General features: G+C 46.4%; 60 protein-coding genes and 1 other annotated feature (1 of these 61 running past the window's edge). Of the genes, 10 read left to right on the top strand and 50 right to left on the bottom strand.

The window, feature by feature from the left end:
- The 4 genes from BMW55_RS11410 to BMW55_RS11395 all read right to left on the bottom strand — a co-directional run.
- A protein-coding gene (locus BMW55_RS11410) for an NAD+ synthase (protein ID WP_244527543.1) crosses the window boundary here: on the bottom strand, positions 1-319 show its beginning. 533 nt of this gene lie to the left of the window's left edge; only the first 319 of its 852 coding nucleotides appear in the window; the start codon lies at positions 317-319; the stop codon falls past the left edge of the window.
- Positions 316-1173: a nitrilase-related carbon-nitrogen hydrolase gene (locus tag BMW55_RS11405; protein WP_089969216.1), complete on the bottom strand. Its 858-nt coding sequence runs from the start codon at positions 1171-1173 to the stop codon at positions 316-318. Before BMW55_RS11405 ends, BMW55_RS11410 begins: the two co-directional genes overlap by 4 nt.
- Positions 1174-1244: 71 nt before the next feature.
- Positions 1245-2192 carry a phosphotransferase gene (locus BMW55_RS11400; RefSeq protein ID WP_089969213.1) on the bottom strand — a complete coding sequence of 316 codons (948 nt, stop codon included), beginning with the start codon at positions 2190-2192 and terminating at the stop codon, positions 1245-1247.
- 20 nt (positions 2193-2212) lie between these two features.
- Positions 2213-3124 (bottom strand): LysM peptidoglycan-binding domain-containing protein, encoded by a 912-nt coding sequence (locus tag BMW55_RS11395; RefSeq protein WP_170839893.1) that lies wholly within the window; start codon positions 3122-3124, stop codon positions 2213-2215.
- A gap of 328 nt (positions 3125-3452) precedes the next feature.
- Here BMW55_RS11395 and BMW55_RS11390 point away from each other — a divergent pair, with 328 nt between their 5' ends.
- The 3 genes from BMW55_RS11390 to BMW55_RS11380 are packed head-to-tail and all read left to right on the top strand — an operon-like array spanning position 3453 to position 6160.
- Positions 3453-4265 (top strand): SGNH/GDSL hydrolase family protein, encoded by an 813-nt coding sequence (locus BMW55_RS11390; RefSeq protein ID WP_089969207.1) that lies wholly within the window; start codon positions 3453-3455, stop codon positions 4263-4265.
- The gene (locus tag BMW55_RS11385; protein WP_089969204.1) at positions 4255-5184 is read left to right on the top strand and encodes an ABC transporter ATP-binding protein; all 930 of its coding nucleotides are present in this window, start codon (positions 4255-4257) and stop codon (positions 5182-5184) included. Before BMW55_RS11390 ends, BMW55_RS11385 begins: the two co-directional genes overlap by 11 nt.
- Positions 5177-6160 carry an ABC transporter permease gene (locus tag BMW55_RS11380; RefSeq protein ID WP_089969201.1) on the top strand — a complete coding sequence of 328 codons (984 nt, stop codon included), beginning with the start codon at positions 5177-5179 and terminating at the stop codon, positions 6158-6160. The genes BMW55_RS11385 and BMW55_RS11380 overlap by 8 nt, the downstream gene beginning before the upstream one ends.
- A gap of 82 nt (positions 6161-6242) precedes the next feature.
- Here the strand turns inward: BMW55_RS11380 and ilvE are convergent, their stop codons facing one another.
- The 7 genes from ilvE to BMW55_RS11345 all read right to left on the bottom strand — a co-directional run bounded on the left by ilvE (position 6243) and on the right by BMW55_RS11345 (position 13130).
- Positions 6243-7148: a branched-chain-amino-acid transaminase gene (ilvE, locus tag BMW55_RS11375; RefSeq protein WP_089969197.1), complete on the bottom strand. Its 906-nt coding sequence runs from the start codon at positions 7146-7148 to the stop codon at positions 6243-6245.
- Positions 7149-7399: 251 nt separating this feature from the next.
- Positions 7400-8284: a prephenate dehydratase gene (gene pheA, locus BMW55_RS11370; protein ID WP_089969193.1), complete on the bottom strand. Its 885-nt coding sequence runs from the start codon at positions 8282-8284 to the stop codon at positions 7400-7402.
- Entirely contained in the window at positions 8281-9240 is a 960-nt protein-coding gene (thrB, locus tag BMW55_RS11365; RefSeq protein ID WP_089969189.1) for a homoserine kinase, read from the bottom strand. Before thrB ends, pheA begins: the two co-directional genes overlap by 4 nt.
- Complete coding sequence (gene thrC, locus BMW55_RS11360; protein WP_089969185.1) at positions 9227-10303, bottom strand: threonine synthase; 1077 nt, start codon at positions 10301-10303, stop codon at positions 9227-9229. The genes thrB and thrC overlap by 14 nt, the downstream gene beginning before the upstream one ends.
- Positions 10304-10383: 80 nt before the next feature.
- Positions 10384-10827, bottom strand: a complete 444-nt coding sequence (locus BMW55_RS11355) for an ACT domain-containing protein (RefSeq protein ID WP_089969181.1) — start codon at positions 10825-10827, stop codon at positions 10384-10386.
- A 261-nt stretch (positions 10828-11088) separates the two neighbouring features.
- Positions 11089-11937 carry an SDR family oxidoreductase gene (locus BMW55_RS11350; protein ID WP_089969178.1) on the bottom strand — a complete coding sequence of 283 codons (849 nt, stop codon included), beginning with the start codon at positions 11935-11937 and terminating at the stop codon, positions 11089-11091.
- A 185-nt stretch (positions 11938-12122) separates the two neighbouring features.
- Positions 12123-13130, bottom strand: coding sequence for an aldose 1-epimerase (locus BMW55_RS11345; protein WP_089969432.1), 1008 nt, complete (start codon positions 13128-13130; stop codon positions 12123-12125).
- Positions 13131-13510: 380 nt separating this feature from the next.
- Between BMW55_RS11345 and BMW55_RS11340 the strand changes: the two genes are divergently transcribed.
- Both BMW55_RS11340 and purU read left to right on the top strand, forming a co-directional pair.
- The gene (locus BMW55_RS11340) at positions 13511-13984 is read left to right on the top strand and encodes a low molecular weight protein-tyrosine-phosphatase (RefSeq protein ID WP_089969176.1); all 474 of its coding nucleotides are present in this window, start codon (positions 13511-13513) and stop codon (positions 13982-13984) included.
- 185 nt (positions 13985-14169) lie between these two features.
- Complete coding sequence (gene purU, locus BMW55_RS11335; RefSeq protein ID WP_089969172.1) at positions 14170-15045, top strand: formyltetrahydrofolate deformylase; 876 nt, start codon at positions 14170-14172, stop codon at positions 15043-15045.
- Positions 15046-15163: 118 nt separating this feature from the next.
- On the opposite strand, the gene obgE is transcribed toward purU, so the two are convergent.
- The 22 genes from obgE to BMW55_RS11230 all read right to left on the bottom strand — a co-directional run bounded on the left by obgE (position 15164) and on the right by BMW55_RS11230 (position 32567).
- Positions 15164-16468: a GTPase ObgE gene (gene obgE / locus BMW55_RS11330; protein ID WP_089969169.1), complete on the bottom strand. Its 1305-nt coding sequence runs from the start codon at positions 16466-16468 to the stop codon at positions 15164-15166.
- 25 nt (positions 16469-16493) lie between these two features.
- The gene (locus tag BMW55_RS11325) at positions 16494-17219 is read right to left on the bottom strand and encodes a Spo0B domain-containing protein (RefSeq protein WP_170839892.1); all 726 of its coding nucleotides are present in this window, start codon (positions 17217-17219) and stop codon (positions 16494-16496) included.
- A gap of 100 nt (positions 17220-17319) precedes the next feature.
- Complete coding sequence (rpmA, locus tag BMW55_RS11320) at positions 17320-17631, bottom strand: 50S ribosomal protein L27 (RefSeq protein ID WP_089969162.1); 312 nt, start codon at positions 17629-17631, stop codon at positions 17320-17322.
- A 43-nt stretch (positions 17632-17674) separates the two neighbouring features.
- Positions 17675-18007, bottom strand: a complete 333-nt coding sequence (locus tag BMW55_RS11315) for a ribosomal-processing cysteine protease Prp (RefSeq protein ID WP_089969159.1) — start codon at positions 18005-18007, stop codon at positions 17675-17677.
- Positions 18007-18318, bottom strand: a complete 312-nt coding sequence (gene rplU / locus BMW55_RS11310; protein ID WP_089969156.1) for a 50S ribosomal protein L21 — start codon at positions 18316-18318, stop codon at positions 18007-18009. Before rplU ends, BMW55_RS11315 begins: the two co-directional genes overlap by 1 nt.
- Before the next feature lie 231 nt (positions 18319-18549).
- Positions 18550-19389: a site-2 protease family protein gene (locus tag BMW55_RS11305; protein WP_170839891.1), complete on the bottom strand. Its 840-nt coding sequence runs from the start codon at positions 19387-19389 to the stop codon at positions 18550-18552.
- 22 nt (positions 19390-19411) lie between these two features.
- Entirely contained in the window at positions 19412-20197 is a 786-nt protein-coding gene (locus BMW55_RS11300) for a M23 family metallopeptidase (RefSeq protein ID WP_170839890.1), read from the bottom strand.
- A gap of 121 nt (positions 20198-20318) precedes the next feature.
- Positions 20319-20462, bottom strand: a complete 144-nt coding sequence (locus tag BMW55_RS19430; RefSeq protein WP_170839889.1) for a hypothetical protein — start codon at positions 20460-20462, stop codon at positions 20319-20321.
- A gap of 113 nt (positions 20463-20575) precedes the next feature.
- On the bottom strand, positions 20576-21370 hold the full coding sequence (gene minD, locus BMW55_RS11295) for a septum site-determining protein MinD (RefSeq protein ID WP_089969148.1): 795 nt from the start codon (positions 21368-21370) through the stop codon (positions 20576-20578).
- 34 nt (positions 21371-21404) lie between these two features.
- Positions 21405-22082, bottom strand: coding sequence for a septum site-determining protein MinC (locus BMW55_RS11290; RefSeq protein WP_089969145.1), 678 nt, complete (start codon positions 22080-22082; stop codon positions 21405-21407).
- Between the two features lie 77 nt (positions 22083-22159).
- Complete coding sequence (gene mreD / locus BMW55_RS11285; RefSeq protein WP_089969143.1) at positions 22160-22681, bottom strand: rod shape-determining protein MreD; 522 nt, start codon at positions 22679-22681, stop codon at positions 22160-22162.
- On the bottom strand, positions 22681-23553 hold the full coding sequence (gene mreC, locus BMW55_RS11280; RefSeq protein WP_089969140.1) for a rod shape-determining protein MreC: 873 nt from the start codon (positions 23551-23553) through the stop codon (positions 22681-22683). The genes mreD and mreC overlap by 1 nt, the downstream gene beginning before the upstream one ends.
- Before the next feature lie 12 nt (positions 23554-23565).
- Positions 23566-24609, bottom strand: coding sequence for a rod shape-determining protein (locus tag BMW55_RS11275; RefSeq protein WP_089969137.1), 1044 nt, complete (start codon positions 24607-24609; stop codon positions 23566-23568).
- A 59-nt stretch (positions 24610-24668) separates the two neighbouring features.
- Positions 24669-25376: a RadC family protein gene (gene radC, locus BMW55_RS11270; RefSeq protein WP_089969134.1), complete on the bottom strand. Its 708-nt coding sequence runs from the start codon at positions 25374-25376 to the stop codon at positions 24669-24671.
- A 73-nt stretch (positions 25377-25449) separates the two neighbouring features.
- Positions 25450-26064 carry a Maf family protein gene (locus tag BMW55_RS11265; RefSeq protein WP_089969130.1) on the bottom strand — a complete coding sequence of 205 codons (615 nt, stop codon included), beginning with the start codon at positions 26062-26064 and terminating at the stop codon, positions 25450-25452.
- Between the two features lie 232 nt (positions 26065-26296).
- Positions 26297-27445, bottom strand: a complete 1149-nt coding sequence (locus BMW55_RS11260; RefSeq protein WP_089969127.1) for an SPOR domain-containing protein — start codon at positions 27443-27445, stop codon at positions 26297-26299.
- 318 nt (positions 27446-27763) lie between these two features.
- The gene (locus BMW55_RS11255) at positions 27764-28642 is read right to left on the bottom strand and encodes a hypothetical protein (RefSeq protein WP_089969125.1); all 879 of its coding nucleotides are present in this window, start codon (positions 28640-28642) and stop codon (positions 27764-27766) included.
- Complete coding sequence (locus BMW55_RS11250; RefSeq protein WP_089969122.1) at positions 28639-29229, bottom strand: hypothetical protein; 591 nt, start codon at positions 29227-29229, stop codon at positions 28639-28641. Before BMW55_RS11250 ends, BMW55_RS11255 begins: the two co-directional genes overlap by 4 nt.
- The gene (gene pilM, locus BMW55_RS11245; RefSeq protein WP_170839887.1) at positions 29226-30221 is read right to left on the bottom strand and encodes a type IV pilus biogenesis protein PilM; all 996 of its coding nucleotides are present in this window, start codon (positions 30219-30221) and stop codon (positions 29226-29228) included. The genes BMW55_RS11250 and pilM overlap by 4 nt, the downstream gene beginning before the upstream one ends.
- A 20-nt stretch (positions 30222-30241) precedes the next feature.
- Positions 30242-30985: a prepilin peptidase gene (locus BMW55_RS11240; protein ID WP_089969116.1), complete on the bottom strand. Its 744-nt coding sequence runs from the start codon at positions 30983-30985 to the stop codon at positions 30242-30244.
- The gene (locus BMW55_RS11235; protein ID WP_342027760.1) at positions 30978-32003 is read right to left on the bottom strand and encodes a type IV pilus twitching motility protein PilT; all 1026 of its coding nucleotides are present in this window, start codon (positions 32001-32003) and stop codon (positions 30978-30980) included. Before BMW55_RS11235 ends, BMW55_RS11240 begins: the two co-directional genes overlap by 8 nt.
- Positions 32004-32213: 210 nt before the next feature.
- On the bottom strand, positions 32214-32567 hold the full coding sequence (locus tag BMW55_RS11230; RefSeq protein ID WP_089969109.1) for an EthD family reductase: 354 nt from the start codon (positions 32565-32567) through the stop codon (positions 32214-32216).
- 333 nt (positions 32568-32900) lie between these two features.
- Here BMW55_RS11230 and BMW55_RS11225 point away from each other — a divergent pair, with 333 nt between their 5' ends.
- Both BMW55_RS11225 and BMW55_RS11220 read left to right on the top strand, forming a co-directional pair.
- The gene (locus BMW55_RS11225; protein WP_089969429.1) at positions 32901-33626 is read left to right on the top strand and encodes an ABC transporter ATP-binding protein; all 726 of its coding nucleotides are present in this window, start codon (positions 32901-32903) and stop codon (positions 33624-33626) included.
- A gap of 4 nt (positions 33627-33630) precedes the next feature.
- Positions 33631-34851, top strand: coding sequence for an ABC transporter permease (locus BMW55_RS11220; RefSeq protein WP_089969106.1), 1221 nt, complete (start codon positions 33631-33633; stop codon positions 34849-34851).
- A gap of 281 nt (positions 34852-35132) precedes the next feature.
- On the opposite strand, the gene BMW55_RS11215 is transcribed toward BMW55_RS11220, so the two are convergent.
- The 7 genes from BMW55_RS11215 to BMW55_RS11185 form a co-directional block, all read right to left on the bottom strand.
- The gene (locus tag BMW55_RS11215; RefSeq protein WP_089969103.1) at positions 35133-35765 is read right to left on the bottom strand and encodes a hypothetical protein; all 633 of its coding nucleotides are present in this window, start codon (positions 35763-35765) and stop codon (positions 35133-35135) included.
- Positions 35766-35796: 31 nt separating this feature from the next.
- The gene (locus BMW55_RS11210; protein ID WP_089969100.1) at positions 35797-36366 is read right to left on the bottom strand and encodes a C39 family peptidase; all 570 of its coding nucleotides are present in this window, start codon (positions 36364-36366) and stop codon (positions 35797-35799) included.
- 415 nt (positions 36367-36781) lie between these two features.
- The gene (locus tag BMW55_RS11205) at positions 36782-37972 is read right to left on the bottom strand and encodes an NAD(P)/FAD-dependent oxidoreductase (RefSeq protein ID WP_089969097.1); all 1191 of its coding nucleotides are present in this window, start codon (positions 37970-37972) and stop codon (positions 36782-36784) included.
- 388 nt (positions 37973-38360) lie between these two features.
- Positions 38361-39014 (bottom strand): SCO family protein, encoded by a 654-nt coding sequence (locus BMW55_RS11200; protein WP_244527541.1) that lies wholly within the window; start codon positions 39012-39014, stop codon positions 38361-38363.
- A 164-nt stretch (positions 39015-39178) separates the two neighbouring features.
- Positions 39179-40567, bottom strand: coding sequence for a UDP-N-acetylmuramate--L-alanine ligase (murC, locus tag BMW55_RS11195; RefSeq protein WP_089969423.1), 1389 nt, complete (start codon positions 40565-40567; stop codon positions 39179-39181).
- A gap of 21 nt (positions 40568-40588) precedes the next feature.
- Positions 40589-41926: a bifunctional folylpolyglutamate synthase/dihydrofolate synthase gene (locus BMW55_RS11190; protein ID WP_170839886.1), complete on the bottom strand. Its 1338-nt coding sequence runs from the start codon at positions 41924-41926 to the stop codon at positions 40589-40591.
- A 144-nt stretch (positions 41927-42070) separates the two neighbouring features.
- Positions 42071-42415: a hypothetical protein gene (locus tag BMW55_RS11185; RefSeq protein WP_244527540.1), complete on the bottom strand. Its 345-nt coding sequence runs from the start codon at positions 42413-42415 to the stop codon at positions 42071-42073.
- Positions 42416-42676: 261 nt separating this feature from the next.
- Positions 42677-42928 (top strand) — a binding site (T-box leader).
- Between the two features lie 40 nt (positions 42929-42968).
- Between BMW55_RS11185 and BMW55_RS11180 the strand changes: the two genes are divergently transcribed.
- Entirely contained in the window at positions 42969-45620 is a 2652-nt protein-coding gene (locus BMW55_RS11180) for a valine--tRNA ligase (RefSeq protein WP_139179489.1), read from the top strand.
- Between the two features lie 46 nt (positions 45621-45666).
- Here BMW55_RS11180 and BMW55_RS11175 read toward each other — a convergent pair whose 3' ends face one another.
- The 7 genes from BMW55_RS11175 to BMW55_RS11145 form a co-directional block, all read right to left on the bottom strand.
- Positions 45667-46581 carry a glycosyltransferase family 2 protein gene (locus tag BMW55_RS11175; protein WP_089969085.1) on the bottom strand — a complete coding sequence of 305 codons (915 nt, stop codon included), beginning with the start codon at positions 46579-46581 and terminating at the stop codon, positions 45667-45669.
- A gap of 27 nt (positions 46582-46608) precedes the next feature.
- Positions 46609-47274 (bottom strand): class I SAM-dependent methyltransferase, encoded by a 666-nt coding sequence (locus tag BMW55_RS11170; protein WP_089969082.1) that lies wholly within the window; start codon positions 47272-47274, stop codon positions 46609-46611.
- 17 nt (positions 47275-47291) lie between these two features.
- Entirely contained in the window at positions 47292-48662 is a 1371-nt protein-coding gene (locus tag BMW55_RS11165) for a hypothetical protein (RefSeq protein ID WP_089969080.1), read from the bottom strand.
- A gap of 24 nt (positions 48663-48686) precedes the next feature.
- A complete protein-coding gene (locus BMW55_RS11160; RefSeq protein WP_089969078.1) occupies positions 48687-49604 on the bottom strand; it encodes an ATP-grasp fold amidoligase family protein in 918 nt (305 codons plus the stop codon).
- A gap of 143 nt (positions 49605-49747) precedes the next feature.
- Positions 49748-50188, bottom strand: a complete 441-nt coding sequence (locus BMW55_RS11155; protein ID WP_089969075.1) for an NUDIX domain-containing protein — start codon at positions 50186-50188, stop codon at positions 49748-49750.
- 73 nt (positions 50189-50261) lie between these two features.
- The gene (locus tag BMW55_RS19425; RefSeq protein ID WP_170839885.1) at positions 50262-50426 is read right to left on the bottom strand and encodes a hypothetical protein; all 165 of its coding nucleotides are present in this window, start codon (positions 50424-50426) and stop codon (positions 50262-50264) included.
- 69 nt (positions 50427-50495) lie between these two features.
- Entirely contained in the window at positions 50496-50873 is a 378-nt protein-coding gene (locus BMW55_RS11145) for a hypothetical protein (protein WP_089969069.1), read from the bottom strand.
- A 207-nt stretch (positions 50874-51080) separates the two neighbouring features.
- Between BMW55_RS11145 and BMW55_RS11140 the strand changes: the two genes are divergently transcribed.
- Entirely contained in the window at positions 51081-51419 is a 339-nt protein-coding gene (locus BMW55_RS11140; RefSeq protein ID WP_089969067.1) for a helix-turn-helix domain-containing protein, read from the top strand.
- 81 nt (positions 51420-51500) lie between these two features.
- Positions 51501-52400 carry a tetratricopeptide repeat protein gene (locus BMW55_RS11135; RefSeq protein WP_170839884.1) on the top strand — a complete coding sequence of 300 codons (900 nt, stop codon included), beginning with the start codon at positions 51501-51503 and terminating at the stop codon, positions 52398-52400.
- Between the two features lie 337 nt (positions 52401-52737).
- Here the strand turns inward: BMW55_RS11135 and BMW55_RS11130 are convergent, their stop codons facing one another.
- From BMW55_RS11130 to BMW55_RS11120, 3 genes are all read right to left on the bottom strand, one after another.
- Positions 52738-53637 (bottom strand): DNA adenine methylase, encoded by a 900-nt coding sequence (locus tag BMW55_RS11130; protein ID WP_089969061.1) that lies wholly within the window; start codon positions 53635-53637, stop codon positions 52738-52740.
- A gap of 134 nt (positions 53638-53771) precedes the next feature.
- Positions 53772-55238 carry a DNA double-strand break repair nuclease NurA gene (locus tag BMW55_RS11125; protein WP_089969059.1) on the bottom strand — a complete coding sequence of 489 codons (1467 nt, stop codon included), beginning with the start codon at positions 55236-55238 and terminating at the stop codon, positions 53772-53774.
- The gene (locus BMW55_RS11120; protein ID WP_089969056.1) at positions 55238-57367 is read right to left on the bottom strand and encodes an ATP-binding protein; all 2130 of its coding nucleotides are present in this window, start codon (positions 57365-57367) and stop codon (positions 55238-55240) included. The genes BMW55_RS11125 and BMW55_RS11120 overlap by 1 nt, the downstream gene beginning before the upstream one ends.
- Between the last annotated feature and the right edge of the window lie 304 nt (positions 57368-57671).

Raw genomic sequence — 57671 nt, 5'->3', positions numbered from 1 at the left:
CATCGATCTGGGGCGTGATATCAATCGTGAGCGATTTTACGCCGGTGTCGTCAATGGCTGCCTGGGCATCTTCCAAACTGCTCCTGCTGCTGGTCTTATAAGGCATGCGAACGGCAATCACATTCTCTTTGCCAAACGCTTTCACGCACAGGTACAGCGACAGAGCGGAATCAATCCCGCCGGATAAACCGAGAATGACTCGCTTAAAGCCTGCTTTTTCCACTTCTTCCGAGAGAGCGGTAGTGAGGAGCTTGGTGGTCAATTCCTCATCCAGCCTGAGAAATGGAGCTTTTTCAAGCAGTTCCTCTACCATCTTCATAACCAGTTCCCCTCCCCGTGCCGCTTGCGCTGAATGCGCTCCAGTTCGCGGATGGTTAAATCCAGATTCTCATCGCGCAGCATCGGCATCTGGAAGCGCGCTTTTTTCACTTTTTCCAGGTCGATATCGACGATTAGAAGCTCCTCTTCAAACAGGGAGGCTTGTTTCTCGGTTTCTCCAAAGGGATCCACCACAGCGGAACCGCCGAAGAAGGTGACACCGTCTTCCGTCCCTACCCGGTTGGCGAACAAAATATAGCTGCCATGAATAAGGGCTTGATTTTTCAGGATGGAATACCAGGTCTCCTGTGTTCCCAGTCCCTTGGAACTGACTCCCCGGCCCGGCGAGTTGGAGAGGACGATCATCACCTGCGCCCCGTCCTGAGCCAACAGATAGGCCGTGGAGGAATGCCAGATATCTTCACAGATCAATATGCCTACTTGTCCAAATCGTGTGGGGAAACTGCGGATCGTTTTTCCTGCCCCAAAATATCTCGCTTCATCAAACATCCCATAAGTGGGAAGATATACTTTCCGATGCAGATAGTGCAAATTCTGGCTGCTCACGTATGCGGCCGAATTATATAAAATATGCTCCGGGCTGTCCTCGACAAAGCCAAACACCAGATCCAATCCATCAGCCATGCTGATCAGCGTTTGGATTTCCGGGCAAAATGTGTTTTTTGCTACCTCATAGGTCAGATCTAATAAGTTGTATCCGGTCAGGCTCAGCTCAGGAAAAACAAGAAGATCCACCTGTTCCTCCTGGGCGCGGCGGATCCACTCTTGGTGCAGTTCTAAATTGAGGTCCACTCGTCCCAACCGGGGTCGGATTTGTGCGATTGCTACTCTCATGCTGCTGGTGCCTCCTTAAGGCTGAACAAGGCTATTCAAATCAATCTTCATCATACCATAAGCCTGTTCATCTACCAATAGGAGATCCGCTTGATTTGCTTCTGCCAGTTTTCTCTTTGTTCAATCAATTTTTTTAAGTAGGGAACGGAGTGCTTGATCTCATAACCCCGCTTCCTTTCTGCCAAGCCAATCGCCTCGCGGAAAAATTCGTTGGGATACGAGAATAATGTGTACAGGATCTTTTTTTCCAACGGAGATAAAGGACGGACATATTCATAGCTCATGAGAACGCGATGACACCATTCATCCGTCCAGTTGTTTTCAGACAGGATTCTGGCAGAAATCTGCCAGATATCTCCCAGCTGTGAGTCATAGCTGGCTGTTTCGAAATCGATCAGCCACGGATTCCCGCCTTCATCGATCATCCAGTTGTGGCTGGCCAGATCCCGGTGGGTGATATTTCTCACAAACCATTCATCGTGACAGATTTTTTGCAGGGGAAGCGACTGCAACCGCTGCCAGGCTCTCCGTCCGTCCAGATAAAAATCCTGCCCGTGGCTTTCCAATAATTCTCCCAGTTCCTTCTCCAGAAAGGGGGTTTTAGTCAGCACGCGGTAAAACTGAATCAATCGCTCATAGAGCCGGTGGTAAAGAAGAAAAGCCGCCCCTTTTTCCGGCGGCGTATGCAGTCTTTGACCGACAAGATGAAATTGAGCCAGCACTTGCAGGATTTTTTCAACCTCTTGCCATCGTGAATAGCTTGCCGTTTTCCCTTCGATAAACGGGGTAATGATCCAGCGGCTACCGTCGGAACGGATCGGCGGCATCGCAGTGAATCCGCGCAATCTCAACTCTTGGTCGACCTTGAGCCACCACCTGAGCCGTGCCGGAAAACGCGTCCTTTTCACGACCCATTTTCCGGCCTCTGTTTCGATAAGCCAGTTCTTCCGGTAGGGAGTAATATTACGCACGGCACTATGTAATATTTGCTCCATTTGATACTGGCAGGGTTCTTTCATCGTCTTTTTCCCATCCCTACTTAATATTCTCGCGAGGAACTTTCTTTTTCACTTCGTTCAGGAGGTATCATGACCGGCTGAACGGACCGGTTTGATTCAACGGAATGAACCGGATCGGTCCCCATCCACGGCTCGGTTAAAGGCGGATGCCATCCCGTCTGAGGTTGGGAATGCGGGTAGGGATAAGGAGGATAAGAAAAATCCTGGCCCGGCATCGGCATATAAGGGGATGGTGGCGCCATTACAAATGCGGATGGATCGGGCATCATCGTATAGACGGGCGGCGCATACCAGTAAGCGCCCGCCGGATAATAAGAGATCATCGGTGGAGGAGGAACCATGTCAAACTCCGAACTGTACCTGTACGGGGATCCGGAATGGTATTTTGATTCACGCTCTTCGTAATAACCAGATAGTTTCGGCTCCTTCACATGGGGATACGTTGAAAAGTAAGGGGAAGGGTAACCGTCAGTCCCATGGTTAAAAAACAGCGTTTCCCCATAAAGCGATTCGGTTTTGGCAACTGATTCCTGATGGGGTGACTCTGTTGGGAACAATGATGGTTCTTCCGGAGAATCCGTGTCCACCTTCGTCTCTTGCACCGGTGACTCGGCCTTCTCTTCGGAAAAAGATGATTCCTCTTTGTGCAAATCTTGTGAGGGTTCGGTTGACTCGTCCCGCTCGCCAGTTTCCTGATTTTGGACAACCTCTTCCGCCGGTGCCGCTTCCCGGTCAGAATGAGCTTCTTCTTCCCCGCCCTTTTGCCGGTTGATCGGGATTCGCCCCGTCGGGATGCGGATTTTCATTCCCGGGACCAATTGTTCTTTGCTTTTGATCTCCGGATTGGCTTCAATCAGGCGCTCCTTCGGAGTATTGTACTTTTGCGCCAGATCCCAAATCGTTTCCCCTGTTCTTACAATATGAATTTTCACGAAACAACCCCCTATCTCATCAGAGTATGTTGCGACATGGAAAAACAAATAAAAAAGGCAACATCCTCTCCAGTAAATAAACCAATACTATCCTATGCACCCACGGGCGTTTTTTTGCTAAGCGAATTGCGAAGGTTTAAAAAGGAAACTGCACGAATCCTTTATCGATCCAGGAAGAAAACCGAATTCTAAAGGACTCCACGTGACTTAGGATTCCAAAACATCTGATCAGTTTGTGAACATGCCCGGAAAATGATTTTCATTTCACGACCATCCGTTTTACAATGGACTTGTTACCGCGCATTTATTTGAGAAAAGGGGATCAAACGTGAAACCGCCAAAACGAACCTTAAGGGCTTTCATTACCATCGCTTCCGTCCTCTCCTTATTCCTGCTCCTATCCGGTTTTATGCTGGCCGTTCAGGAAGTCATTCGGCCGAATAAAAGCCCTGCCACTGCCAAAGCAAAACCAAAATTGGCCTCTATTCAAGCAGGCGGCATGCTGGTCGGCCTGGGAGACTCCTTGACAAGAGGAGTGGGAGACTCCTCCGGGCAGGGATATTTCGGTATTGTGAAAAAGAATTTACAGAAAGAAGCGGGATCCTCGTTTAGCGCGATCAATCTTGCCATCAGTGGTCAAACTTCTTCCCAATTGGTTAACCAAGTAAAACAAAGCAGAGTCAAAGAAATCGTCAAAAGCGCTGACTGGATCACGATCACCATCGGGGGGAATGATTTATTCCGCTCGAGCGGCCGTTTTGAAAAAATCGATGAACAAGCGGCAGAAAAAGGCCGGCTTGCCTATGAGCAAAATTTGACGGTAATTCTGAAGGAATTGCGCAACCAAAATCGGGAAGCCGTCATCTTTCTGTTTGGTCTGTACAATCCGTTCGGCGATCTTCCCGACGAAGAAAAATCCTCCCGGTTGGTTGGGGAGTGGAATGAAACCATGCAAGAAGTCTCCGGGCGCTTTCAGCGGGTGGTGGTCATTCCGACCTTCGACCTCTTTCAGCTAAAACCCAAAGAGTATTTATACAGTGACCATTTTCATCCCAACCAGCAGGGTTACGAACGAATGGCCGAGCGCCTGCTGCAGGTGATTCGGGATTCCGGGGAGGGCAAGGCAACAGATGCAGACTGAAACTCACACGGTTCTATCCGTACAAGGATTGTCGAAAACGATTGGTCAACGTGAAATCGTGAAGAACGTATCCTTTGAAGTGAAGGCTGGTGAGATTTTCGGATTTCTCGGTCCCAACGGCGCGGGCAAAACGACGACCATCCGCATGCTCGTCGGGCTTACCCGTCCCACGAAAGGAATTATCCGGATCGGTGGTTACGATCTCTCCAAACAGTTTTTGCAAGCGATTCGCCAGGTCGGCTGCATCGTGGAAAATCCTGAACTTTATCCATATCTCACCGGAAGAGAAAATTTGCAACTGTTCGCACGGATGACAGAAGATATTCCCCCGGCCCGGATTGAAGAGGTTGTCCGGCTGGTCGAGCTGCAGAACCGAATCGACGATCCGGTCAAAACATATTCCCTCGGGATGAGACAACGGCTCGGAATCGCCCAGGCCCTTTTGGGCAAACCGCAATTGCTCATTCTGGACGAACCGACCAACGGTCTTGATCCGGCAGGGATCAGGGAGTTGCGGTCATTCATTCGCCACCTGTCACGCGAAGAGGGAATCAGCGTGTTCATCTCCAGTCACATTTTGCATGAGGTCCAACTGATGTGCGACCGGGTAGCCATTATCAGTCAGGGAGAAATCGTCAAAACAGGACGTGTCGATCAGCTGGTGGGAAGCCATGCCAAAGTGGAATGGATGGTGGAACCCCATCACGCCGGAGTGGAGAAATTGCGCGGGCTCCCTTACATTACACAACTGGAAGTGCTGAACAACGGGCGAGTGCTCGTTCACATGCCGATGGAAAAAATCGCGGAGACCAATCAGGCGCTCGTCGCCGAACAAATCCAGGTCAGCGGAATTCGCCCGTATCAACAAACGCTGGAAGACATCTTCCTGGAGATGACGGGAGGGAACTCGATTGCATAACCTTGTCTACAACGAAATGCTGAAACTGGTTCGCAAAAAGCGAATACTCGTCATCACCCTGATTTTGCTTATTCTCATCCCGATTTTCACCTACGCCCAGTACCACACCACTCAAAACGCCATCAAACAATTGGGCACGTCCGACTGGCGCGCCATTTTGCAGCAACAGATTATAGACCAACAAAACCGTTTGGCTTCCAGCCGCGTGCCCGAAGAATGGAAAGAGTCAATCAAGCTGAACATTCAACAGCAGCAATACTATCTGGATAACAACATTAACCCGACCGCACCGGGTGCGCCTACCTTTATCCGCGAATTTGTGGAAGAAGCCGTTTCCCTGTTCCTTCCGCTGCTCGTTGTCATCCTGGCTGCCGACATCGTTTCATCCGAGCATTCGGGAGGAACGATCAAGCTATTGCTCACCCGTCCGGTACGCCGTTGGAAGGTGTTGCTGAGCAAATATCTGGCCCTTCTGTTAAGCGTCTCCTTTATGGTTGTCCTGACGGCTGTCATCGGCTATCTGGTTTCCGGCATGATCTTCGGCTATAAAGGATGGACGCTGCCCGTTTTGACCGGCTTTCAGGTACAGGGGGAACACCTGATCACCGATCACGTCCATCTCATTCCGCAATGGAAGTATATATTAATGGCTTACGGGCTGGCATGGTTTTCCTGTCTCGCTGTCGGAACCGTTTCCTTTATGGTATCCGTACTCGTCAGAAGCACCGCCTCCAGCATGGGCATCATGCTGGCCGCCGTCATTTCCGGAAGCCTGCTGGGACAATTGGCTCCCAACTGGAACGCCCTGAAATACCTCGCCTTTACCAATTTGCGCCTGACCGACTACTTGGAAGGAGAGCCCATCCTGGTAGAGGGAATGAATTTACCTTTTTCCCTCACGGTCTTAACTGTCTGGTCAATCACATCCTTAATCGTCGCGTTCGGGGTTTTCACACGTCGGGATGTGTTGGCTTGAGACAAAAATGCTCAAAAAAACAACGGCCAGCGACCCGAAAATCAGGAAGCTGGCCTGTTGTGTTTGGTCATTGAAACATCGGTTAAACGGTGGCGGCCGGTGCATCTGAATAAACTTGCACACCGTCCACTTTTACCAATTTGTGAAACTCCGCCATCAACTCTTTCGCAATCGGTCCGGGCAACCCGTTTCCGATCTTTCTTCCATCCACATCGACAACGGAAATCACTTCCGCCGCCGTGCCGGTGAGGAACACTTCATCAGCCACATACACATCATGGCGGGTAAACGGTTGCTCTTTCACTGTATACCCTTGTTTTTCAGCCAGTTCCATGATGACTCCGCGGGTAATCCCTTCCAGCGCTCCCAGATAGGTCGGCGGTGTATAGATCACTCCTCTTTTCACGATGAAGATGTTATCTCCCGATCCTTCCGTCACATATCCATGGGAATTCAGCATAATCGCTTCGGCAACGCCCGCCCGGTTCGCCTCAATTCTCACCAGGATATTATTGAGGTAGTTGAGGGATTTGATTTTCGGATCCAACGCGTCCGGAATGTTCCGGCGGGTGGGAACGGTAATGACAGAGATCCCTTTTTCAAACAATTCCTTGCTGAATAACCGTACCTGATCGACAATGATGATCACGTTGGCTTTTTCACAGCTGTCCGGGTTTAAAGAGAGATCCCCGACGCCCCTGGATACCACCAGGCGTATGTAGGCATCGCGGAGCCCATTTTTGCGGACGGCTTCGACAACGGCAGTCTCCATTTCCTCTATAGTATACGGAATATTCAGTAATATTGATTTTGCAGAATCATACAATCGCTCAATATGCTCTTTTAACCGGAAGATATTTCCGTCATATACGCGGATTCCCTCGAAAATTCCATCCCCGTAAAGAAAACCATGGTCAAACACGGAGACCGTCGCTTCTTCCTTTCGTTTATACTCCCCATTCATGAAAACCCAGCGGTCAGCAGTCATGTCAAGCACCCCTCTTTTTTTTAAATATGATGAAAAGCCTCCGAGCGCAGTTCTCCCCAAACATCAGAACCTGCCGCTGGAGGCTTTTATCCTCACGGTGTACACTGGACTCCCAGTGCTGATACCACTCGGACCAGACTCTTCCTCATTGAAGGTAAGACGGAACCCTAGGTATCCTTCTGACTAGATCCATCTTTTAGAAAACTTTGTTTTAAAGTATTATAAAGTTCTGATGTAAGATTGTCAATCTTTTATCTGCTTTTATATGTTGTCTGTAATGATTCTTTTTGATAACACGGGTAAGATCCCAACAGGCGAACCTGACACCCCAATGCTTCAATCTCAGCCAGCGCCCCTTGCATCAGCACATGCTCTTCCGCAATTTCCGCGTCAATCAGGAAGAAGTAATTCCCGAGCCCGGTCTTGGTCGGCCTGGACTCAATGTGGCAGAGGTTGATTTTCCGCCAGGAAAAAGCGGCCAACACCTGATACAAAGCACCCGGGTAATCGGAAGGAAGAGTGACCTGCACACTCGTTTTCAACTGGGAAGCGGGAAACGGCCACACTTTTTTCTGTTTGCCCACGGCGATGAAACGCGTATAGTTATTGGGGTGATCCTGAATTTGCTCCTGAAGGAGATAGAGCTGGTTCATCTCCGCCGCCCGCCGGGTTCCGATCGCCGCCCACGCCTCACCGGGATGATCCCGAATCAGCCTGGCTGCCTGTGCCGTGCTGTCCGTGTAGACGACCTCCGCAAGGGGATATTCTTTTCGCAGATGGAGTTGACACTGGGCGATCGCTTGAGGATGTGACAAGATGCGCACAAATTCATCCTTGCTCCGTTTCGCCTGTGCCGGATGAACCATCAGGCAATGCGCAATCGGGTAGATTAACTCGCCGATAATGGGTACATTGATGTGATGAACGAGCCAATCCAGCGTTGAGTTGACCGATCCCTCCAACGCGTTTTCTACTGGCACCACCGCCAGATCCGCAACCCCGCGATCCACGGCCGAGAGTACATCCGGAATCGCCGGATACGGAACCAGTTCAGCGGAAGGTTCGGGAAACAGGGTAAGCGCCGCTTCGTGGGTGAACGTTCCCTGGGGTCCTAAGTAGGCAACTGTTTCGATCATACTCCAACTCCTTTTGCGTTTCCCACGAATTTACTATGATTTGACTCTGATGTCAATCGGATGTATGCCCCTTTTCGGCAGGCTTTTAATTCGACGATCTCAACAGATACGCCAAGTTCCCTGAATTTTTCTCTAAAGTACGCTTGAATTCTCTCTTTTTCGCTGGCAAAGGCGATGATCGTCGGCCCGGCCCCGCTCAAAGCCACTCCCAGCGCTCCCTGGTCACAGGCATCGGACAACACCTCTTTTAAGCCGGGGACCAGCGCTTCCCGATACGGTTGATGAAACGCATCGCGCATGGCGGCTTTCAACAGGTCAAAGCGGCGGGTAAAAAGAGCGGCTACCAACAGGTTGGAGCGGCTGCTCGATAAGACCGCTTCCGCGCGGGAGTAGCTGTCCGGGAGAACTTCCCGTGCCCGCCGGGTGGAAAGAGGCTGGTTGGGGATGGCGGCCACCACGGGCAAGTCGGGCGGTTCACCACTGATCAGATAAGCTCGTTCACCGTCCCAGGTGCCCACCACGACTCCTCCGTACAGGGACGCTCCCACATTATCCGGATGCCCCTCCCACTCCATCGCCATCTGCAACAAGTCGTCCCGGTCCCAGGGAGATCCCAGCAGATGATTGGCCGCCACCAGCCCTCCCACGATCGCTGCGGCGCTGCTTCCAAGTCCTTTGGTCAAAGGAATCTCGCTTTTCATCCGCAGACTGAATGCGGGCAGCGAAAGCCCTTGTAAGGCAAAAGCCTTTTTCATCACCCGGATCACCAGGTTGTCTTCACCCGAAGACACCCCTTCCAAATTTTCCCCGACCGTTTCAACATGCAGCTGGTCAGCAGGAGAAAAGCTGAGTCGAAGGAAACGGTCGAGCGCCATGCCGACCGAATCGAAGCCCGGTCCCAGATTGGCCGTACTGCATGGAACAATCACTTCAAACCGCATGTCACACCGTTTCATGGCACAAACCTTCTTCTGCTTTGATTACATCCAAAACCGCTTTCTTCTCACACGGGATGACTTTGGGTTTTACTTCCACAGACTCCAGCGCCGTGGTCGGATCTTTCAAACCATTTCCCGTTAAGACACAAACCACTTTCAAACCTGACGGCCACTTGCCTTGAGCGCGCATTTTGATCGCTCCGGCCACTGAAGCGGCAGACGCCGGTTCACAAAATACGCCTTCCAGCCTTGCCAGTTTGCGGTACGCCTCCAGAATCTCCTCATCGGTGACCGAATCGATTGCACCCCCGGACTCTTGTGCCGCTTGCACCGCTGTTCTCCAGCTGGCCGGGTTTCCGATCCGGATCGCGGTGGCGATGGTCTCCGGTTGCAAAATGGGCTCTCCTCTGACAATCGCTGCCGCCCCTTCCGCTTCAAACCCCCACATCTGAGGAAGTTTGCCACTCTTTCCGGCCTGCCTGAACTCGACAAATCCCTTCCAATAGGCGGAGATGTTTCCCGCGTTGCCCACCGGAATCGCCAGGATATCCGGAGCTTCTCCCAACTGCTCGCATACTTCAAAAGCGGCTGTTTTCTGACCCTCGATCCGGTAAGGATTCACGGAGTTGACCAAGGTGATCGGATACTCCTCCGTAATCTCCCGAACGATGGCCAGAGCCTGGTCGAAGTTTCCCTGGATCGCCAGCACCTCTGCCCCATACATCACCGCTTGCGACATTTTACCGAGCGCGATATGCTGATGCGGCACGATCACGTAACACTTGAGCCCCATCTTCGCCGCATAAGCCGCGGCAGAAGCGGAAGTATTCCCGGTTGAGGCGCACATGACCGCCCGGCTGCCCTCTTCTTTTGCTTTGGCAATGGCGACCACCATTCCGCGGTCTTTAAACGAGCCGGTCGGATTGGCTCCCTCCCACTTGAGGTAAAGGTCCAGTTCAAGCTCCTCCGACAGTTTTTCCGCACGGATGAGCGGCGTCTCCCCTTCAAAGAGCGTAATCAACGGAGTCTTTTCTGTTAAGGGCAAAAACTCCTGGTATCTCTCTAAAATTCCTTTTCTCACCCTGATTTCTCTCCTTTGTGCACACTCCCGGCTGCTGGAAGATTCAAATAAAACCAAGAGCGAAAAGTTGAATAAAAAAATTACTCACCTGTTCCGACCACAACCACCCGGCGAACGCCGCTCAGGCCTTTCAGGCTTTCCAACACTTCATTCAGCTCTTTGTTCATTTGACTGGTATCTACCGACATCGACACATTGGCTTCTCCCTGCAACGGAATCGTCTGGTGAATGGTCAGCACATTGGCTTCGGAAGCGGCCAAAAAGCCGAGTACCCTTGACAAAACTCCGGCCCGGTGTTCCAGGATCATGGAGATCGTCACAATCTTTTCCTTCACCATCTGGTTAAACGGAAACACACTGTCTTTATACTTGTAAAACGAACTTCGGCTGATGCCCACATGTTCCACAGCTTCCTGAACCGTTTTAACCATGCCTGTTTCCAATAGTTTTTTGGCTTGCAAGGTTTTTTGAATCGCTTCAGGCAGCATCTCCACCCTTACCAATACAAACGGATCTTCCTGCATCCCTCTGATGTCCTCCATATATGAACAGTTGTTAAACCATTGCGGACATTGTACAACGTGAAAGCGCTATCAAGCAAGACTTTTTTTGCACAATAAGCGAGGAGCGCATCCACGCCGACACATAAAACAAGATCGCCCGGGCTGACGGGCGATCTTGTTCCAGCGAACGCTGAGGTTGTTTTCTTGGGCATCGGTTGATTCCCTTTACGAATAATGAATCACTTCGGAAATCCTTGGCCCTGCTTCAATCATTTATTTTATTCATACCCCCGAGTATGCCAAAAAACCACCATCAACCGGCACGGTTATTCCCGTTACAAAGCCTGACATATTTTCATCTGCCAGCCATAACAATGTGCCCAAGAGATCCTGAGGGGTACCAAATCTCCGCATCGGAGTATGTGATAAAATTTTGTTCGACCTCTCAGTTAAGGAGCCATCTTCATTCGTTAACAGTTTCCTGTTTTGCTCTGTCAGGAAAAAGCCGGGGGCGATCGCATTGACTCTGATTCCTGCTTCAGCCAAGTGTACCGCCAACCATTTCGTCAAATTCTCGATTCCAGCCTTCGCGGCACTATACGCCGGAACTTTCGTCATGGGACTGGGAGCGCTCATGGAAGAGATATTGATCACAATGGCTCCTTTTTTATGGATCATTTTCCGCGTGAATACTTGGGTCGGGATAAGCGTTCCCAGTATATTCAAGTTGAAGACAAAACTGAATCCTGCTGTGCTTAAATCGAAAAATGTCTTCACTTCTTTGTTCCCGAGATCCTCGACTTTTAACGTTTCATGGGTTGTGGTTCCTTCCGGATGGTTTCCGCCCGCACCGTTGATCAAAATGTCGCAGGTTCCAAACTGTTCCGAGATGATGGTCTCAGCCCGCTTTACGCTCTCCGCATCTACCACGTTACAGGGGACGGCGATGGCTTCCCCCCCTGATTCCCTGATGTGTTGCGCAACCCGTTCACCCTTTTCCGCATTTCTATTCAAAATAGCGATCTTGACTCCGTGCCTTCCGAGCTCTTGCGCCATGGCACTGCAAAGAACTCCGCTTCCGCCGGTAATCACCGCAACTTTTCCGTTTAAATTCTCATTGATCGGCAGCATGGGCTTCCTCCTGTTTTGCTCTTTTTTAGTTCCGGATCCGCCTTAAAAAGGTGTCTTGCCCGTCGATCCAATTTGAGGATGTTGAATAACCACACCGGATCCCCCGTTTTTTAATCACGAATCAGCCATTCCTGCTTCTCCTCAAGCAGGTTGGCCGTAATGATTTCGTTTCCGTTTCCTAACCATTAAAATTTCTCTGGAAAAATTCGCGATGTTTCAGACCACGACTCTCCACCATCCAGGATCACCATTCCGGTTTGCTCTGGAGGCAGATTCAGATTGGGAGCATTCACCATATTGGTTTGAGGCTCCGGGCAGATGAATCCGCTCTTGGCATCATGGTTATAAATCATCCAAAATTTAAATTTCGTTCCCACATCATAAACCAACCTTACTTTTTCTTTCAGATCGGTCAGCACCATGCGATTGTGTCCGTCTTGTGCCTCGGCAGTATAATGATTGTCCAAAGGGGCAAAGAATGGGGAAATTCCTTCCCTCTTCATCTTCACTTCTTCCGGAGTAAGAGGCAAAAACCTGCCTGTCGGGAGCATGCGGTCCGACAGCTCGATTCGTTTGCCAATCGTCAATTTCAGCAAACAGTCTTCCATCGTACTTTCCGGTGCAAAGGGAGCGTTGATCGCTGTGTGAAAGCCCAACATGCAAAGCATGGGGTCTTTTCCCGTGTTGGTTACCGTGATTCGCTTGGTCAGTCCGACACCTGACAATTCATAACGCAAACGAATCTCAAAAAAATGCGGAAAATATGAAAAAATTTTTCCGCCCGGCTCATTTACGATGATCAATTCCGCATAAACCGCCTCTTCCGACTCGCCCATTGAATAAATTTGCCATGGTTGATCATAAAGGAATCCATGGATATGGTTTTGATTCACCTCTTCATTGACCGGCCATTGATAACTTCTTCCCGACAGGCGAAAACGACCGTTTTCATATCGGTTCGGGGGGAACAGTACGGGGATCCCGTGCAGAATTGCCTGCTTTTTAAATGAACTCATTTCTTCCAACGCAGGTTCCCGAATAAAACGGTAATCCCGCTCGATGTCTGCAAAAGAGACAAGATTCCCGCCGATCTCCGGCAATATCACAGCCGAATACGGGTAAAAGGTCATTTGAATGGCTTTTTCTCCATTAAAGGTCGTTTTCCCTATACCTTGATGCGAATTTCGGCTCATTCCCATCATTCATCTCTCTTTCTACTGGAAATAGGACGATCCGCCAGTTCAATGGTGGTTAACGGGGGATCGGGTTGAATGCAAACCAGATCGAGCGTCGTATTCCCTGACAATTTTGAGATGGAGTTCTGAAAAAAGATTTATGTGAAAATTGCAAATACAGGGGTGCGAACTGTTAATTTTATTGTGATTGATATTTTCTAATAAATCAATTCTTTCGCGACGGTATCAGTGATATTCGTCCGTCTCTTTAACATCGGCAAAAGACAAACTACCGCTGAACTCTTACTTTCCGGGGCTGTTACCCGGCAAGGCCCCACTTATGTTAAGATATGTTTGCTGCCAACATCGATTTTTGATCAACGGAAGGGAGACGGACTATGCAAATTTCCGTACTGTTTGTGTGCCTGGGCAATATCTGCCGTTCCCCGATGGCGGAAGCTGTTTTCCGCCATTATGTGGAACAGGAAGGTCTTTCCGGCAAAATCCGGGTCGATTCTGCGGGAACCGGCAATTGGCATATCGGTGAACCCCCCCATCACGGAACACGCAATAAATTAAAAGAAAAAGGGATTTCGTACGAAGGGATCCGCGCCCGTCAGGTGAGGAAAGACGATTTCGATGAATTTACTTACATCATCGGCATGGATGAAAGCAATATCGCCAGCTTGCGCAAGCTTGCCGGGAGTCAAGACGCTCACATTTACCGTTTTGTAGACTTGATTCCCGGAACCACGTATCGGGAAGTGCCCGACCCTTGGTATACGGGAGATTTTGATGAGACATATCAGCTGGTATCCGAAGGATGCCTCGAACTGCTTAAGATGATCAAACGTGAACACAAATTAAACTGAACAAAGCCCACAGCTTTCGTATGACGAAAAGCTGTGGGCTTTCGCTTGACCCGGTCGAAGATTCGCTGATTCTCTCGACATAAGGTGAAAGGTGTAGTAAAATCGCTCTTAAAAACATTCAGCATGATCATGATCAATCCCACAAATCGCAGATCAATATCACATCATAGAGGAGAAAAACATCGATGAAAATACATACACACGGAAAAGATTTGGGAAGACTGCTCATCTGCTGTGCCGATCAACCCGGGATTATTGCTGCAGTGTCCCGATTTTTGTTTGAACAAGGAGCCAATATCGTGGATTCGGATCAATACACCACGGACCCCCATGGCGGCTTCTTTTTTATGCGGGTGGAATTTCAATTGGAAGAGCTCATCCCGCGACTTGAACCCCTGCGGGAACGATTTGCCCGGATCGCGGTCTCCTTTGATATGGAATGGCGAATCACTCCCGCGGCCAGGAAACAAAGAGTGGCTGTTTTCGTATCCAGGGAAGACCACTGTTTGCGGGAAATTTTGTGGCGCTGGAACATCGGGGAACTGCATGCCGACATTTCGATGGTGATCAGTAACCACCCGGACATGGAAGCCATTGTCGCTCCTTTCGGGATTCCCTATCACCATGTGCCGGTCAGCAAAGAAAGCCGCGAACAGGCTGCCGACATTCACCTGGAACTGCTGAATCAAGCCGGGATTGATACGATTATCCTGGCCCGGTATATGCAAATCATTCCCGCGCGCATCATCGACCGGTACCGCAATCAAATCATCAACATCCATCATTCGTTCCTGCCGGCCTTTGTAGGTGGAAAGCCCTATCATCAGGCTTATGAGCGGGGGGTAAAAATCATCGGCGCCACCGCCCATTATGTAACTGAAGAGCTGGATCAAGGCCCCATCATCGAGCAGGATGTCCAACGGGTGAGCCATCGCCATCATGTCGAAGACTTGAAACGGATCGGGCGCGACTTGGAGAGGATCGTGCTGGCCAGGGCCGTTCAGTGGCACTTAAACGACCAAGTGCTGGTGCACGGAAATAAAACGATTGTGTTTCCGTGAAGTTGTACCGTCCTCTCCGGCTCCGGCAACTCGGGATTCTCCGGGGAACCGGCAGCATAATTACCGATTGCAAGTCTGGACAACAGGAAAGATCAAGCGTTCCGTTTTGGTTTACAAGTTAAAAATCCGCTGCATCAGTCAATTCAAATTCCAGCTCGCCGATGCGGATCGTATCTCCGTCTTTGGCACCCCGTTCCCGCAAAGCATCTTCGACTCCCATTTTTTTAAGGGTGTGGGCAAAACGCAGAATGCTGTCATGATAATTGAAATTGGTCATGTGAACCAGCTTTTCAATCCGTTCCCCTTCGACGACATAGACTTCATTTTCACGGCGAATGGTGAACGCGGGTTTCTCTTCTTCCGCTTTATAAATTTTGCGCGTGGCGGTAAACTCCTGTTCCATGACAGGTTCCGCCGGACCTTCTTTTTCCACTTGATCGAGAAGGTCGGCAACGGCAAACAATAGCTCGCGCAATCCTTGCCGGGTGGCCGCGGAGATCGGGTACACGGGAACATCGGGCCCTACTTGTTCTTTAAAAAGCTCCAGGTATTCTTCCGCATCGGGCAAGTCCATTTTGTTGGCAGCGACAATCTGCGGACGAAGTTCCAGGTCCTGCCGGTACAGTTTGATTTCTTCGTTGATTTTCTGCCAGTCTTCATACGGGTCGCGCCCTTCGGAGCCGGCCATATCGATCACATGGACAAGAACCTTGGTCCGCTCCACATGGCGCAGAAACTGATGACCGAGCCCCACTCCTTCGTGGGCCCCTTCAATCAGGCCGGGGAGATCGGCCATAACGAAGCTCCTGCCGTCCTCCACTTGAACCACGCCTAAATTTGGCACAATCGTGGTAAAGTGATAAGCCCCGATTTTCGGCCGGGCGGCGGATACAGCAGCGAGGAGGGTGGACTTGCCCACACTCGGGTAGCCGATCAACCCCACATCAGCGAGGAGCTTCAGTTCGAGATCCACCCAGCGTTCCTGCCCCGGTTCACCGTTTTCCGCGATTTCCGGAGCCGGGTTGACAGGCGTGGCAAAGCGGATGTTGCCCCGGCCTCCTCTCCCGCCGCGGGCAATGACTGCGCGTTGCCCATGCTCGGTCAGGTCAGCGATCAGTTCGCCTGTATCGGCATCCCGAACCACGGTTCCGGGAGGAACTTTCACGATTTTATCCTCCCCGCCGGCTCCATGCTGTGACTTGGAACGCCCATTTTCGCCGCGTTTAGCCTTAAAGTGCTTTTGATAACGAAAATCCATCAGCGTGCGGAGTCCCTCATCCACTTCAAAAACCACGTCTCCGCCACGACCGCCGTCTCCTCCTGCAGGGCCGCCGAAAGGCACGTATTTTTCACGGCGAAAGGCCACCATCCCGTTTCCGCCATCGCCGCCCTTCACGTAAACTTTCACTTTATCTACAAACAATTTTTCCCACCTGCCTCAACTTCCGTCACGATGTCAACTGAATTTGGATTCCCTTGTTCCCCGCGAGGAGAGCACACTCCCCGTTCCACTTTTTAATATGATTCCGCAGCTCTTCCCACTCATGCGGCGAAATGTCCGAACGGATCAAAGATGAATCATCGCCGGAGATCTCAATGGTTACCAAAGCATGCTGCTCCTCCCTGCGCAAAGACAGTCGCAAGTGCGTCCAGTCCGGATGATCCCGCGTCTGCTTCTCCAGCCAGGGAAACACTTCTTCGATCATGCGAAGAAGACGTTCATGATCTTTGGGATCGGGTAACGGTTTTCCTACCTGAACATCAATCTCCCATTGAAGGTAACGGTCATCCAAGGTTAACAGAGCCACTGCCAGAGGCGGATAGGAAATTTCTGAAATCATCCGCTCATCGGCCGCCTTCTGCACCAGTTTTTGCAGGTAGGCTGTAATCCGCTCCTGCTTGTTCATCGCCTGGTAACCCATCAACACTTGTATATGATTCATCCAATCGTGGCGCCTGCGGCTGAGGATGGATCTGATCCGTTCCGCCTCCCTGAGCATCTGTTGTTCGGTTCGTTTCTTGTGAGAGAAATAGATGCCTCCCCATAAGGCGATCATGGCAGCGAAAAAGAATAAAACCGCCCCCATCCATTCAAATGGTTGAAACACCCAACCCACGAGGATGACGATCGTCGGGCCAAACGGCTTGACAAGATGCAGGAAATCTTGCCTCACATCTATCTCTCCCATCTCTATGTACTTATCGACCTTTATTCTACAGGAATTGACGGGAAAAGAAAAACCCTGGCAATGCCAGGGCTGCTTTTTTACCCGATTAAGCTTCGACCGTTGCAGCAGCTTGAGCAACAGCTGCCGGGTAAATGCTTACGCGTTTTTTGTCGCGACCGAAACGTTCAAAGCGCACAATTCCGTCTGCTTTGGCAAACAGAGTATCGTCACCGCCACGGCCTACGTTCAAGCCGGGGTAGATTTTGGTTCCGCGTTGACGCACCAGGATATTACCGGCGGTAACAAATTGACCGTCGCCACGTTTTACGCCGAGACGTTTGGAAATGCTGTCACGGCCGTTTTTTGTGGAACCTACCCCTTTTTTAGAAGCGAAGCATTGAAGATTGAGTTTAAGCATGGTTTCCACCTCTTTCTACTGGTAATAACGTGATTTTATATCGCTATCGTTCGATCATTTTCACATAATCAGGATACTCATCAGCCATGTTTCGAAGCGAAACGGCCATGGCTTCCATGAGCAAGCGGATCTTGGCGATTTTCTCGGGGTCATCCAGCCCCTTCGGCAAGCGGCAATCCACTTTGCCATCACCGTCATCATCCGCATGCACTTGCACGCCAAACATCTTCTCGATGGCATTGACCATTCCGATGGAGATGCCGGATACAGCGGCACAGACGATGTCCCTTCCGTACTCGCCGTAGTTGGCATGCCCGGTGATAAGCACCCGCTCGACCTCGCCCTGCCCGTCTCGCTCTACTTCTATCCGAATCATCAGGCTTCGATGTTTTCGATCACGACTTGGGTAAATGGCTGACGATGACCTTTTTTCCGTTTGTAGTTCTTTTTCGGTTTATATTTAAACACGATGATTTTTTTCCCTTTTCCGTGTTTAACGACTTTGCCGGTTACTTTTGCTCCTTCTACGTGCGGAGCACCGACTTTTACTTCACCGTCTTTGTTCACGAGCAACACTTTGTCGAAAGTGACCGTGTCGCCTTCTTCGGCATGCAGCTTTTCGATGAAGAGAACAGCATCTTTCTCCACGCGGTATTGCTTACCACCAGTTTCGATTACAGCGTACATTTACAATCCTCCTCAATAGAGACTCGCCACAACAGGAAAGGCCGGTGCGGCCTGTTTACCGATCCTGTTCATGAGCGGTGACAGTCAACAAAGAGAATCTTAGCATAAAGAGGACAGATTGTCAAAAGGAAGTTTGTGGAGACAGATGCATCACCTGTGCTCACCACCGCAATCCAACCGCTGATGTTCACAGGTGCAAGGATCTTGCACATTATTTTATAACGACCTTTATCAACTGATCAACTCTTTGATCAGGCAACCCTGAACCGGGTGCTTAAAATAGTATTCCAACACCTTTTCCTCGGGTAAAAAACCGATCATCCTCCCCTGACCGTCCACGATTTCCAGTATGTGATATCGTTCCTTGTACCAATTTTTGATCACTTTCCTTAGCGGTTCATCCGCTTGGACGGTCAGCTTTTTAATGGATACGTCATGGCAAATTCCCCGATCGCGTCGTTGAATTAAAAAGCGGAGAAACTGAAAACTTTTTCGCCTCAAAGCGACCAGATTGGAAAAAAATAAGAACAGAGCAATGAGCAGAAGGTGGAGCATAACCGAACTTTCCGAAATGAGAAAGGAGGAGACGGCCATCAAGAAAGAAAAGAGAAGACTAAACCACAACGTCCACGCAATGACTCTCCGGTAAGGGAGAAAGTAGCTCAGCACCGCTTGCAATACCCGGCCCCCATCCAGCGGGTAAACAGGAAGCAGATTAAAACAGGCGATCATCAAATTGCCGCGAATAAAATATTCGGTCCATTCTTCTGTCCACCAGCCAGCCTGTTCAAACATGAAACTCATCAATACGATGTACACGTGTTGAAACGGTCCGGCCAGCGCCACAATGATTTCTTCCCTCGCCGGGACGGTTCCCCATTCGTCCATCTTGGCCACTCCGCCAAACGGCAGCAGTTCCATGGAATGGATGCGCCAGCCGAAAGACCAGGCGGCCGTCACATGCCCCAGTTCATGAATAACGATCAAGACAAACAAGCTGAGAATCTCAATAAAATGGCCTGTCCAGACAGCCGAACAGACCAGTACCCAAAAAAGAGGATGAATGCGCACCCTCAAACCTCGCCAGGGGACATTATTCAAGCGGAATCACACCCGCGGGATTGACAAACTGGTTGTCCTTTTTCATCGCAACATAAATCAGCGATTGTCCTTTCGTCTCTCCAACCTCTCCAATCCGCTCACCACTTTTGACCCAGTCTCTTTCTTTTACGTGCAGATTTTGCAGCCAACCATACCAGGTTTCCCTGCCACCCGCATGCCGGATTATCACCGTATTTCCCAATCCTTCCTTATGTCCCGCGAACGTGACCCAGCCTTCCGCAGCGGCCACGACTTCCGCGCGTGCAGCCGTCCGGATGACAAGGCCTTTTCTTTTTTCATCAAACGGAAGGATGATTTTTCCTTTTACGGGAACTCTCCACTGCGGCAGTGTCTGCTGGTTGCCTGGTTCGTCATTTTTCAGAAAGGCGGGCAAGATGGCCGGATTCCCCCCCACATACTGCTTGTACCAATCGGATAGGCCGGCAAAATTAAAGTCGCGGGTCATCACCTCGGTCGCAAACTGTTCAGCCGGCTCCAATGCCGGAGAATCGGAATGAAAAAGAATAAAAGTGAACACCAGCAAAATGGCCGCAGCCGTCACCTGGAACATCAATCGCCTTTCTCTTCTTTTCACTTTCTCGCCTTCCGGGACGAATCGGTTCCAAGGGGCCGGCTCCGGGATTTTCTCTCTGGGGGTCTCCCACTCTCCGGCCCACGAGCGGACGGAATGATGGACAGGCGGAACCATTCCCTGTTTGATCAAGCGAACTTGTTTTTCCCGCCGCTTCCTCACATTTTGGCTCCATTCACGCAACATTTCTCTCTCCCATCTTTGTCCAAGCCTTTGTATCAACATATGACCCGGGAGAAGCAAATATTCAGAATGGGGCATCAGGGTAAAAAGAAAAGTTTGGCCGGTCTGCCGCGGGTTTGTGATGCTATCGATCTTGTTGTTTGTTATTCTCCCCTTCCACCTGATCCATTTCTTCGGCCACCTCATAGACATTGAAGTTGTCTGTCACAAAACGAATGTCCCGAAGATATGCTCCTTTTTCTTTTTCAAGCTCATGCTTGTCGGTCATTGGTTAGATCCCCCAATCAGTTCGATAAAGTTTAAGTTATTGTTTCCCATCATCAAAGGTGATCATGCCTCATAAAAAAAGCCCGCATGTTCTGCGGGCCCGGGTATGTAGGATCAGGCAAATCCCAACCATTTTTTCATTTTATAAACAACGCTCTTCTCCTCCTTAAATGCAAGGAGCGGAACCATTTCGCCCTGAATGCGGCGGGCGATGTTGCGGTATGCTTTTCCCGCCAGGCTGTCATTATCGAAGACGACGGGCTCCCCCTGGTTACCCGCACGGATCACGCGCTCATCATCGGGTACCACGCCCAGGAGATCGACCGCCAGCACAGAAACCACTTCATCGACATCCATCATTCCACCCTCCCGGACCAGTTGTTTGCGGAACCGGTTCACGATGAGTTTGGGTGGAGCCACTTTTTCTTTTTCCAACAGACCGATCACCCTGTCGGCGTCACGGATGGCTGCATGTTCGGGAGTGGTGACCACAATCGCTTGATCTGCACCGGCCACGGCATTTTTAAATCCCATTTCGATTCCGGCCGGACAATCGATCAGAATGTAGTCAAACTCTTCTTTCAGTTCTCCCACAAGCCAGCGCAAGTGGTTGCTCGTCAGCGCCGTTTTATCCTTGGTCTGGGCGGCGGGCAGCAAATAAAGTCCGTCACAGCGCTTATCCTTGACGAGCGCCTGATCAATGCTGCAATTCTTTTCAACAACATCCACAATATCGTAAATGATACGGTTTTCCAAACCCATCAACACATCCAGATTTCTGAGGCCGATATCCGTATCGATCATGCAAACTTTTTTGCCCGTCAGTGCGAGCGCCGTTCCCAGATTGGCGGAGGTGGTGGATTTGCCCACTCCTCCTTTGCCGGACGTAATCACGATACTTTCGCCCAATCTTTCCCCCTCCTTTCTTCCTGACATCAAATGGTTACAGCTTCTTGCTGTTTTCCTTCCATTCTTTATCGGGGCGAATTCGGCTCAGATGGTGCATTTTCTCAACGATGATTTGATTATCGGCTAAGCAGGCAAAACGCATGCCTACTTCAGATTCGTCCCATTGATCCGGCGGGCGGCAGATTACATCTGCAATTCGAAGCTGAGTAGGACGCAAAACAGAGGCCGCGATAATGGCGGTTTCATCCCCCTTGCTTCCCGCATGGGCCAAACCGCGCAACGCTCCCAATACGTAAATACTGCCTGTGCATTGAATCGTGCCTCCGGGATTGACATCCCCTAAAAAAAGGAGATCTCCTGTATGCGTCAACACTTGTCCGGAACGGACAGTGCCGGTCAGCATTTGAATTCCAGGCTCGAAATCTGCGAGATATGGCATTCCATCCGACTCAAACTCATGAATGATCAAGTTCTTCCGGATGGAAAACAATTCCCTGACGGCAATTTCTTCAGGTTTGGTGATCCGTCTCTGGCCCAGCTTGATTTTTACCTTCATTTCCGGGCCATCCCAGATTTGCGAAGCGCTATGATGTTCCAATTTATATTTCAATTCATTCAGTACAGCGGAAAAGGGGCGCGAATCATCGAGAAAAAAGAGAAGGCCATCTTTCGTTCCTTTAATGGTTACGCCCGGTTTCAATGCTTTTCCCATACTCACGTCACCCCGCCTCAACTTTACATTTCGCTTTCTCCCTTCATTTTCCTTCCGGTTTCAGGGAGGGCTCCGTTTTATCCGAAAAGTTGAATCGTATTTTGCTCGTTTTTTCGATAGATCCGGCTGATCAGGAAGTAGATGGGGAAGCCACACACAACATTAAACAGAACGGATGGAATGATATGGTATGAAATAGCAGGAAAAAATGGCATCTGTGTAAAATCAAATAAACGGAACCAACCGTAGATGATGAACAGATGAATCCATTGTACAACCATGTTGGTCAATCCGGCGATCCAGGGATAGGGCGGAAAATGCCTGGACACAAGAACCGCCGCATAAGCGGTCAGTGCGGTGGAAAAAGCGGAAATTCCCCATGCGGGGCCATAGACGATATCATGCAGGAGGCCAAACCCGAAACCGAACAGGACCGCCATTTGCTCATCCCCATACAGGGAAAGCATGACGATCCCGCTTAATACCAATTGCGGGATCACGACAAATGAAGTTCCCCACGCCTGAGGAAGCAACCATTGCAGGACCGATCCCTGAATCAGAAAAAGGAAGAAGAGAAAACAGACGACAAAAACCCGCATCACCGTTTTCCCCCTCCTTTCACATCCTTGCCGCCCGCTTGGTGCCGAATGAGTTGAAGCTTGGCAGGGTCCCGAACGACCAGCACAAAATCCAGTCGCTCGAAGGAGGCCGATGGTTTGACATAAACGATTTGATCCACACCAAATTCCCCGGTTTTCACCTGGTCCACCGTTCCAATGAGAATTCCTCCCGTATAGATGTCAGAGAGGCGGGAAGTAACCACAATCTGTCCTTTTTTTGGCTTTGCCGATGCAGGGATCTTCTTCATGATCAGGCGTTTCTTTTCCGGGTCATACCCCTCGAGGATGCCGAGCGTTTCCCCATTTTCCCCTTGAATAACAGCAGCAATCCCCGGACCCGAACCCGAATCTGTCAGCAGTTGAATATCAGCCATATCCTCGGTCACGGATTGGACCCTGCCGATTAAACCTTGGGACGTGATAATCGGCATTTTGGCATATACGCCGTCACTGGAACCCCGATTGATGACAACCCGGTTATTCCAGCGATCCGGACTGCGGTACACTACACGTGCCGGAATATATGTCACCCGATCCTTTTCCTTATACCCGAGCAGCTTTTTAAGTTCCTCATTTTCCTGCTCCAACTGAAAGACCCGGGATTTGAGATTCAGGAATTCCTGCGGTTCGGCAGCCGGTTTGGCACTGTTTTCGGGGGAAATCAAGGAGATTAAAGCCTGGGTCTCTTGATACAAAAAGCCTTGGAGACGAAAAACCCCGTCTTTGATCCAGCTTTCCGGTCCATCCAGTTCCCCCCGGTCCCCCCGGGTCATACCGACGGATAGAAAAAGCAGGATCACGGACAAGAGGAGAATCAGCAGAGGACGATGAATAAAAAAGCGTATAAACATGGGTTACCTCCGCTAAAAGCGCCTCTTTCTGAATCGTAACGAGGAAATGGTCTTCGGCGAAAACAAATGAATATTTTCCAGCGCGGCTCCTGTTCCCATCACGACACAGTCAAGCGGATTTTCAGCTACAACCACCGGCATTTTCGTCTCTTCGCTCAGTTTCTCATCGAGCTTTCTGAGAAGAGCTCCTCCGCCGGTCAGCATGATGCCGCGATCCAGGATATCCGCAGCCAGCTCAGGAGGGGTTTGTTCCAGTGTTTGCTTGACCGATTCAACGATGGCATCAACAGTTTCCGATAAAGCTTCTACGATGTCCCGGGAAGTGATTTCCAGATTTCTCGGCAATCCGGTGACTAAGTCCCTTCCTTTGATCTCTTTCGCACTTTCCTCTTCCAACGGCAAGGCGGAACCGATCTCCAGCTTAAGTGTTTCCGCTGTCCGTTCGCCGATCATCAGATTGTATTTTCGTTTGATGTATTGAATGATCGCTTCGTCCATCTTATCACCGGCCACCCGGAGCGATTTGCTGGTCACGATTCCCCCCAGCGAAATGACGGCCACTTCTGTCGTTCCACCGCCAATATCCACCACCATACTCCCGGTCGCCTCCCACACAGGGAGTCCTGCGCCGATGGCTGCTGCAAATGGCTCTTCGATGGTATAGGCTTCTTTTGCCCCGGCGCGCAATGTGGCCTCTTCTACCGCCCTTTTCTCCACCGGCGTGACTCCCGAGGGGATACACACCATGACATTGGGCTTGAGCGGAAAATAAAATTTCCGGTCCTGGGCCTGTCTGATAAAATACTCAATCATGATGGCGGTCGCGTTGTAATCGGCGATCACCCCGTCTTTCATGGGGCGGATGGCAACAATGTTGCCCGGGGTCCTTCCGAGCATCTGTTTGGCTGCATTCCCTACCGCTTTTATTTCCTGGGTATAGGTATCGATCGCAACCACCGAGGGCTCGCGCACCACAATTCCCTGATCCTTTACAAATACCAGTGTATTTGCCGTTCCCAAATCAATCCCCATATCGCGTGTAAAACCGCTAAACACGAACACCCCTCCCCTCCGTATTCAACCTCTCCGTAAGAAATCCGTCTTGCTACCGTTCTCTAACTTTCCGGTATCAATCCCTTTTCTTTCATACTATAATACGTTTGATCTCCGATAATGAGATGGTCAATCATGTCAATCCCCAGAATCCGGCCAGCTTCGACCAGCCGTTCGGTCACTTCGATATCTTCCCTGCTGGGTGTCGGGTCGCCGCTGGGATGGTTATGTACGCAGATCACAGCCGCCGAGCTGCGCCGGATGGCTTCATGAAACACCTCCCGGGGATGGACGACCGAAACATTTAAACTGCCTTTAAAGATGCATTTTTTATCGATCACCTTGTATTTAGTATCTAAAAACAGACAAATGAACAGCTCCTGTCGTTGATATCGAAGCTCGTCCATGACATATTGAGCCGCATCATGGGGAGATCGGATCGCATCCCTTTCTTCGGGCAAAGATCTGGAAATTCTCCTCCCCAGCTCGACACCGGCCAGCAGTTGGACTGCTTTCGCCGGACCAATCCCGGGAATCTCCACAAGCTCCTGCCAGGACGCAGAAGTCAAACCTTTCAAACCGCCCGTCTTTGCCAACACGCGCTGGGCCAGATGCATCACCGATTCTCCGGCTTTGCCTGTACGCAACAAAAGCGCAATCAATTCTGCATTGGATAAGTGCTCTTTGCCAAAACGAATCATCCGCTCCCGGGGCCGTTCTTCCACAGGCACATCTTTGATCAAAATACGCCCCTGCACCGACTCTTGCATTGGTTTCCTCCTCAAGTGCTTTTTCCAATATCATCCGGAGGAGGCGATTCTGGTTGTCATCGGCTGAAGAAGTTTACACCTTGATTCCAGATGAACGAAAATCTTCCGTCAGCGAAAATCCCATCCGTTCCATCATGTCATCCAGCAGAGAAACCGACAAACCGACCACATTAAAATAACATCCTTCAATCTTCTCCACAAGAAGAGCGCCCAGTCCTTGAATTCCATATGCACCGGCCTTATCCAGCGGCTCACCTGTCTCTACATACCAATCGATTTTTTGCGGGGAAAGAGCACGCATGGTCACCTGTGTTTGGTTATGATCGACAAGCTCCCTGATCACTTTGCCGGATCTCACCTGTACAAGCGCGATCCCTGTATACACCTGATGAGATCTTCCCTGGAGTCGGTGGAGCATCCGGACGGCATGACCGCTGTCTTCCGGTTTGCCAAGGATCTCGCCATCCAAAACCACGACGGTATCGGCACCGATCACCAGAGCAGAATCGCACTCCGCCGCTACCGCCTTCGCTTTTCTGAGCGCCAACTGCTCGACGGCAGCGGCCGGTGACAGGTGATCGATGGTTTCATCTGCCCGGCTGATCTGAACCCGAAAAGATAAACCCAATTGACTAAGTAACTCCCGTCTGCGCGGAGAACCGGAAGCCAATACCAACTCAGGCTTCATATCTATTTCACCTTCCTGCAAACAGCCATCCGGCTGAAGAATCAGGGGTTAGTATAACCAATCACTGGAAACGGAATGTACTGAATTGTTTTCACAAGTAAAAAGCACCTACAACCGCGTGAAGGTGCATCCATTTACCGGAACATTTTCAGTTTAGCAAATGAATCTTCAATCAACAAGAAACAAATACGGCATCTTGTCAGAAATTGTCGGTTATTCGGAGGTCGTTTTTCTAGTTCGCCAGGGTATGAACCAATTGTTCATACGAGGATGCATAGCGGACCAACCCTTCCTGTATTTGCCACAACAGAGCCTGATTCGGATTTTTTGTCGCTTCTTGTCCACTCTGGACCGCCTGGTCAATCGCCCGGGTCATCTCTGCCAAAGATTCACCGGCCTTTTGCGGAAGAGATGCCTCAATGGCCTGACAAGCGGTGACAAACTTCCGGTGCTGCTCCAAAATGTCGGAGTCCATCTCAAAAGAGGTTGGGACTGCCTCCGGATCGGCATGAATATTTTTGACGGATATCTTTCCCAAGCGTTCAAAGATCCGATGTCCTGTTTGAATGACCGCCGGCAATTGATCAGCTTGCTTTGCTTTGAGCGCACCGGCATTTCCCCGAATGTTCAAATCTTTCAAGTAGACATGAACATCTTGTTTTTGATAGATGGAGGACAGCTTCAAGGCATCATCCCTGTTGATGCCCATTCCTAGGAAAATGCGATAAGGAGCCTGTTCGGACATCACCGCGGCAAACCCCCGGGTGCGATAGGATTGAATCGTTTTTTCCGCTCCTCCTTTTTCAGAGAAGTTCCCTACCTGCAGCATGACCACATTTAAAGAAGGCATCGGAATGCTGCCGCTGACGGCGGAAGAGGCAGGTTTTTTATTTGCTTCCGTTTGGATTGGATCCGGCAAATGGTCATCGATCGAACGGCTCGAGTGCGCAGGTTCATCGGAAAAGAAGAGATTGAGTACCGAAATACCCATCATGGTGCCGATCAAAATGGCTGCCCCGATCGATAAAAGAAGTTGCACGAGATTGGATGATGAGGGTTTACGACCCGGCTTGTTCTTCCTGAAAAAGGGATTATTCGGCGAACTCCATTCAATCACCCGGGCCGGGGGAGAGTCTTCCAATTGGAAGACTTTTTGAAACTGATATTTTGCTGCCGCATCCATAAAACTCTTCAACGGCTCTTTCTTTTCCCGAACGGGATTGACACAGAAACCCGCCGCTCCGTTGCGGAGGTTCTCTTTCACATGCTCCATGCGCAAATCGGTTGGCTTGTCAGAGTGCTGATGTTTCAATCCTTTACCCTGTACCACAACTTTTAATCCCTCTTTTTGAGGTCGAATCGTGATTTTTGCCTTCTCCATCTCATAACCGTCCCTTCTATCATCTGTCAATATAGGTTATGATTTGATAGAGAAGAAAAGACCCTTTTTTTTACAGTTTTCCGGCAGGATCACAAAAAATAGTCCGTTCCATTCAAGAGAGTCTAGCATAGTGACTCACCGGAGGATGAAGATGGGACCCGGGGGAACGGTTCGTCAGACTTTCATGCAGATCCCCTTTTCCCTAAACCCGAACGATGCTTCCGGTCATGGAAAAAAGGAAACGGCTTCCCATTGCCGGGAAGCCGCAAGTGACCCATCAACTTCTTAAAAAAATACAATTTTCTCCAGAGGGAATGTTCAGGATGACGGGGCAGTGACAGATCCGGTATCTTTGGAACGGTCACCGGAAACAGGAGAATTGGCGGGTCGGGAGGAATTGCTGTCGGTCTGCTGTGGATTCTGCTCAGTTTTTTCTTGATTTGTCTGCCCCCCGGACGACGGCGGCAGGATCTCAATCGGTTGGGTGGAATCCGCCGGAGTCGTCACTTGGACACTTTGGCTGTCCGAGCGGAGTTTGAGCTCAGGGTCCTGATAAACATAAAAAGCGAGACGTACCCGGGTATTCCCTTTACCCGGCCATTCAGGAACCACCCGGTTCTCCCACTCGATAATGGAGAGAGTGCGTTCGATGGTCGCAAGATTTCCAAACCAGGTTTTGAGCTGGGTAAGAGTTGCATCCACGTAAACATCTGCCCAAACCACCCGTACATACTTTGGAACCGGTTTTGAAACGGTAGCCGATTTCGTATTCCCTGATTTGATCACTTCATCGAGCAGTTTCTGTTCAATCGTTTTGTCCTGATTTAAGTATTCGTCGAGCTCCTCCACCGTAAATGCAAACCGGGCCCCCGTCCATTTCGCACCGGCAGCTGTAGCCTGAGCCTGCAAATCTTTCAGGAAGAGCGGAATCTCCGTTTCGGTGGGAATTTTCTTTCTCAACGTGTTCAATTCCTCTTGTGTGGGGATTCTCAGTTGTTCCCCGGTCGATTGAATGACCGATTGGTTTCTGGCAATATAGCTTTTCATGTTTGCAAGCCTTTGCTTCTGCTCTTCCAACTTGACATGCTGATGATATAAAAACGGCAAGCCCGTACCGATGACAATGACCAATCCGCCGGTGAATACTCCCCACAAAAAGCCGCCGGATTTATACCAAAAGGGAGATTTGCCATTCATTTCTCTCCCCCCTTCCCGCCGCCAACTCCCGAAGCGAGGTTCTTAAAATAAAAATGAAACCGAATCACTTTGGCCGTGTCCGGTTTGATCTGCACCTCCCGGACCGCGCCCGCCTCTTCCACACTTTCAATGACAAAGTCTTTGACCGAGGCGCTCTTTTTCATCTGATCCTGGAAGTACGCAATCCCGTCCAGTGAACTGAAAGCGGCCATCGCCTCCAATTTTCGTCCCTTTACCTGTACATTAAAAATGCGTCCTTCTGCCGGCAACGCCGATTCCATCAAGCCCAGCGCCTGATCCCAGTCCATGTTCTCTGATCGCAAGTTCTGCACCGTCTTTTGGTAATCGAGCACAGCCCGGTGATCGGCAGTAAATTCTTCCCTTTCTTTTACTTTGGCGCGGATCTTGCTTTCCTCAGGAAGGTAGGCGGCGATTTGTTTGCCCAATCCGGCCGTTTGCCTGCTTTGTTCCCGGTACACCCAGACCCCGAAGATCACCAGGCTGGACAAAATCAAAACGATCAGGGAGACCCACCAGGAAAAAAAACGGCGGCCGGCCGGAATGGGGGGCATCAGGTTAACTCTCACTGTTTTTCCCTCCCGTTCAGCAGTAACCCGACGGGAACGGACATAGATAAGCCGATCCAACGGGACACCCGTTCTTGAAGAAATGGGGATAAAATGTCTTGGGGTGTGGGACCGCTCTCTACCTTTGCTGACGTTTCCTTTGACAGCCATCGGTTTAACAGGGTGAAATCGATGCCGTCACCAGTAAGAACCCACTGGTCGGGTGACCAGGAATATGCGCTTTCCCATTCTGCCAATTTTTGGTTCACTTCAGATAACAGCTGTTGTCCGTATGCGCTCACTTCTTGCTCGTTCAGGAGAATGGGCTTTAACGGGTCCGTTTGCGGATGATCCGGTCCGATGCGAAACGGGGGCATCGACAAGGGTGAGAAATGGGCATCCTGCATGTCTCCATCTTTAAAACAGGCGAGTTCTACCCCGGTCATGGAGAGATGCAATGTGAGTAACCGGGAAGGCAATCGCTCTGTTGAAAACCGGAGCCAGCGGTAGAGAGCGAGAGAAGTCAAGTCCAAAGAGACGGGTTCCAAACCGCACCATTCAATGATCTTGAGAAATGTCTCCACATATTTTTTGGAGGCGATCACGAACATGACATCCTGCTCATTTTCCAACTCATGCTTCTCCAACGGAATCGAGTCGAACACAGCTTCTTCGTAAGAAAGAGGAAGGTTGGGAATCAGCTGTTCCTTCACCCATTTGCGCAACCGGCGGCGTCCCATGAGCGGCACGCGTTCACGCCGAATCAGCACATGGCGGCTGCTCAGGGCCAGATGCACCTTTCTTGTGGAAAACTTTCTTCCCAATAAAGCTTCCCGAACCGATTGAACCAGTTCTTCCTGTTCGATAAATTCTCCGTCTTTACTCCATACCGAAGGCAACGGATGGGCAACGACCTGATCTAAACGCACCTTCCGTCCTGAAGTATGTACTTCCGCCAATTTGAGCAGCGTATCGTTCAGCTCCAATCCTAACGCCTTGCGACGGAATGGCAATATCGGTTACCCCCTCCATATTAAATTGAAAAAAACCAGGAAAGATACCAGTCAAGCAAGCAATCCCCCCACAGGGAAGCAACATACACACCGAGGGCGAGATGGGGACCAAACGGAAACGGTTGCCCGGCCCTGAGCGGTTGACGCCGGAGTGCCTTCCAGCCGATATACAGGCAAGCGCTGGCGATCGCCAGCCAAAATGCAGTGGCGACATGAGGCCAGCCGATGACCCATGCAGCCATGGCAAGCAGTTTGGCATCTCCTCCGCCAAGTCCCCCGGTCACCCGCCCGAGTATGAATAGTCCCGCAAAAGCGCTGAGAGAAGCAAGCAAATAATGGATGAATGGTTGAGGATGAAAGACCATTCTCAGTAAAAAGAATAAAACCATTCCGCTATAGGTAAAGAGATTTGGGATCAGACCGGACCAATAATCAGTCAACGTCACAATAATGAGGAACCAGAACAGCAACAAATGAATCCATGCTTCGACGTTGACACCCCGTTCGGCAGTGAACAGCCAAATGGATAATCCGGCGACCGCCTGTACTCCGGTTTGAAGGCCGGAAGCCTTATCGCGGCAACAGGAGTTCCACTGAAAAAAATGCCAGTGATCCTCTCTCTCCCCCTTGCATGTGGAGCAAGGCCAACCGGCCAACTCCGGTTTGTCAGGCCTCCCTGCCAGCGAGAGCCATGCAATGACCGGTAACCAACGGGCAATCAAGATGCCGACAACCCCGATCAACCAGAACAACCAACTATCCATGGACGGCTCCTGAAAAACGGCGGACCGGATCGATCCATCCTTTGGCGATCAATTGGCCGATCGCTGTTTCCATTGTTTGCATTCCGTTCCGCGCTCCCGCCTGCATGAGGGATTCAATCTGATGCAGCTGGTTGGAGCGGATCAAGTTTGCCACCGCATGGGTATTGACCAGCACTTCAAAGGCGGCGATTCGTGTATCGCTCTCTTTCCGTGGATATAATCGCTGTGAAATGACGCCCAGGAGGACCGAAGCGAGCTGGGTACGGACCAGTGCCTGCTGTTCGGCCGGAAACACATCCACCAGCCGATGGACGGCTGTTCCCGCCCGTCCCGCATGCAATGTTGCCAAAACGAGCCGCCCCGCTTCTGCAGCGCGAATCGCGCCTTGAATGCTCTCCAAATCTCTCAATTCGCCGATCATGATCACATCCGGATCTTGACGCAATGCGGTATGTATGCCCCGGGCGAAGCTGGCAGTGTCTCTGCCTGTTTCCCGTTGTTCAATCATCGAGCGATTGGGGATATGGACGTATTCAATCGGATCTTCCAATGTGACGATACGGAGCGATTTTGTTTGATTGAGATCGTGGATGAGCGAGGCGAGCGTGGTCGACTTTCCGCTGCCCGTCGGTCCTGTTACCAACAACAAACCTTGTTCCTGTCCGGCCATTTCAAGAATCACCGACGGCATATTCAGTTCTTGCGGCAGAGGAATCCGCTGTGGGAGAAGACGGATGGCCAAGCTGGGCAATCCCCGCTGATAATACGCATGCACGCGCACCCTCGCACCACTCGCATGCTGAAAAGATGTGTCCACCTCTTCCCGCCGCTTCGATCGTTCCAGCTCTTCGCTGTTTAATACTTCCTCCAAAAAAGCCTGAATTTCTTCTTCCGTGCAAACGGTATGCTCCAGTGGTTGCAATTTTCCCTGAACGCGTACCCACGGAATTTGCCCTGCCGAAAGATGCAGATCAGAAGCATGTTTTGCATTTGCCAATTCGATCCATTCAGAGAGCACCAAGTGGATTCCCCCATATGGGCGGATTTCTTTTTTCCCCCGCCAATAGTCTTTGGAATTCTTTCTATTTATTGTATCGGAAAAATTTTTCATATAAAAGGCTCATCCCGGATCGACTGACAGAAATCCAAGGCTCATCTATTCATTCGTTGAACCACAAAAATATATGTCTTCCTCGTCGCACTGTTTGCGTAAACGGAAAACCTCCGCTCATCCGGCGGAGGATACCGATGGAGAACTTTTTGAATACACTTCTTCTTTTCCTACGTACACAGTCATAAATTTTGATGCTTTTTCCATAATCATGCTGGCCGCTTCCAGCCCTTCCGGGCTTTGAATCACTTTTTGCATCGCCTCGGCACTTTCGTAATACGTCTCACACAATAAAAAATACGATTCCTCTTGACCGCCTCTTTCGCCAAACGGCGCCGGAAGGAGACGGTTGACTTTAAGCTTGACCACCCCGGGCAGACTGAGCATCTTGGGAATAAATTCATTCACATAAAAAGCTTCAAAGGCTTCAGCATCTTCGATATCCTTGTACAAGGCGATCGTTTTAAACATCTTTCTCCCTCTCCTCTATATTTTCATCTCTATTCTAGTCTTTTTGTCCCCACTTTTTAAACCGGCTCCGGCTAAAAATAGAATAATTTAATGATTCAGCAAAATAGAGCTTTGACACCTACCATCGCAACTCTCTTCAACATGCAAGAAAACCCGTCTTCGTCAAATGCATGCTGTTTTGGAAAATAACCCGAAGCGTTCTCCTTCAAAGGTTGGCAGAAACATGAAATCGTGCCCGGCCTGACGGATCCCGACACTTTCAAACGCCAGGATGAAGGATATAATGGAAGTACCGCCAAAAACTTAAACAGACATAAAACAAAGGAGTTTAAAATGCTGTCCGTACAAAATCTGACCGGTGGTTATGCCGCTCATCAACCCGTCATCCATGACGTTTCGCTCGAAGTTCGCCCGTTTGAAATCGTCGGTTTAATCGGATTAAACGGTGCGGGCAAAAGCACCACCATCAAACAGATCCTGGGCTTGCTTGTCCCGCAGAAGGGAACCGTCACCCTGGACGGAAAGTTATTGAGTGAAGATCCGTTTTTTTTCCGGTCAAAGATGGCCTTCATCCCTGAACTTCCACACTTTTACGAGGAATTGACCCTGTGGGAGCATCTGGAGCTGACCGCCCGTGCCTACCGGCTCCCGAGGGAAGTTTTTCAAGAGCGGGCCGAACATCTGCTGGAAACATTTCGGTTGAAAAAGGCGGCCAACTGGTTCCCCAATACTTTTTCAAAGGGAATGCAGCAAAAAATCATGATTTTGTGCGCTCTTCTGGTTCAACCTTCCTATTTGATCGTGGACGAGCCATTTGTCGGGCTGGACCCGCTCGCCATTCAAGCTTTGCTCAAGATGCTGAAGGACGGAAAAGAGAGGGGTATGGGTATTTTGATGTCTACCCATATCCTGGAGATGGCTGAAAAATACTGTGACCGCTTTGTCATTCTCCATGACGGAAGAGTGAAATTGCGGGGAACTTTGGCCGAAATGAGAAGAGAAACCGGGGACCCGGACGCTTCACTGGAAGAACTATTCATCCAGGTGGTGAAAGGATGAGCCGATGAACACAAGTCAATTGTTTACGAAACGCATGCGAAACTCGTGGATTCGCGCCATCCGGATGATTCGCCTCATTGTTGGCGGGGGAGGCACTCCTCTCTTCGCAGGGATCACCCTTATCCTTCTCTATTTTGGCTACCAGCGCTTGATTGAGTGGCTGCCCGCCCGGTTCCCGGTTGTCGTGCTACTATCAGTCCTATTTTCGCTCTTTTTGACATCTGCTCGCTTGCGAACCTGGATCCAGCCCCCGGATCTCGTATTCCTGTTGCCGATGGAAGCGGAGATGCGGGATTATTTTCGCATGAGTCTTATATACAGCAGCGTAGTCCGTCTGAGTCAGCTCGCCCTGGTTATGGGATTTGCCTATCCATTGTTTCGGGTTCGGCTGGCAAGCTCAGCTGAATTTGTCCTCACATTCTTGTTGCTGGCGGGCTTGCAGATGTGGAATACAGGAGTGAGCTGGTATGAAATCCGCTTGTCGCCCTTTCGCTCTTCCCGTGTCATGCTCTCTTTTCGGCTGGGGCGTTGGGGGATCAATTTCGGGCTGGTTTTTCTTGTACTGCAAAAGGAATGGATCTGGTTTACTCTGTCCTTGGTTGCTTCATTCGTCTTTCTTTGGTGTATTCGTTCCCTTGCCCCTCTTCCCTATCCCTGGAAAAAGTTAAGCGAGCAAGAACAACAAACTCTGGCCAAATATCGGGCTCTTGCCGGATGGTTTATGGATGTGCCCGAAACGGGGGTAACCGTGAAGCCCAGAACCTGGATGACCGGACTTCTGAACCGACTGTTCCCGAATCAAAAGGCGATACCCTATCTCTACTGGCGCTCGTTTTTCCGCTACGGCGAATACTTTCCCATCTATATACGCTTGGTGGGTTGGGCCGTCTTCATGGGGTTGATTCTTCCCCATCCCTGGGTGGTTGCCGGAATCTTGCTCATTAGCCTCTGGATGTTCGGAGCGCAACTTCCGGCCATCGCCGATGAGAGGCATCATCCGGTCTGGATTCGCATCTATCCCGTCCCGGAGCATGAAAAGCTTCACAGTGTAATGAAAATGGGCTTTATTCTGCTCGGACTGCAAAGCACCCTGACTCCGTTGGTATTAATGCTGTTCGGTCGCCTGTCCTTGGCCTGGTTCCCGATTGTGGCAATGATTGGCTTAGTCGCTTCTTATTTGATCAGTCATTTCTATTTTCCGCGGAAAATGAGGAAGCATATATAGAGCAGCCCTGCTTGGAAAAGTCTTGATACAAGCATCGTCCATCCATCTCAATCTAAAAAAAGCACTTGCCAAATGACAGGGGAAACTGACGCTGCTCATCCGGTAAGTGCTTTTTTAATAGAAGTGGGAGAGAAGCTTTGATGTGGTGCCATGGGGCCATAAACTGTAAAATGACGTTGTGCTGCACATGCAGCAACTCAAGGGAAGACAGTAACATTTCGGGAAAATCTGCCCCGCGTCATCCGGCAGCAGATTCCTGCCAGAGGAAGCAGAGGTTGGGATCACCGCGGGAATGATTGCAGACGGTTTTTCATACCGGTGATGACATCGGAAGGTGAAAGTTTTTTGCCGGCGGGCAGATTTAATAGTTTAGCGGCACCTTGACTCAGATAGACGATTTCATGTTTGCCTGTTCCGGCAACGAAGATGCCTTGTCCCTCAAATTCGAAGTAGCGGATCTCATGGTCCCTTTTCACACTGGCTTTCGCAGCTTTATACAGTCTCATCAAATCTTTGCTGCGGTTTTTTCCGCCCATTTTCACCGGTTCGGTCCGATTGGCGACCACGATGCCTTGCGGCTGGTTTCCGTTCATCATGAACCAAATCTTTTCATCCGAGGGTTTTAGTATTCCGGAGAGGCTTGTCCCTTGATAGGATCGGATTCCTCTTGCATCCGGCGTGAGGAAAATCGGAATGGAGAACGAAGAGAGATTCAGTCCGTCAATGGAAACGGCGTTATGTGGGATTAAAGATTTTCCCTGTCCGGGGGAATTTTGCGAAGTGGCTTTCAAATAGTCGCTGAACGCCGTTTTTTCAGGTTGGTCTGATGCAAATCCCTTCCCGATAAAACCAACCAGTCCGGCAACGGTCAGGATCGCGATGGGAGGGATGATGAATTTTAAACTTTTTAGCATGACCGGTCTCCTCCTTCATGTTGATCGATGTTCAGTAACCAACATCATAGATAAGTTCTCTCCAGAAAAAGTTGTTGTTTCTTTTGAACGAATTAAAATTCATATAGTAGTGATCTCCATACCAGGGGTCCATATACTCGACATAATTGGTGTTGTTCGAGGTGAAATACCCATCCATCACGACAAAATGTCCGATCGTGGCCCCGTTTGTCCACCAGATCAGCGGAATCATGGGTCTGCCGTGGTTGATCTGGGATTGAATAAAGGAAAAGTTGGGATAATACCAATTTCCGTAGTAGTTTGTCCACCTGGACCTTAAACCGTAGTAGGACAGCCCCTTTCGGATTTCATAGCTGGTTGCCGGGTTATTATAGTACCCGCCTTTAACAGCATAAGCAAAATTATATTGCGAAACGTTTTTTCCTTTATATCGGGAAACCGCGGCACCGCTTGCCGCCCAACACCAGTTGCTGTACGCCTGTTGGATTTCGGGAACGTAAGCACCGTAAGCATTCGCTGGTTCGGATGTGATCCATTGAAGCCCGGCGGCAAAAGGAAGAGCGAACAGTATTAACACTAGAAATAGTTTGACTTTACCCACAAATTCACTTCCTCTCTTTTTGTTATTAAAGTAAGACGGAACAAGTAACGGAGAAGTTAGATGAAATAGATTACATGCATCCCACCTTTAATAGTAATTTTAGTGAAATAATTAAATTTATGAACGAATCCAATTATACAATATTTCGGAGGAATGTAAATATAATTATAATATTTAATTAATTTTATTTTTAGTTTTTGCAATTGAACAGGATAGCGGGGTGTATACATTTAGCAATCCGTAAGAATTTCCATCGAGGCATTAACAAAAGAGCAGCGAGACAATCTCGCTGCTCTTTTCATCTTTCTCAAAATCAGAGTATAGCCGGCAATGGATCTATTTGGTTCACTTAAAATTGTTTGCTCCCACGATTTTCCTGAAATCTAGCGGCTCCTTGACTTCTACATTTACAGCATTATGTGATTTTTTTCAAAAAGAGCCTGACTCCTCCGATGATCAATAAATACCTGGCATCGATGATTCTCTTGATCCACGCGGCCACTCTTCCCTTTACCTTTTTGCCGTTGACCACACCCACCGCTTCATGTTTGCCTAACGACGCGACCGTTCCTTTATAGTCAAATTGAAACGGTTTTAAGGGCTGGTTGCGTAGGATGGCTGCAAGATTGCGGGCCACATTGGCCCCCTGCCGAACCGCTAGCTGGGCTGATGGGGGATAGGGGGTCCCTTCGGGACTTTGGACCATCGAGCAATCACCGACAATAAACACGTCGGGATGCCGGGGATCGCGCAGGTATTCATCCACTTTCACCCTGCCCTTCACCGTTTCAAACCCTGCTTCTTCCAGCAGATGATTCCCCCGCACTCCTCCCGTCCAGATCACCGTGGCCGCTTTGATGAATTCTCCGCTCCCCAACACGACGCCTTCCGGGGTACATTCTTTGATCGCCGTTGACAGCTGGTAAGTGATTCCCTTGCGGCGCAGCACGTCCATCCCGTAGTCGACCAGATCGGACGGCAAACCCATCGGCAGCGCTTGGGGGGCCATTTCCACGTTATAAATGTTGACCAGAGAAGAATCCACCCGATACTTTTTGCACAAATCGGGCAAACGGTCCGCCAGTTCACCGACAAATTCAGTCCCCGTCAATCCCGACCCTCCGATGACGAAAGTCAAATAATCGGTACGGTGCGGCTCCAGCTTGTACTTGGCAAACATATACTCGATATGTGTACGGATCAAACGGACACTGTTGATACTGCGAATCTTGAACGCATATTCTCTCACACCGGGAATGCCAAACGTTTCCGGTTCACTTCCCAATCCGATGACCAGATAGTCATAAGAGAGCACCCTGTCTTCTAAGACAACCTTTTTTTGCTCGGGCTGAATTTCAAGAACCGTCGATTTGACAAAATGGACTTTCGCATCATCGATCAATTCGGAAATGCTGATACAGGCGTTGTCATCACGGTCGGTTCCTGCGGCCGGTTTGTGCAGATGGGCGGTCAAGTAATGGTAGTCATGTTTATTCACCAACGTCACATCGGCTTCCTGGTCATTCAGCATCTTTTGCAACCGGATGGCCGTTACCAGCCCTCCGTATCCGGCGCCAAGAATAACAACGTGAGGCAATGGGTTCATCACGGATCCTCCTTCGCAGATTCATGATAGATTTTGTGAAATAATACACAATTACTCGTATAAGAAGCCTGCGAGGAATATGGGGATCATTCTTGTTACTTTTTCTTCGCTTTTGTAAAGGTTAGGAAAGCTTTGCATCCAGATCTGCAGATTTTCGTTCTGTTGTTATGTGATATTTTTCACTTTCCTCCTTATGTGAAATGTATCACATTTCCGGCATCTTAGCAAGATAAAATCAATCATTTTCTGATCTTTTTAAAAAGACGATTGTTTCCATTCGTCTTCAGCCAGATAAATAGGAAAAGCCGATTCCTCTCCCCCATTGGAAATGGGGAGAATCCTCGGCTAGTTTCTTGGAAATAGGTCTTTCGATCTGAGGAGGGACCGTTTATTTGTTTTGCAGCTCTTTCACATCTTTGAGAATTTGCTCGGGGTTCGGTTTCAAGCCGTCATAAAACTTGATCACTTTGCCGCTCCCGTCAATCAGATAAAACTGGGTCGGGTGATTGACCAGAATCGGGACATCGGCAGACGGCCCTTTTTGCTGAGTAACGGGTCCTTTAAACGTTTCCTGGGCGATCTTTTGAATCTCTTCCAATTTGTAACCGGTCAAAAAGTGCCAGTGAGTCTGATCCAGATCGTATTTGCCGGCGAATTGTTTCAGAACCTCCGGCTTGTCATAGTCCGGATCAACGCTGAACGAAACAATCTCCACATTCACCCCGGCTTTTTGCAGATGTTTTTGCACCTTGGCCATATTGGCCGTCATTGGCGGACAAACATTGGGGCAGCGGGTAAAGATAAAGTCGGCCAGCCACACTTTCCCTTTTACATCTTTCAGCCCGAACGGTTTGCCGTTTTGGTCGGTAAAGGTAAACTCCGGAACTTGCCAGTTCAGGTCAGAGACATCATTGGTTGCTTGGTTGGAGCCATTCTTGTTGGGATCTGAAGGCGTTTGTTGTTGAGTAGACGGTGCACAGGCGGAGAGGCCCAGGCAAAGAATAACAAGCCCGATCATGAGCTTCGATTGGATCTGCTTCAATGGTATTCCTCCCAAAAGAACGCTTATCTGACACTAAGATACCATAAACCAGCGGGTGCAAGCCTTATTTCACAAAATTGACAACGGAAATAGCTCTAAAGAACTGTTTGCAAAAGAAACAGAAAAGGCAGCCCCGTTTGTGAGCTGCCACCCATCGATCTCTTTTATTCTTTGACCCGCCGTTTCGTGAGTTCATCCACAAACCCGTGCGAAACGCGCCAGATATCTCCCGCGCCCATGGTCATCACCAAATCACCCGGCTGCACACGAGTCAACAGATCATCGATGACTGCCTCTTTGGTCGCGATAAATCGGGTGTTCGGATTACTGTTTTTCGCGGTGAGTTCGGCCAGTCGTTCCGCCGTCACACCGGGGATCGGTTTTTCGCCCGGAGGGGCATATATCGTATTGATGATCACTTCATCGGCCAAGCCGAACGAACGGCTGAATTCATCCATCAACAGATGTGTCCGGGAATAACGCTGCGGTTGAAACACCAGGACAATCCGTCTGCCAAGTGCTTTGGCTCCTTTTAAGGTTGCCGCAATCTCGGTCGGATGGTGAGCATAGTCATCCACGACGAGAATATCGTCAATCTCGCCGATCACTTGGAAACGCCGTTTGGCTCCCTGGAATTCAAACAGGGCACTTGCAATATCTTCAAATTTCAGCCCGATTTTCAAGCAGGCGATCACAACAGCCAGCGCATTGGATACATTATGGCGTCCCGGAATGCGAAGGGTGATATCTCCGAGCGTTTCTTCCCCTTTCATCACCGTAAAACTGATTTCCCTCTGGTTTTCGCGGATATTCACCGCTGTGAAATCAGCAGGGCGATCCAAGGCATAGGTAATCGCCCGACCTTTCACTTCCCTGGCCATATCACGCACATGCGGATCATCCCAACACAGGATCGCGGTGCCGTCAGGCCGTACCTGGCTTAAAAATTCACGATAAGCCTGCTTCAGGTTTTCAAAATCTCCATCATAATTTTCCAAATGATCCGGTTCAATGTTGGTCACAACGGCAATGTACGGATAATATTCCAAGAATGAGCCGTCGCTCTCATCTGCTTCCGCGACCACATATTCGCTCCGTCCCGCTTTGGCATTTCCTTTTAAGCCGACAATTTCTCCGCCGATGATATATGTAGGGTCCGCACCGCATATTTCCAGGGTCTGGGCAATCATGGAAGAAGTGGTCGTTTTGCCGTGTGCACCGGCAACAGCAATGCCTTTTTTATTGTTGAGCAGCCGGGCCAGCATCTGTGAACGGTGCAAAACTTCAATTCCTTTTTCTTGAGCGGCAACGCGCTCCACATTGTCTTCCGAGATGCTGGAAGAATAAACAACGGTCCCAGCCCCTTCAATATTGGAAGGATCGTGCCCGATCGTGACTTTGGCCCCGCGTTCCATCAGCTTCTGCACGAGCAGGTTTTCCGACACGTCGGACCCTGACACTTCATAACCGAGATCCAGCAACACCCGGGCGATCGCACTCATTCCATATCCGCCAATCCCGATGAAATGAACATGTTTTTTTTCCAAATCAATCACCAGCCTTTATCTATACTTTTATTCGTCTGATTTTTGGATCAGAAGCGGACGGATTTCGGAAATCAGATAAAGAGAACCTGTAATCAACAGCAAATCTTTGTCCGTCGCTTGTTTTTTCATTAAGGATAAACCCTCTTCCGCTGTTGGGGCTGCAAGGACAGGCACACCGGGGTCCATCCCCTTAATCTCATCCGCCAGTTCGTCCGCGGAGAAACTGCGCGGTTGGTCCTGCACCTGCGTCGTGATCACCATATCGCAAACAGAGAGAAGGGGCTTCAACATTTCTTTGACGTCCTTATCCTTCATCACGGCAACCATCAGAATCAAGCGTTCATATGTATAAAGTTGTCTTACGGAAGAAACCAGGGCGCGAATGCCGTCCGGATTGTGACCGCCGTCAAGCACGATGAGAGGCTGGTCGCTCACTTTCTCCATCCTTCCCGGCCAGTTCACTCTTTTCAAACCTTGTCCAATCTGCTCGTCTTCCATGACGGTAGCGTAATTTTGCCGCAGAATATCGAGCGTCATGAGCGCCGTGCCGGCATTTCGCAGTTGATGTTCGCCCGCGAGAGGGATTTCCAAATTCAAGAGACGGCGGTATGCATTCGCAAAATGGAATGTTTGGCGTTCGGAATCGGAATGGACCAGTTCAATCTGGTAATCCTTGTGAAGGACATAAAGATTGCATTTCTTCTGTCTCGCTTCCTCGGCAATGACTCTCAATGCCTCTTCCTCTTCGGAACCACAGACGACCGGCACTCCCGGTTTGATAATGCCCGCTTTTTCTTTGGCGATCTCCGCGAGCGTATCCCCGAGCATGTCTTTATGGTCAAACCCGACGTGAGTGATGACCGAGACCAGCGGATAAACCACATTGGTGGAATCCAAGCGGCCGCCGAGCCCTGTTTCCCATACGATAAACCATGGAGAAGCTTCATAGGCAAAATAACAGATGGCCAACAGGGTCATAAACTCAAACCAGGTGGGTGCACCGATCTCCAATTGATTCATCTCTTCCGCGAACGGGCGCAAATGGTTGGCCCAGTGAACAAACGAGGCTTCTGAGATCGGTTCCCCGTCAAATTGAATCCGCTCATTCCACTCCGTGACATAAGGTGAGATAAACATTCCCGTCGGATAGCCCGCTTCGATGAGCACCGAGGAGATCATCGCAGCCGTGGAACCTTTACCGTTGGTTCCGGCGATGTGAATAAATTTGCATCTCCGCTCCGGGTGTCCGAGACGCCCGAGTACCCATTCCATCCGCTCCAAGCCGTATTTCACAGACTTTCTGCACGTTTGATCCATCCACCGGAATACTTCTTCGGAGGTGGCAAATGTTCTGGTTTGTTCCATCGTCATTCTTTCCCTTCCCGCCGACCATTTTGGATTGAAAAAGAGTTATACTCTGTACATTTTAATATATGTGAGGCTCACGTCAATAACACGAGAGAGGGTAGGAGAATCTCCTACCCTGGAAAATAGCGGGTCCATTGAAGATTAAGCCTCAATTTCCCGGAGACGGGCCAATACTTTTTCCCGTTTTTCTTTGTATTCTTCCCCTTTTTGTCTTTCTGCTTCCACTACGTGTGCCGGGGCTTTTGCTACAAATCCCGGGTTGGAAAGCTTTTTCTCCACCCGTTCCACTTCCGCATCCAGTTTTTTCAGCTCAGCCTTCAGGCGTGCTTTGGTTTGTTCAATGTCAACCAGACCGGCCAGCGGGAGGAACAGCTCCGCCCCTGTCACCACAGCCGTCATCGATTGATCCGGTCGCTTCAACTCCGGATCGACGGTCAGTTTGCTTACTCCGCACAGCCTGCGAATCGCCGGCTCGTTATTCTTCAAGATCGCCACTGTATCCTGATCCGGGCGAACCAACAGCTCGATTTGATGTTTGGGGGTAGTCTCTTAATAATATATCTTATCGTATTTCTGAATCCTGTGGTTATTTTTAAAACAACTTATAGTGTTAAATCCAAAGAAATGGGCTATGTAAAATATTGACTCAAATCTAGTGCTAATTATAGAATGGTATTAATCAGTTTAATATTGACCAGAATATAAGTGTACAAATAATATAGTTACTAAAGTTGTTTTTTTAATTACGAAAAGACATTGACGGAGAAGAGTAAACAGAGGAAACCCTCAGAGAGAAGAATCTGCCAAATCCCTTGATTTGGTAGCTGAGAGGTTCTTCGGGTGGAACCTGTTGAAGGTCACTCCTGAGTTGTTCCTGCCAACGCCGGATTTTCGGTCAGTAGTGGGAAACGTGTTCCTGCGTTAATGGAGATGAGTGAGTGGAGAAATCATTGATTTTTTCACTAACAAAGGTGGTACCGCGAGCCCTTCGTCCTTTGAAAGATGAAGGGCTTTTACAATTGTAAGGAGGATGAAGCCGATGGCAAAAGAAATTCAAATGCCCACAAAGTATGATCCCAAATCGGTGGAAAGTAAAAGATATCAGTTTTGGCTGGATAATGATTTGTTCAAAGCCTCAGAGGATCAAAACAGCGAGCCTTTCTGTATTGTGATGCCTCCGCCAAACGTAACGGGCATGTTGCACATGGGGCATGCTTTGGATTTTACTTTGCAGGACATCCTGATCCGGATGAAACGAATGCAAGGGTATGATACCTTATGGCTCCCTGGCATGGATCATGCAGGAATAGCAACCCAGGCCAAGGTGGAGGAAAAGCTACGTAAAGAGGGAATCAATCGCCATGATCTTGGCCGTGAAGCATTCTTAGAAAAAACATGGGCATGGAAGGAACACTTTGCATCGATTATCCGTGAGCAGTGGAGCAAAATGGGTTTCTCCATCGACTATTCAAGGGAACGCTTCACAATGGATGAAGGCTTGTCCAGAGCCGTTCGTAAGGTGTTTGTTGATTTATACAACAAAGGTTTGATTTATCGCGGTAAATACATCATTAACTGGGACCCCGTAGCACGGACGGCAATTTCTGATATTGAAGTCATTTATAAAGAGGTAAAAGGAGCGCTTTATCATCTCCGTTATCCACTCTCCGATGGTTCAGGATTTATCGAAGTCGCAACTACTCGTCCGGAAACGATGCTTGGCGATACAGCGGTGGCGGTGCATCCAGAAGACGAGAGGTACAAAGACCTGATTGGAAAAACGATTACTCTTCCCATTGCTGGCCGAGAAATCCCGATTATTGCGGATGACTATGTTGATCCGGAGTTTGGAAGCGGAGCGGTAAAAATCACTCCCGCCCATGATCCGAATGACTTTGAAGTCGGTAAGCGTCACAACCTCCCGCAGATCCTGGTCATGGATGAAAGTGGAAAAATGAATGAACTGGCCAGTAAATACCAGGGTATGGATCGTTTTGAATGCCGTAAGCAAATTATCAAGGATTTGGAAGAAGCCGGTTACCTCATCAAGATCGAAGAACATGTTCATTCAGTGGGGCACAGTGAGCGTAGTGGCGCAGTGGTAGAACCATATTTGTCAACTCAATGGTTTGTAAAGATGAAACCTCTCGCCGAAAAGGCAATTCAATTGCAAAAGAGCGAGGACAAGGTAAGATTTGTACCCGAGCGATTTGAAAAGCTTTATGTGGACTGGATTGAGAATATCCGTGACTGGTGTATCTCACGGCAATTGTGGTGGGGGCATCGCATCCCGGCATGGCATTGTAAAAACTGTGGGGAAATCACTGTATCCATGGAAGATCCATCTTCTTGTTCCAAGTGCGGAAGCTCGAACATTTTGCAAGATGAAGATGTATTAGATACATGGTTTAGTTCTGCTTTATGGCCTTTTTCTACGATGGGCTGGCCTGAAAAGACTGCTGATTTAAGTCGGTACTATCCAAACAACGTATTGGTTACTGGGCATGATATCATCTATCCTTGGGTCGCACGTATGATCTTCACTGCATTGGAGTTTACGGGTGAAAAACCATTCAAGGATGTTATTATCCATGGATTGGTTCGTGACGCAGAAGGGATCAAGATGTCCAAATCGCTTGGTAACGGAGTTGATCCGCTGGAAGTCATCGACCAATATGGTGCAGATACCATGCGGTTCATGATTTCGACTGGATCAACACCAGGTCAGGACCTACGCTTCCGATGGGAACGCTTGGAATCAGCACGTAATTTTATTAACAAGATTTGGAATGCATCGCGCTTTGTATTAATGAACCTTGATGACTTCGGTGTCAACGATATCGATCTCTCTGGGTCATTGAATACGGCGGACCAATGGATTCTAACCCGCTTGCAGGAGACCATTAACTACGTGACACATCAATTGGAAGAGTATCACTTTAACGAAGCTGGTAAGGCGTTGTATGAATTTATATGGGATGAATTCTGTGACTGGTACATTGAATTTGCGAAGTTGTCGTTGTACGGGGATGATTCAAACGCGAAAAAAACCACTCGATCCGTTCTCTGTTATGTACTTGATCGGATTCTTCGCTTACTCCATCCATTCATGCCATTTGTTACAGAAGAAATATGGCAAAACCTGCCACATGAAGGAAAAAGCATCATGATTGCAAAATGGCCAGAGTTCGTCGAGCGCTTCCAATTCCCCGAAGCAGTAGAACAAATGAATCTCTACATGGAAGTAATTCGCAGTGTTCGGAATATCCGTGCCGAAGTGAATGTACCGCTTAGTAAGAAGGTAAATATCTTCATTCGGCCGGATAATGAAAAAACGTTAAACTATATGCGCCGTGGGGAGATGTGGATTCGCCAACAATGTAATCCGGAAAATCTTATTATAGGTTCGGATATCTCGATTTCCGAGAAAGCCATGACCGCTGTGGTGACAGGAGCAGAAATCTTATTACCACTCGCAGGATTGATTGATATTGATCAGGAAGTGGAACGTTTAAAGAAAGAACTGAAGACACTGAATGCAGAAGTCGAGCGAGTTCAAAAGAAACTGTCGAATCAAGAGTTTATAAATAAAGCTCCTGCTCATGTGGTAGAAGAAGAACGCAAAAAGGAAAAAGATTATCTTGAAAAACGAGAGAAAGTGAAAGCACGATTGGCCCAACTTCAGAGTTAATAAAAAAGGGGATGGATCTTTATAAAGGATGCATCCCCTTTTTTATTTAGGGTATGTTGTTTGGCTCAATGTCAGATGTTAATCGGTATCCTCTTTGATTGACCATATCGAGCGCAGTCTGAACGTTGTTGGATGCGATGTACAACAAATCAGTGAGTTTATCGGGTTTGCTTGAAATTACTTTGTTAGTGATTTCGTCTACTGTCATATTCGGGAAAGTAGCAGAAAATATTTCTAAATTATGTTCGATTGTTAGTCTTGTCAACTTTCTTTCACTGAGGTTTTTGGAAGAAATTCTGCTTGGATTATTATGAATACGATAAAGGTGATAAGGTATTTCAAAGAAATGGATATTGTTTTCCTTGTTTTGCTTAAATCTGGCGTTTAACAGAGAAACCGCAAATGACCAGTCTTGCCATTTTAAGATCGACTCATGATAACATCCTGCTCGAATAGCATCTTCTTTCCGGTAAATGATACTCGTTTGTGCATGATGTTTGTGGAGAATTTGCGTAGATGTAACAGGGTATGCCGAAATGGTGTATCCGTTGTAATCACCAAACATGCAAGAGATGGAGTGTACAAAAGCTACATCCGGTCGCTCCTCAAGAACTTGAATCGCCCGATCTGCATACGTTCCTGAACTCAATATCTCCTGATCAGTATTTAAGCAATCATCGGCGTCCAAAGGCAGAATGTAGTCATATTTCGCCAACCGTATACCAACATTTCTGGCATATTGAGCTCCTTGATTTTTTTCCATTCGAATGACTATTGTATCTCCAGCCCTCTCTGTCTCTAGTAGAGCTTCCAGAGTTTCGGCTTCGGTTGATCCATCATCAATTACTATACACTCATGCTCACATTGAAAAGGTTGTTTTCGGATAGAATCAACAGCATCCACAAGGAAGCGCCCAGCATTAAAGCATGGGATAATGATGCTTATTCCTCGCCTGCTCATAGTCGGCTCCCTTTCTCTGTGAAATTATCACTGGTTATTGGCAATAAGAGTCACCTTGTTTGCTTTAAAATAATCCTCTTTTCCAGATCGATCCTTTTCCTGGTATGGTTCAACTTTAATATCCACTTTCCAATTGTGGTAGTTAAAGTTAATCAAATTTAGCAGATCTTCTATAGTGAGTTGGGCTTCGTTTTCTATTAAAATCTCATTGCCATCACCTGATTTCCTTCGGATATCTGTAAAGATAACAAGATAGTGCCATCCTCTTTTGTTTGTTTGTCTGACTAAAACATTGATTAACTCTTCAACCTTACTTTTTCTTAAAAAATGAAGCACATCTTTTGAAACAACGACATCATATCGTTCCTCTGGTGTAAATATATTCAGATCTCTCTCTATGATTGTTATTTTTCCACTTAAAACTGTGTCTCCAAGTCTCTTCTCAAAATAGTCCCGTTTAACATAGTCAACAGCTGTAACTTGAAATCCTTTTTGCGCCATTTCTATTGAATAATTGCCATATCCATATCCCAGATCAATGGCTCTCAATCCAATCCCATTGGGAAAATTACTCAAGACTTTAAGAAAATCCATCGTAACTGGTGCCAATAAATTTTCTTGCGTTGATATCCGGTTTTTCATAGCTTTTTCATAAAAAGATTTTACTGAACTTTGTGGCATGATAATTCTCAAATCCAATCACTCCATGCTCAAATAAAATCAAAAGAAACGGGATATCCAGGTTGTTGGATGGAGGTAGCAATGGCTTGTGTCAAGCGCATGGTCAGCAGATGATTATCTAACAGGCTTCTTTCTTCCTCATCTAGAAGCCATTTAGTCATTAATTTTCGATTACTATCACTATGAAACAGTCCACTGAAGGTTTCTGATGTGTTATATTCTTCATCTGGGAGCAGAGAGGCATTCGTTCGTGTGGAAATTCTTGCAAAAGCGTCGATCCTTTCAATTTCTTTGATGTTGCGTATTGGTACATCAAAGCATTGTACATTAACAGAATGTAGAGTAGAGAGCTGTGCTTCAAAATCAACATTCGACACTCTCCCATTCTTGTTATAGACCCCCTCTGGGAATTCCCTCCACGAACGAACTGATGGTGTAGTTTGTTCCAGTGAGATAGTACCCAGGGTTATGGTTCGTCCTGATTGTTTGTCTTTCATACAAAAGGTGGTGGTTACATCTGTTTCACCATATTTGCATGAGTTTTCGCCAATCGAAGACCACTCAGGCCGATTGTCATCAAATTTTTCACTGAATATTTTTGATATTCTATCGTTCTGGTCTGCAGGATATGCAACATAAGAACTTAAAGTTATTATAAAGCTGGTATTAGGGAATACTAATTTATTCAGACTGAGAAATTGAACTGTGAGATCAACATAATGATAACCGCCATGCATAATCATTCCATATCCATATTTGTAAGGGTGATCTTCACGTAATTCATATTCATGATGCAGGTTCCAGACACCCCCTGCGTGCCGGAAGTGAAAAGATGTCAGAGGAGCCTGTAGTTCGATCATCTTCGATCTCAAAGAATCCATCACAATATCATTGTATATTTGATGATATCGACTCAGTGTCATGATGGAATGCTTCGCTGAATGATTTTTTGCTTCATTTATCAGATATTGCATCGTAGATTCAATCAAGCAAGGCTCAAATCGCCCATCTTTCATCGGTGCAAATATTGGTTTTTCAGTAAGACTAGGAATTCCGTTTTCCACACAGTACCTTAAGTAACCTTCATGCGCTTTCAACTCAGCGGCTATATAAACTTTGATAGTACTTTTTTTATCTATCAGTTCCCTGAATATTGGCTCAAAATCAGCGCGATTTGCCCACTCGTCAATATGTTGAGGATCGGGGAGAAAAAATACGTTTTCCGGCTTCAACTCCAATGATTCAATTCTTTTTATAATCTCCTCTCTTTGTGATTCGAGATCAATGATCGAATATGAATCAATGGCACCTGCGCTAATCGCTTCTTGAATACAGGACAAATATTTGTTTGAAACTATTTCATCGAAGCCAACAACAACTAAGTGAGCAACTTTCGTCATTTTCTAAATCCCCCCGTGTCTTATCTATTGTGAAGTGAACTTCTTTCCTTTATCTCGCAAACTTTCCTCTTTAATACTTGATAAATCAATTAATTTCCCCCAAATGATATCCCACTCATCAGGAATAAACTTTTGGTATCCACTCGCATGAAAAAAAGTTAATTCTCCAAAAACAATCTGTGCATTAATAGAATAAAAATCTACCCGAACTTCACAGAAAGGTTCAGCTAATTTCTCTGCGATTGATATCATTTTTTCTAATTGAGTCGGCTTCTTAATCTCAAATGGAACATGGGGATATCGCAATCTGATATTCATTAAACTCCAATTGGTGTCATATATGTTTCTGCAATGTTCTCCAAACCGGTCAACGTCTACCTGAATATAATGGGCCCTTCCTCCAAAACAAAAAATCTTATAATCATAAATCGTCGTCCCATCCTCATTTTGCAGAAATTTTTCGCAAATAATTTTGCGTTGGATATTGGAGTAATTCCATTCTCCCATCCAAAGTCCGAACGTTTCCTTTAGCCATCTGTTTAATTGTTTTCTTGTTTTTTGGATATCTAATGTGTTCTTATTTTTACAGATAATATTGTATCCAGTACCATGGTTGCACTTTAATACAAATTGGTTTGGCAATTTTTCAAAGTCTATTTCATCAGGATGATCATACACTCCATAAAGATCATTGAGGATGCTTTCATATCCTTGTTCTTTTACATACTGTCTAACTAACCATTTATCTGCACAAACAGTAAGTAGAGGATCGCGCCAATTGTATTTTAACCACTGAAGTTTTTCAGTGTATCGTATTGGATTTTCTAAATTAAGAGTATAACCAGTGTACCATTTGTATAAAAATTTTAGATATGCTTCATAGTTGATTTTAAATAACAATGTCATGGTCTTTTTTCGAATAGTATTAAATAAGTTAATCATAAAACCTCCTTCTACATTTAATAATAATATTAATTATCTAAGAATTATATTGTTATTGAGTTATTTTTTTAATATATCCTCATTTTTAATGAATGGATACCCGGCATTGAAACCGGGCACCCAATGGTATGAAAATGAACTATTTAATGAGTGACACTTGGTAAGGTTTGCTTTAGATAAGCTTCGATATAATTCTGATCCTCGGATTCAATGTTTTCTGGGAGCTTCGTAAAATCAAAATACCGAGCTTGGTTAATCTCCGCATTCTCTTTAATTTCTCCAAGGATATCTCTTGTAACATACACTGCGGTTACTGCATACCCTTCATTCTCATCGTCAAACCTGAAAATATAATTTTTACCAGAATATACACCAAGCATTTGAAGATTTCCGATCACCAGTCCAGCTTCTTCATATACTGCTCGCCGTGCAGTATCCTCTAACGTTTCTCCTAACTCCATAAGACTTCCAGGCAAGCACCATTTCCCTTCTTTTTTATGTTGGAGAAGCAATTGGCCCTTTTCATTAACAACCAATACAGTCGAGCCAACAACTACAAAAGACCGTTGACCAACTACTTTCATTGTTTCATACCACCTGATTCTGATGGTGGAAGTGCAAAGGGAATCACCTGAGTCCATTGCGTATTCATTTGATTTAAAAAATTCTTGTCCGGTCCACTTCATGTGCGATAAGGAGTTTGGTGAATGTATGCTGGCCTTTCGACCTTTCCAGCAAGGTTTCTACATGTTTTTTCAGAACGCGGCATACCATCTGTTTTGTTTCATAGTCCAGTTTTAATACAATCTCTCTTTGTTCCAATATTTTTCCCTCCAGTTTTGAACGAAACTTTTTCGATCGCTCCACGCCCATCCAATCAACAGAACAAAATTAATTTTCCCTTCCACTTTTTCTAGTGTTATAATAAGAGCGAATCAATTCTTTTTTTGGGAGCCGTTCTTTTGTGGCTCTCTTTTTTATCTCAAAAACCTTACCGCTGATCCAAGTCACCCCCGGCTGCATCTCCACCATGATACTGTCCCAAAAGTGAATCTTCACCTCCTCCTCCTTTTCTGTCTCCAAGTTAACGGTCAGGGGTTTGCAAACTTCGGGAACAAAGTTCATTTTTACAACGTTTTCTTTCTCTTTGAAAACAGGAGAAATATATCCCTTGGAATCTATTTTGACTTCGTACTGTGGTTGAGATTTTAAATCATTGATGAATCGATAAAGTTCAAACGGGTTTCCCACAACACACATCTTTAACAATCTCAGCACCTCCCTCATAAAATAGATTTTGTTTCCTTTACTCTTTTTTTGTTGGTGCTTATATTGTAATATAAAGTTGATAATTTTTCATTAAGTTCAAATTTTTATTTTCAGGCTACTATTTGCAAAAATAATTTTATTTTTCATAATTGATTTGATAATAATGAATTCGCTGCAAAAATTACAAAAATAGAAAGGGGAGGACTTATGGACAAACCCATTGACCGTGTCACTATCGGTCACATGATTCGAAAAAAAAGAAAGGAATTACGTTTGCGTCTAGAGGATGTCGCCGATGAAAATGTATCTCCCTCCACGATCAGCAATATCGAACGCGGAGTTCAAATCGTGGCCAAAGAGAAGATCGCTTATGTGGCTCAAAAGCTGGAAGTTGAAATACCCGAAGTTTCTTCCATGCTAAGGCAAATCGGTAAAAGGGAACAAAAGATATTGTCCAAATTGAAAAGATTAATGAGCACAACCGATTTCGCCGATCCGGCCAAAGCGCTGAAACGAATCGATGACTTAAAAGTGGATGAGTTTTAACCCTTCTATGCGATGTCCCTTTATCTCAAAGGTCGATGTCATCTACAAAAAGGAAATTATAGTCGAGCAGAAAACCTTTTCTTGGATGTTTTTCGTTTTCTGGATAAAAATGATTTCTATGCCAGACACAATGTAAAAGCGTTTTGCTATTACGACTATGCGAGATTGTTTTACTACAATAATGACTTCAAAAATGCATTAAGCTATACATTAAAGGGAATTGATGCTTTTAAACCAAATGAACCAGGTGTGGAGCTCATTCATTCATTAAAGATCAGTAAAGCCATTTATCTCGAGAAATTGGACAGATATGAAGAATCATTAAGAGCCATTGACGAACTGTGGGAGGATAGCTATTCCATCAAAAATATTTTCGTTCTTCTGAATATGTATGAAACGAAGGCATTTATTTTAAAGAAACAAAAAATGCAAGAAGAGGCTATTAAGTTAGCTTATGAGGGAATTGATATCGCCAGAGTTAACAAGGTTCCCGACCGATTATTTGATCTGTATACACTCCTTGGTAGTATCTATATGGAACTCAATGATCTGGATGAAGCAGAAGATTGTATTTTGACCGCTTTGGACTTTAAAAATAAAGTCAAAAAAGAATATTTATTAATCGGTTCCTACACACTTTTAGGAAGAATAAGAATGAAGCAGGAACGTTGGGAAGAATCTCTGCAATATCTTCAGGAAGCTGTAAGAATTGGAGAAAAAACAAATGATGCAAAGAGATTAGGATGGGCATTAATCGCGTTGGGAGACTGGTATCAAACAAAAGAAATGTATTCGGAGGGTGTAGACGCATATCAAAAAGCATTAGAAATTGGGAAACTTAAAGAAATTAAGAAGCTACACCGTATCGCTTTATTGGAATTGAGTAAGTGCTGGAAGCATATAGATAGGAGCGAATTTGTCACGTCCCTTGAAAATTTGTTTGATGTTGAAGTACAATTAGTGGACGAGAGGGAATTTTAACTTATAATGAAAGCATCAACAGGGAGGAAAACATTATGCTCAAACATCGTAACGATCCACCAGACAGTTCCACTGTTCGATAAATTTAAAATAATCTCAACTTCAGCTTAGGATGTCGCTCCTAGGCTATTTATTTTTATCGAAAAGTTAAGATAGCTCAGATTGTGTAGAACTAATTATTGAAGTCACTGAAAATATGATTTTCTGGCTCGTATTGATTTATAATGAGCATGGCCCGCCGATTTATTTGGTAGGCCATTTTCAATATTTCCTCTCTGTTGCTTAAATTGTGCTTCTTGTTCCGAGCTGTAAAATTCTATTTCTTTGAAGCCCATATTTAAGACCTAGTTTTCACTTCTTCATCGTCTTTAGTAATTAAAAGTGAATAAAAACTTTTTGGCAAAACTAATCCTTCAGAACAAAAAAGCAACTCACTAGACTTTCCTTTATTAGCGGCACTATGGTTGATGATAAATTCTCGATAGGAAAGATCACTGTAAATCTCTATAATTTCATCGGCTACATCATATGTAGTTATCCATGCATGTTTCTGTATTTTTTTTATCTCATTATAAAGAGCTAGGTGATCTTGATAGCTGTAAAAGTTCGTATACAATTCTCTTCCTTTTTTGAAGTAGGGTGGGTCAAAAAATATAAAAGCTTTTTTCCTCTGCTTGTTTACCACTTTTTTAATAAATTCAACAGCATCTAGATTATACAATCTAATTCTAGACTTCTTCTTGTTGATTTCCCGTATTTTGTAGATTAGATCTTCTTTATTAAATCGACAATCTATTAAATACTTTCCCTGCTGCTTAAATCCACCAATTGGTCCAGCTTTAATAATCCCTGAGCGGTTTGTTCTGTTAAGAAACAAAGTAGAAAAACCTAATTCTAACAAAGAAATATCTTCATCTTGATTCATAACAATTGAACGATGTTTTTCCCATTCTTGAATGGTAATAGGTGTATTATAAATCATCTCTATTAGCTCTTCAGAATAATTTAAAATACTATACCATAATGCGAAAATCCGCTTATCAAAGTCATTAATAATAATCTTGTCAGTGTAATTTCCAAATAATAGATACAATGCAACCCCCGCACCACCAGCAAATGGTTCAATATAAGTTGCACCTACTATTTCATTCTCAATCAATATATCTCTAACAATAGATGCAACTTTTATTTTTCCACCCGGATATCGGAGAGGAGACCAAAAATTTTTTCTACCCATAATTCAATCTCCCTTTTTAAAATAAAAACACATACGTATTAAGATACTTGTACCATTATATAATGGTTATAGCAGTTTCTTAATATGTAAATGGACTTGTTAGAAAAAATACCTAGTTTTCTCACTAGGTATTTTTAGCTAATAATAGATTTTGCAAAGTCTTCCAAACTACTTACACCTGGTTTTAGGCTAATTGAGGCATATTTATGTGCTAATACAATAGGTAGTAATGCATTTTCATAAATATCAACTTCTAGTTCGTTTATTAACGCGGCTATTTTTCCTAAATTTTTGTACGAGACATGTGAAAAAAACATTTTCCTGAAATATTTAGAACTCTTATCTACAGGATACATAACATTAATAACATAAGGTTTACCATTGGGATCAAAATAAACGATATCCTGCCCATAATAAGTTTCCGCACCAAAAGAACCAGATCCCATTTTAGGTTGAATATACTTAAATCTATATTCATCATCAATAAGAAGGATCTTTGACTTAGGTAATCTTTTCTCATAACTTCCAACGAGGGACTTCTTTTTTATATGTTCTAGTAAAAGATTGACATGATCTACCACTAAACCAGACTTAGTTAATCCAAAGAAAACCAATGGTTCTAAACTATAATCCATTAACATTTCATTAACTGATAAAAGGTAACGGTGTATTGAACGACTCACTTTTGCAGGTTCACCAAAAATAGCTAATGGTCCATCCAAGATGAATGCAATCTGACTTAAAGTTTTCAGACAATGATCTTTTCCTAGTCGATTTTTCTGGGATAAAATACTCATGATCAAGTTTATTGGATACAATTGTTCTACTACCCTAGCTAAACGACTTAAGATTCCTCTAGCACCAAACTCTTCATCTATTGTCTCATGTAGTCTCAGATAATCAATCAACAAAAGCTCCCTTTTACAAAATGGACACTTTGCTGTTTTATTTGCATTATTGAAATCTTCCTTCTTAAGTAATTTTTTACTTTCTTTCCACTCCATAGTATTATTTTTCGACTTCTCTCTGACAGCCGCAAATTGTTTTTTGCAAGGATCTTCAATACAGTTGAAGTTCCTTGCAATATCATCTTCTGATAATAGCAGATAAAGAGTATCTAATAAACTCGGACTTTCATTGTTATAAGTCCGGGAACTCTTAAAATAGTCATTAATTTTAAAACGAATTGAGTCTGTCAAATTACTGTGTCCGTCAATACTAGTATTAAAAATAGGTAAATCTAATGAATGAGTATGTGCATTAGTAATTTTATTATATTCAATAGGATTAACAATTCCATTTACAACAACTTTTGACCTTTCCGCCAACTTCACCAAGTTTAGACTAAACTGCATAAAACCAACTTCTGCACTTGGAAAACGCTCATTAACGGGCACAAAATCAAAACCGGAATCAATAGAAAAGACAGAACTACAACTATATCTTAACGGGGTAATATCAATAAATTTTTCTTGTATTTTTTCAGTAAACTCACCAGGATCACACTTCACCTTATATTTACTTAAAGACTCTTTAATTTTGGGGTTAGCTAGAATCCGGTTGTGTGCTAGTTTATTTGATGTCTCATGTACAAACGGCATTAACTATCACCTTCAAACTTTTTAATCTGTACAGGAACAACAAAATTTTGTGACATGGTTTTGATTCTTGCAAATCCTACATCCTTTGCTCTTAATAGAGAGTCTTTAAAGTCTCCAAAATCATAAAATTTAGCCAATGTTTTAATCTCATCTTCGTTGTTTAAATGTGTAACAAACCAGTTCTCCGTATTTGAAAGAATGTTTTTGTTGATTGATGAAGGTTCTTGTGTAGAATATACTAAACCAATTCCATACTTTGCGCCTTCTTTGGCTGTTCTTGGCCAAATATCTGTCAATTCCATCTCTTTACCAATCAAGTTGTGAGCCTCTTCAACATAGAGAATTACTTTGGGTGGTATGTCTCCACTAGTAAAGACATCGAGGTTATTATTAAAAATTTTCTCTACGATCTTTTTAGTGATTCGATCTCTAACATCCTTTTTTCCATTTGAAATATCCAGGATAATGACTCGACCAGCTCTCATATCTTCTAGAATCCGTGCAACGTAATCTTTGTTTAAGCTGTTCTCATGATAAGCGTCTAGGCCAAGTTTTGCTATAGTCCTAAAACCTAAGTAAGGTTGGTTATTTGAGTTTTTTTGATGGATCAAATTCATTAGAGTGGCCGTCTCATCACGAATTAAATCTCCTCCGCTACTAGATTGAATACCAACTTTCCTGTTTATTTCATCAAGTTGTTTGAGAATTTGACCAAATTCCTCCATAGGTAAATATTTCTTTTCTGTTAATAAACTTATGATATTTGATAACCATGAATCATACTTTTCATATTCCCTAATTTCTTTTGAAACTTTCTTTCCAACTGATTGGTCCTCAATCTCCTTGAGCATTTCATTAATGCTTTTTTGAGTTTTTTCCAAAGATGTTTTGCTAAAGGGCACTTGTAGTTTTAGGTCTCTACTAGTACAATTACATAAATATAAAAGATATTGGTATAGTGTTTTATTAATGGCGAATCTATTTTTTAAATTGTAGTCTACTTCTGGGTCTTCCCACATACTAACGTCCATGTTCATAAACGCTTCAATGTCATTAGAACTATTTTTAGAAGAGGATTCTAATAAGGATACGATAAATTCATGAGCTAATACTAAGTTTTTATAAAAGTTGAATTTTAATCGTTTTACAACATCTGACTCTGCTACCTTTTGATTTAATGTGTAAACGATTGAGTTTGGTATATCGTTAGATATGGAAATTTTCTTCTCTAGATTCCCGTCTTGAACATTAGGAAAAGCATACTCACCATTAATATCAAAAACAATCTGGGAAACTTTGAGTCCATGACTTTCACAACTTTTGTTTATGGCTTTAATTAATGTTTTTACAGTATTGGATTTTCCTGTCCTAGTCATTCCAAATGTTGCCGTTCTTCTCGCAATAAAATCAAATGGATTTACGTATACCTTAACATCTGCAGACTGAGATTGCATACGATTTGTCGAAGTATAACGAATGTTCCCAATTTCATACTGCTCGAGATCATCATAATTTTGGACATGAATCCCGTTGCGTATTAATTCTTCTACTATGGTCTTTTTGCGAATTGGATCAATAAAGTTTACAATTTTTTGAAGCGATTCTCCTTTCGGCTTATATATATAAAGTGACTTTTGTCCGTAATAGTTCTCTAAATCGGCTCCGAAAAAAAGTTCTCCATTTTCTTCGTAAAATGTTCCTAGTACTCTACACTCAAGGCCTGTAAAACCCATTTCCTTTTTAGAATAATCATCATAGTTAAGAGATCTATTTTCAGGAGCATCCTGATCCAAGTCTTGTAAAGATTTGATCTTATCTACTCTTGTTTTAATCCATAAATCATCATCTGGAACTTTACATTCAGAAAGTACTCTTAATAAAATAACTTCTTTATCTATATCATTTGCTTCAATAAATGCTTGTTTTCGAAAAGGTGTGGCAATAAGAAAACTGTTATGAGGGATACCATTTGCCCCCATTTTCCAGAAGTCATTAGTTAAAAAAGAAACTTTTCTATAATTTACATCAAAACTATAACCAACAATATCTGATTCATTGACTATTTGCAAAAGTTTACTATCTTTTAATGCGACGGTCATTACTTGTTCTTTGATCTCTTGTTCAAACATTTTATACACCCCCGAGCTAATTTGATATATTTAATATTTATGAAATTATCGCACAAACGATTGATAAGGTCAATACGACCACTTTACAAAAATAGTAATTTTTTTGTCTGTATTAAGGTTATCATTAATTATTACATATGAAGTTTTTGGACTAAGTTTTGAGTGACAAATTACAGATAATTGAAATTTAAATATTTTTTGCATACTCTTATAGCGCCCCAATTTAAAATGCGACGGTTAGATGTGTAGAGCTCTCCGGTTTTGATAGAATTCTGCTTAAGGAGGAACCGGAGATGAAACGTCG

Origin of the sequence: Lihuaxuella thermophila, from assembly GCF_900110165.1 — a bacterium.
Lineage (GTDB): Bacteria > Bacillota > Bacilli > Thermoactinomycetales > Thermoactinomycetaceae > Lihuaxuella > Lihuaxuella thermophila.
The sequence above is the reverse complement of the archived record's forward strand: the minus strand, read 5'-3'. Positions and strand labels throughout refer to the sequence as shown.

What these genes read in the sequence shown, in the direction of transcription:
- BMW55_RS11355 (WP_089969181.1), bottom strand. Translation starts at nt 10,827, where the DNA reads ATGCAGGAAGATCCGTTTGTATTGGTAAGGGTGGAGATGCTGCCTGAA.
- BMW55_RS11350 (WP_089969178.1), bottom strand. Translation starts at nt 11,937, where the DNA reads ATGCTGCCGATCAATGAGAATTTAAACGGAAAAGTTGCGGTGATTACC.
- purU (WP_089969172.1), top strand. Translation starts at nt 14,170, where the DNA reads ATGAAAATACATACACACGGAAAAGATTTGGGAAGACTGCTCATCTGC.
- rplU (WP_089969156.1), bottom strand. Translation starts at nt 18,318, where the DNA reads ATGTACGCTGTAATCGAAACTGGTGGTAAGCAATACCGCGTGGAGAAA.
- ilvE (WP_089969197.1), bottom strand. Translation starts at nt 7,148, where the DNA reads ATGACTGCTGACCGCTGGGTTTTCATGAATGGGGAGTATAAACGAAAG.
- BMW55_RS11215 (WP_089969103.1), bottom strand. Translation starts at nt 35,765, where the DNA reads ATGCTAAAAAGTTTAAAATTCATCATCCCTCCCATCGCGATCCTGACC.
- BMW55_RS11155 (WP_089969075.1), bottom strand. Translation starts at nt 50,188, where the DNA reads ATGAAAGTAGTTGGTCAACGGTCTTTTGTAGTTGTTGGCTCGACTGTA.
- BMW55_RS11405 (WP_089969216.1), bottom strand. Translation starts at nt 1,173, where the DNA reads ATGAGAGTAGCAATCGCACAAATCCGACCCCGGTTGGGACGAGTGGAC.
- BMW55_RS11255 (WP_089969125.1), bottom strand. Translation starts at nt 28,642, where the DNA reads ATGAATGGCAAATCTCCCTTTTGGTATAAATCCGGCGGCTTTTTGTGG.
- radC (WP_089969134.1), bottom strand. Translation starts at nt 25,376, where the DNA reads ATGCAAGAGTCGGTGCAGGGGCGTATTTTGATCAAAGATGTGCCTGTG.
- BMW55_RS11230 (WP_089969109.1), bottom strand. Translation starts at nt 32,567, where the DNA reads ATGTTTAAAACGATCGCCTTGTACAAGGATATCGAAGATGCTGAAGCC.
- BMW55_RS11140 (WP_089969067.1), top strand. Translation starts at nt 51,081, where the DNA reads ATGGACAAACCCATTGACCGTGTCACTATCGGTCACATGATTCGAAAA.
- BMW55_RS11290 (WP_089969145.1), bottom strand. Translation starts at nt 22,082, where the DNA reads ATGGGAAAAGCATTGAAACCGGGCGTAACCATTAAAGGAACGAAAGAT.
- rpmA (WP_089969162.1), bottom strand. Translation starts at nt 17,631, where the DNA reads ATGCTTAAACTCAATCTTCAATGCTTCGCTTCTAAAAAAGGGGTAGGT.
- BMW55_RS11130 (WP_089969061.1), bottom strand. Translation starts at nt 53,637, where the DNA reads ATGGGTAGAAAAAATTTTTGGTCTCCTCTCCGATATCCGGGTGGAAAA.
- thrB (WP_089969189.1), bottom strand. Translation starts at nt 9,240, where the DNA reads ATGAAACGGTGTGACATGCGGTTTGAAGTGATTGTTCCATGCAGTACG.
- mreD (WP_089969143.1), bottom strand. Translation starts at nt 22,681, where the DNA reads ATGCGGGTTTTTGTCGTCTGTTTTCTCTTCTTCCTTTTTCTGATTCAG.
- BMW55_RS11225 (WP_089969429.1), top strand. Translation starts at nt 32,901, where the DNA reads ATGCTGTCCGTACAAAATCTGACCGGTGGTTATGCCGCTCATCAACCC.
- BMW55_RS11265 (WP_089969130.1), bottom strand. Translation starts at nt 26,064, where the DNA reads ATGAAGCCTGAGTTGGTATTGGCTTCCGGTTCTCCGCGCAGACGGGAG.
- BMW55_RS11400 (WP_089969213.1), bottom strand. Translation starts at nt 2,192, where the DNA reads ATGAAAGAACCCTGCCAGTATCAAATGGAGCAAATATTACATAGTGCC.
- BMW55_RS11160 (WP_089969078.1), bottom strand. Translation starts at nt 49,604, where the DNA reads ATGATTAACTTATTTAATACTATTCGAAAAAAGACCATGACATTGTTA.
- BMW55_RS11340 (WP_089969176.1), top strand. Translation starts at nt 13,511, where the DNA reads ATGCAAATTTCCGTACTGTTTGTGTGCCTGGGCAATATCTGCCGTTCC.
- BMW55_RS11300 (WP_170839890.1), bottom strand. Translation starts at nt 20,197, where the DNA reads ATGTTGCGTGAATGGAGCCAAAATGTGAGGAAGCGGCGGGAAAAACAA.
- BMW55_RS11240 (WP_089969116.1), bottom strand. Translation starts at nt 30,985, where the DNA reads ATGGATAGTTGGTTGTTCTGGTTGATCGGGGTTGTCGGCATCTTGATT.
- BMW55_RS11180 (WP_139179489.1), top strand. Translation starts at nt 42,969, where the DNA reads ATGGCAAAAGAAATTCAAATGCCCACAAAGTATGATCCCAAATCGGTG.
- BMW55_RS11165 (WP_089969080.1), bottom strand. Translation starts at nt 48,662, where the DNA reads ATGACGAAAGTTGCTCACTTAGTTGTTGTTGGCTTCGATGAAATAGTT.
- BMW55_RS11190 (WP_170839886.1), bottom strand. Translation starts at nt 41,926, where the DNA reads ATGGAACAAACCAGAACATTTGCCACCTCCGAAGAAGTATTCCGGTGG.
- BMW55_RS11345 (WP_089969432.1), bottom strand. Translation starts at nt 13,130, where the DNA reads ATGAGCCGAAATTCGCATCAAGGTATAGGGAAAACGACCTTTAATGGA.
- BMW55_RS11205 (WP_089969097.1), bottom strand. Translation starts at nt 37,972, where the DNA reads ATGAACCCATTGCCTCACGTTGTTATTCTTGGCGCCGGATACGGAGGG.
- BMW55_RS11220 (WP_089969106.1), top strand. Translation starts at nt 33,631, where the DNA reads ATGAACACAAGTCAATTGTTTACGAAACGCATGCGAAACTCGTGGATT.
- BMW55_RS11315 (WP_089969159.1), bottom strand. Translation starts at nt 18,007, where the DNA reads ATGATTCGGATAGAAGTAGAGCGAGACGGGCAGGGCGAGGTCGAGCGG.
- BMW55_RS11260 (WP_089969127.1), bottom strand. Translation starts at nt 27,445, where the DNA reads ATGGAGAAGGCAAAAATCACGATTCGACCTCAAAAAGAGGGATTAAAA.
- pheA (WP_089969193.1), bottom strand. Translation starts at nt 8,284, where the DNA reads ATGATCGAAACAGTTGCCTACTTAGGACCCCAGGGAACGTTCACCCAC.
- BMW55_RS11125 (WP_089969059.1), bottom strand. Translation starts at nt 55,238, where the DNA reads ATGCCGTTTGTACATGAGACATCAAATAAACTAGCACACAACCGGATT.
- BMW55_RS11175 (WP_089969085.1), bottom strand. Translation starts at nt 46,581, where the DNA reads ATGAGCAGGCGAGGAATAAGCATCATTATCCCATGCTTTAATGCTGGG.
- mreC (WP_089969140.1), bottom strand. Translation starts at nt 23,553, where the DNA reads ATGTTTATACGCTTTTTTATTCATCGTCCTCTGCTGATTCTCCTCTTG.
- BMW55_RS11385 (WP_089969204.1), top strand. Translation starts at nt 4,255, where the DNA reads ATGCAGACTGAAACTCACACGGTTCTATCCGTACAAGGATTGTCGAAA.
- BMW55_RS11120 (WP_089969056.1), bottom strand. Translation starts at nt 57,367, where the DNA reads ATGTTTGAACAAGAGATCAAAGAACAAGTAATGACCGTCGCATTAAAA.
- BMW55_RS19430 (WP_170839889.1), bottom strand. Translation starts at nt 20,462, where the DNA reads ATGACCGACAAGCATGAGCTTGAAAAAGAAAAAGGAGCATATCTTCGG.